The sequence below is a fragment of the Streptomyces sp. PA03-6a genome (genome assembly GCF_033792765.1).
Taxonomy (GTDB): domain Bacteria; phylum Actinomycetota; class Actinomycetes; order Streptomycetales; family Streptomycetaceae; genus Actinacidiphila.
The window spans coordinates 1-43,116 of the sequence record NZ_JARAVK010000059.1 but is presented as its reverse complement, the minus strand read 5'-3'; the positions used below and the strand labels follow the sequence as shown (position 1 = coordinate 43,116).

The following is a 43,116-nucleotide window of genomic DNA, read 5'->3' as shown; positions in this document are numbered from 1 at the left end:
TTAAAAGTTTTCTGGTGGCCTGGGAGTTTGTTTAAGAGACCGGACCTCAGCCCCGCGCGGTCACCCCGCGGACGCACCAGTTCCCGGCGGCCGCGGTCTGACCTGCCGGGGCCGCGTGCGGGGCGGCGGGACGCGGGTGTCAGCCCGCCACCGTCACCCCCGCCAGGAGGTCCGCCACGATCGCCGTGCCGTTCAGCGTGAGCACGGACTCGGGGTGGAACTGGACGCCCGCGAAGCCCGGGCCGCGCAGGGCGTGGACGTCGCCGGTGGCGGGGTCGCGGCTCAGTTCGATGCGGTGCATGGCGAGCTCCTCCGCCGTCGCGTCGTCGCAGCGGGCGGTGAAGGAGTTGTAGAACCCCACGGTCTCCGCCTTCCCGAACAGGTCGACGGATGTCTGCGCGCCCTGGAAGGGGACGTCCTTGCGGACGATGTCGAGGCCGAGTTCGGCGGCGATCAGTTCGTGGCCGAGGCAGACCCCGAGCAGGCCGTGCCGGTGGCCGCGGACGAGTCCGGAGGCGAGGCCGCGCAGGAGGGCCATCTTGGGGTCGCCGGTGTCGCAGGGGTCGCCGGGGCCCGGACCGAGGACGACCGGGCCCTGGTGCGCGAGGGCGGTCTCGCGCAGTCCCGGGGCGTCGAAGCGGCGCACGGTGACCTGCAGCCCGGACGACCTCAGCACGTGCGCGAGCATCGCGGTGAAGGTGTCCTCGCCGTCCACCACGAGGGCGTGCCCGGTCAGCGTGCCGGGCCGCTCCGCGGTGCGCATGCGCAGCCAGAACGGGGCCAGGTTCCGGCGGCGTCCGTCCAGCGCGGCCCGCACCCGGATGTCGTCGCCGAGCGGTGGCCGGTCCGCCGCCGGGCCCTGCGCCCGTCCGGGCCGGACCCCCAGCGCGGCCAGCACGGCCGCCGCCTTCGCGTGCGTCTCGGCGACCTCCGCGTACGGGTCGGAGCGCCGCACCAGGGTCGCGCCCACCGGGACCTTCAGGCAGCCCGCGGCGTCGACGTCCGCGGTGCGGATCAGGATGGGCGAGTCCAGGGTCTGTGCCCCGCCTGCGTCCCGCCCGATCAGGGCGAGGGCGCCGGCGTAGTAGCCGCGGCCGCCCGGCTCGTGGCGCTCGATCACCCGGCAGGCGTTCTGCACCGGCGAGCCGGTCACCGTCGCGGCGAACATGGTCTCGCGCAGCACGTCCCGCACGTCCATGCTGCTGCGGCCGCGCAACTCGTACTCGGTGTGTGCCAGGTGCGCCATCTCCTTCAGGCGCGGGCCGACGACGACGCCGCCGAGGTCGCCGACGGTGCACATCATCTTCAGTTCCTCGTCGACCACCATCGTCAGCTCCTCCACCTCCTTGGCGTCCCGCAGGAAGGCGAGCAGCCCCTCCGCGTCCGGCCCCTGCGCGGGGTAGCGGTAGGTGCCGCTGATGGGGTTCATGACGACCGTCCCGCCGGCCATCCGCACGTGCACCTCGGGGCTGGCGCCGACCAGGGTCCGCTCCGGGGTCCGCACGACGAACGTCCAGTAGGCGCCGCGCTCGCCGTCGAGCAGCCGGCGGAACAGCGCGAGCGCGTCGGCCGCCGCGAACCCCGGGATCTCGCCGCGGAAGGTGCGCCGGATGACGAAGTTCGCGCCCTCGCCGCGCCCGATCTCGTCCTCGATGACGCGCTCCACGATCCCGGCGTACGTGTCGTCGTCGACGTCGAAGGCCCCGCCTTCCACGCGCACCGCGTGCGCGGGCAGGGCCGCCATGAGCTCGGGCAGCGGCAGCTCGTACGTCTCACGGGGGCGCAGCACGACCAGCGGCGTCCCGTCGTCGCGCACGTCGAAGCCGCGCTCCCTGATCTGCCGGTACGGCACCAGCGCCAGTGCGTCCACCGTGGGTCGCTCCCCTTCGGGCGCCCCGGTCGGCAGCGCGATGCCGGCCAGCCGCTCCGCCGTCGTGACCGGGCCGAGCAGCACTTCGACGGTGTCCGTGTCCCGGCCGGGCGCTCTGCGCCTGAGCAGCGCGAAGGGCGGGCACGCGGGGTCCAGCAGCCGTTCGACGAGCGCGGCGGCGGGGGGTGCGGCGGCGGGATCGTGGTTCTCCACGGCGGTTCCTTCCGGTCTTCGGCGAGGGAAGGGACGGCCGCGCAAACACCGAAGGCCGCCCCTCGGGCGGCCTGAGCGTCTGCTTCTGCGTACGCGCTGCTAGTGGGCCGCCGGATCCGCGGTCCACCACCACTGCAGGTGCGTCTGCTGCGCGTACATGTTCCGCACCCTAACGCATCCGCCCACGACGCGGCGGCCCCGCTCACGCTTTCGGGGCATCGTGGGGACGTGGGGCCCCGGTACTCTCGGGGATGCGTCCAGAATCCCGTCCATGGGAGGAACCATGACCGCCGAACCGCTGCCGGCCTGGGCGATTCCGCCGCGTGGCGGCTTCACCTCGGACGACCTGGACCGCATTCCCGACCTCCCGCCGCACACGGAGTTGATCGACGGGAGCCTGGTGTTCGTGAGCCTGCAGAAGAGCTTTCATTCGGCGGCCATGTATCTGCTGGAGCAGGGCTTGCGAGCGGCGGCCCCGGAGAACCTGCGGGTGCGGCGGGAGATGAGCGTCGTGCTGAACCGGCGCAACCGGCCCGAGCCGGATCTGGTGCTGGTGCGTGCCGAGGCCGCGAGCGACGGCGCGGACGAGACGGGGTACCAGGCGGCCGACGCCGTGCTCGTCGTCGAGGTGGTCTCACCCGACTCCGAGGAGCGGGACCGCAAGCGCAAGCCGCAACTGTACGCCGAGGCGGGCATCCCGCACTTCTGGCGGGTCGAGAAGGGCGAGGGCCGGCTCCCCGTCGTCTACGTCTTCGAACGGGAGTCGGCCACCGGCACCTACGTCGCCACCGGCATCCACCACGAACGCCTCAAGGTGTCCGTGCCGTTCGCCGTGGACATCGACCTCGCGGAGATCGAGCGGCTGTAGCCGCCGCCCCTCACCTCACCAGCCGCCACAGGGACGCCCACTGCCTCGCCGTGAGGTCCTTGGGGAGGGCGTGCGGGGGGACGCGTTCGGCACGCAGCCAGTCGCGCAGCGCCGTGCGGTCGAAGTGGCCGGTGCGGGCGAGGACTTCGCGCAGGCCACGGCCCGGGCCGGTGAACACCCGCTGGACGAAGGCCTGGTAGGCGCGGCGGTCGCCGGTGACGAGCGGCTGCGGGCGCCGGGTCATGGTCAGCAGTCCGCCGTCGACGGAGGGTGCCGGGCGGAAGGCGCGGGCGGGGACGCGGGAGTGGAGGGTGAAGTCGTACCAGGGCCACCAGGAGGCGGTGAGCATGCTGGCGCCGCCGACGCCCGCGCGGCGGCGGGCGACCTCCCATTGGACGAGCAGCACCGCGCACTCCCACCGGTCGGCGGCCAGGACGCGCCGCATGATGGTGGTCGTCAGGTGGAAGGGCAGGTTGCCGACGATCACGTGCGGTTCGCGCGGGAAGCGGTAGCGCAGGACGTCGGTGGTGACGACGTGCGCGCCGCGCGGGAGCCGCCGCTGCAGGCGCTGTGCGCGCCCCGGGTCGATCTCCACGGCCGTCAGGGGGCGGCCGGTGCGGCTGAGGGGGAGGGTCAAGGCGCCGTCGCCGGGGCCGATCTCGACGATGGGTCCGCTGGTGGCGGCGACGAGGGCCTCGATGGAGGCGATGACGGTGCGGTCGGTGAGGAAGTTCTGGCCGAGCTCGTGCCGGCCGCCCACCATGGACCGGTGGTGAGGCATGGGTGTGCACTCCGCGACATAAGAGGTTCCGACGATGGACCCGATGCCGCGGCGAAGAGCGCCGCGGCTATGCCCGGCGCAGCCTGATGTAGTAGGTGCAACCCATGGGCCGCACGGTATCCCGGCCCCGTCCGGTTCCGCACGCGGTTTTCCGCGCTCTCCGTGTGGACGCTCGCGTATGGGACGGAGCGTCCGGGCCATGTTCCGTCTCACCAGGCGCGGCTTCACTGGTCGCATGACTTCCCGAGACGCCGTCCTCGTCGCGGCCACCGTCGCCGTCGGCCTCATGGCCGGGCTCTTCTTCGCGTTCTCCGTCGCCGTCATGCCGGGTCTGGCCAAGGCGGCCGACCGTACGCTCGTCGACGCGATGCAGCGCATCAACATCGCCATCCAGAACGGCTGGTTCCTGCTGGTCTTCGGCGGTTCGCTGCTGCTGTGCGCCGCCGCGGTGGCGCTCTGCCTGCGCGACGCAGGCCGCGGTCCGCTCCCGTGGGTGATCGCCGCGACCGTGCTCTACCTGGCGGTGCTCGTCGTCACCTTCGGCGTCAACATCCCGTTGAACGACCGGCTGGACGCGGCGGGCGACCCCGGGAGCCTCGCCGATCCCGCCGCCGTGCGCGAGCGGTTCGAGGCGGCCTGGGTCCGCTGGAACCTGGTGCGCACGCTCCTGTGCACGGCGGCGCTGGGCTGCCTGGGCCAGGCGCTCGTCCTCAGCGGCCGCGCCGCCGTGGAAGCGGCGCGTCGCACAGGGCGCATGTGAAGTCGTCGTCCTTGACGAGGTTGCGCTCGCCGCACCGCGGGCAATGCCGGAAGACGACCGCCTGCGTGAACCAGCCGGGGCGGGTGAGCCCCGCCCGGTCGAGGGCTTCCGCCAGCGCGGGCCAGGACGCCTCGGCGTCGGGGCAGTAGCCGGTCGACTGGTTGCCGACCTCGGTCACCTCCCACCCGCCGTCCTCCCGCGCGGCGAACGTGATCTCCCCGGCGGCCAGCACGGGCCCGCCCCCGGCGCACGCCACGTGCTCGCTGCGGCGCGGCGCCAGACGGAGCGTGCCGGTCGAGTCGACGACGTAGGTGAAGGGCTCCTCGCGGTCGGCGGCGGCGCCATCCAGCCACTGCCGGACGTCGTCCGCTGACCGCACCGCCCGGCCCGCCGCGTCGGGCCGCACCACGGCGGCCCGGATGTCGTCCGGTCCCACGTACCTGAACGCCTCCGACGGTGTCGGCATGACGGCGGCCCCTCCCGTCCGGGCTTCGGTGTGCGGGCCGAGCGTACGACCCCGGACGCGGGCCGTCTCACTGGGTGGACTCCGCGGTGGCGGCGTGGGCCGGACGCGCCGTCGCCGTACGCCGGGCGGCGCCGGCGCGCGGGGCCGGGGAGGGCCCGCCCTCCGGGCTCCGCAGGCCTGTGCCGGGCGGGTCGGACGGGGCTCCGCGGAGGTCACTCGGTCGTCTCATCCTCTGGTCCGATGCGCAAAGGAACGGACACGACCACGTAATGTGGGCTGCGTGACCGTGAACGCTGAAACCCACGCCGGGCGCCAGACCTGGCGCTCACTGCCCGCGGCGCAGCAGCCTGAGTACCCCGACCCCGAGGCTCTGCGCGAAGTGATCGCGGACCTCGAGTCGTATCCGCCGCTCGTCTTCGCAGGCGAGTGCGACCAGCTGCGCGACCGCCTGGGGGCCGTGGCCCGGGGTGAGGCGTTCCTGCTGCAGGGCGGCGATTGCGCGGAGGCCTTCGACCAGATCGGGGCCGACCAGATCCGCAACAAGCTGAAGACGCTGCTGCAGATGGGCGCCGTCCTCACCTACGCCGCGTCCGTGCCGGTCGTGAAGGTGGGCCGGATCGCCGGTCAGTACAGCAAGCCGCGTTCGAAGCCGACGGAGACCCGGGGCGGGGTGACCCTCCCGACCTACCGCGGTGACTCGGTCAACGGCTTCGAGTTCACCGAGGCGGCCCGCGTGCCGGACCCGGAGCGGCTCAAGCGCCTGTACAACGCGTCCGCCGCGACGCTGAACCTCGTCCGGGCCTTCACCACCGGCGGCTACGCCGACCTGCGTCAGGTGCACGCCTGGAACCAGGACTTCGTGAAGTCCTCGCCGTCCGGGCAGCGCTACGAGGCCCTGGCCCGGGAGATCGACGGCGCGCTGAACTTCATGCACGCCTGCGGCGCGGACCCCGAGGAGTTCAAGACCGTCGAGTTCTACGCCTCGCACGAGGCGCTCCTGCTCGACTACGAGTCGGCGCTGACCCGCGTGGACTCCCGCACCGGCCGGCTGTACGACGTGTCCGGCCACATGGTCTGGATCGGTGAGCGCACCCGTCAGCTCGACCACGCGCACATCGAGTTCGCCTCGAAGATCCGCAACCCGCTCGGCGTGAAGCTCGGCCCGACGACCACGCCCGAGGAGGCGCTGGCGCTGATCGACCGGCTGGACCCGGACCGCGAGCCCGGCCGGCTGACCTTCATCACGCGTATGGGCGCCGGCAAGGTGCGCGAGCTGCTGCCGAACCTGGTGGAGAAGGTCACGGCCTCGGGCGCGCAGGTCGCCTGGGTGTGCGACCCGATGCACGGCAACACCTTCGAGGCGGCCTCGGGTCACAAGACGCGCCGTTTCGACGACGTGCTCGACGAGGTCAAGGGCTTCTTCGAGGTGCACCACGGCCTCGGCACCCACCCGGGCGGCATCCACGTGGAGCTCACCGGCGACGACGTGACCGAGTGCGTGGGCGGCGGCGACGAGATCTTCGTCGACGACCTGCACCAGCGCTACGAGACGGCCTGCGACCCGCGGCTCAACCGCAGCCAGTCGCTCGACCTGGCGTTCCTGGTGGCGGAGATGTACCGCGGCCAGTAGCGGCGGCCGTCCCTGCGGACCCTGAGAGGGGCGCGGATCACATCGATCCGCGCCCCTCGTCGGTTTTCAGCCACTCGCCCGGCGGGTAAGGTTAGGTTAACCTCAGGCCGGGATCGAGAGAGAGGGGAACCGCGTGTACGTCTGCTCATGCTTCGGCATCACCGAAGAGCAGGTCAAGCAGCATGCGGACGCCGGCCGCTGCACCCCTCGCCAGATCGCCTCCGCCTGCAAGGCGGGCACGGACTGCGGTTCCTGCGTGCGCCGGATACAGGCGCTTCTCGGCCGCGGCGACGGCTGTGCCACCCGTACGAAGCTCGACACGGCGAAGTCCGGAGCGCCCGCGGAACCCCTCGGTGCCCCCGCGCCGGCCTCCCTGCCGGTCCCGCCCGCACTGCCGGTGCCGGTCGTGGTCCCGCTGCCCGCGGCGGCCAGCGCCGCCTGAACGGCTGCGGCCCGGCCGACGGCCGTCAGCTGTCGGGCTGCTCGATGAGCTGGGCGATGTACAGCGGCTCCCCGAGCTTCTCGATGAGTTCGAGCTGGGTGTCCAGGTAGTCGATGTGGTGCTCCTCGTCGGCGAGGATGTCCTCGAAGATGTTGGCCGACGTGATGTCGCCCTTCGCCCGCATGACCTCGATGCCGCGCTTGAGGCGGTCGATCGCCTCGACCTCGACCTGGCGGTCGGCCTGGAACATCTCGGTGACGGTCTGCCCCACCCGGACGTGGAAGAGCCGCTGGTAGTTCGGCAGTCCGTCGAGGAAGAGGATGCGGTCGGTCAGCACCTCGGCATGCTTCATCTCGTCGAAGGACTCGTGTCGCGTGTACTTGGCGAGCTTTGTCCAGCCCAGGTTCTCCTGCATCTTGGCGTGCAGGAAGTACTGGTTGATCGCCGTCAGCTCGCCCGTCAGCTGCTCGTTCAGGAACTCGATGACCTCGGGGTCGCCCTGCATGGCAAGCCCGTCCTTTCCGGAGGAATCCACACGATGGGCGCATCTTCGCACCGCCGGTGGAAGCGATCCAGTAAGTTCACACTTACTCCGGTGGCCCGGGTTGTCATACTTTGACCTGGTGCTGGTCGGTAGCACTGCATCCGGTCTGTCACCATGGACGCATGGGTCAGTCCGAACGCCGCGAAGGGGAGCTTCCTCCCGGACAGCGGCTCCAGCGGGGCTGGCCGGTCACCCACTACGGTCCGGTGCCCAGGTTCAAACCCGAGCGCTGGGAGTTCCAGGTCTTCGGCGCCACCGCGGACGGCGGCAAGCGTGCGTGGGGCCACGAGGAGTTCGCCGCGCTGCCGTACACGACGGTCACGGGCGACTTCCACTGCGTGACCAAGTTCAGCATGCTCGGCGTCGAGTGGGGCGGTGTCTCCACCGCCGAGATCCTGCGGCTGGCGCCGCCCGCGCCGGACGTCACGCACGTCATGGTGTGGGCCGAGTACGGCTTCAGCTCCAACCTGAGGCTGGCGGACTTCGCCGACCCCAAGTCGATATTCGCGACCCACCGCGGCGGCGAGCCGCTGACCGCGGAGCACGGCTTCCCGGCCCGGCTCGTCGTGCCCCACCTCTACGCCTGGAAGGGCCCCAAGTGGGTCAGGGGCGTGGAGTACATGACGTCCGACCGCCGGGGCTTCTGGGAGGAGCGCGGCTACCACAACCTCGGCGACCCCTGGAGCGAGCAGCGCTACTCGTACCAGGAGGAGCCCGGCGACGGGCCGGAGCTGTAGCCGCCGGGCCTCGGCAGTGGGTCAGTGGTACCGGTGGACGACCGCGTGTCCCTTGCCGCGGCCGATCATCCACTTGTTGACGGGTGCGGTCACCAGGAAGGCGACCACGAAGGCCAGCGCGAGGCTGATCCAGAACAGCGCGTCCGACAGCGTGGCGTCCATCGCGCCCGGGAACAGCAGGATCGTCCCGTTGTCCGCGAGTTCCATGAAGACGATCGAGACGGTGTCGGCGGCGAGCGCCACCCGTACGGCGCTGCGCAGGTCAAGGCCGGCCCGCAGGACGCCGCGCATGGTGAGCGAGTAGCCGAAGACGAAGGCCAGGACGATCGCCAGGGTCATCGTCGGGACGTTGTGCCAGCCGAGGGCCGTGCCGATCAGCATGCCGAGGACCTCGCCGATCGCACAGCCGGTGAGGCAGTGCAGCGTGGCCTGGACGGCGGTGCCCCAGGAGGCCGGGCCGGTGTGGTGGGCCGCCGTGTGGTGCTCGTGGTGGGACTGATGCCGGTGGGAGTGCTCGACGTGCTGCATCCTGTGCCCCCCAGGGATGAGTGCGGGTGTCTCGTCGTGCTCGACGCTCAACGCATTACCCCCTGGGGTATTCCCGCCGATCCGGTCAGACCGGGCGCAGCGACTTGAGCACGGCCACGTCCGTGGCCATCCCGGTGCCCTTGGGGCCGCCGTTCGGCGTCTCCACGACCAGCGGCACGCCCTGCGTGGCGGGGTGCCGGAACAGCTCCCCGAAGGCGGCGGCACCGATGTGACCGGCGCCGATGTTCTCGTGGCGGTCCTTGTGGGCGCCGGTGACGTCCTTGGAGTCGTTGGCGTGGACGAGCTTCAGTCGCCCCTCGCCGACCGTCGCCACCAGCTCGTCCAGGACGGCCTTGACCCCGCCGGCCGCCGCGAGGTCGTGCCCGGCCGCGAACACATGACAGGTGTCCAGGCAGACCCCCAGCCGCGGGTGGTGGTCCAGGGCGTCGAAGTACGGGCCCAGGTCCTCCACCAGCGAGCAGAGCGAGAAGCCCTGCCCCGCGGTCGGTTCCAGCAGCAGCCACGGGTCGTCGTCGTGCGTCAGTTCCTCCAGCAGCGGCAGCATCCGCTCACGTACCTGCGCCAGCGCGGTGGCCCGGGAACGGCCGCCGGTCGCCGACCCGGTGTGCACGACCGTGCCCAGGGCGCCGATCGCCCGCCCGCGGCGCAGCGAGTGGCGCAGCGAGTCCACCGAGTGGTCGACCGTCGCCTCGGTGTGCGAGCCGAAGTTGATCAGGTACGGCGCGTGGACGTACGCGGGGAGTCCCTGCGCGGCGCAGCGCTCGCGGAACTCCTCGTCCTGGCGCGGACTGCCGGGCGGGGTCGCCCACCCGCGGGGGTTGGCGACGAAGACCTGCACGGTCTCGGCGCCCATCCGCGCGGCCTCCGCCAGCCCGGTGGTGGCCAGCCCACCGGCCACGGCGACGTGGCCGCCGACAGGGTTGCGGAGCGCGGCGGCGGCGCCGCCATCGGACGTGACTATCGCACCCACAGTGTGATCGTGCTGCCCTTCGGTGCCTCGGTGCCGCCGGCGGGCGACTGGTTGTTGACCTGGCCGGTGAAGAAGAACTGGATGACGCGCACGTCGAAGCCCGCGGCCTCCAGCTTCGCCTTCGCCTCGTCGACGTCCAGGCCCTGCACGTCCGGTACCACGACCATCTCCTGGCCCTTGGAGACCTGCAGCGTGACCGTGTCACCGGCCGCCAGCCGTGTGTTGGCGCCGGGCGTCTGCCCGGCGACCGCGCCCTCGTCCGCCTGGTCGGAGTAGACCTGCCGCGGGTCCACCTTGACCCGCAGCCCGGCGTCCTCCAGCTGCCGGCGGGCGTCCTCCAGCGGCTGCCCGACCACGTCGGGGGCGTCGACGGGCGCGCCCTTGCTCACCACCAGCGACACGGCCGAGTCCGGCCGGCGGCTCGCGCCCGAGCCGGGGTCGGTGGAGATCACCCGGCCCCGCGGCACCTCGTCGCTGAACTCGCGGGAGACCGTCCCCGGGCTCAGTCCGGCGGCCTTCAGCCGCCGCTTCGCCTCCGCCAGCTCCTCGCCCACCACGCCCGGGACCTTCACCCGCTCCGGGCCCTTGGACACGGTGATCGTCACCGTGCCGTTGTCGCGGATGCGCTCGCCCGTGCCCGGGTCGGTGGAGGCCACCTTGCCCTTGGTCATGGTGGGGTCGAACGCCTCGACGACCTCGACCCGCAGCCCGGCGTCGCGCAGCTGGCGCTCCGCCTGCGCCTGCGGCAGCCCGACGACGGCGGGGGTCCGGGTGAACTGGCCGTCGTTGATGTACCAGATGCCCGCGCCGACGCCGAGGATCAGCAGCAGGGTCGTCACGACGGCGATGGCCCCGCGACGCCGCCGGGGCCGGGTCGACGTCCGGGACGCCGTCCGGGGCTGCTGCCGGGTCGGCTCGGGCGAGAACTCCAGGCGCGCGGTGCGGTGCACCACCGTCGTCGGTTCCTCGGCGCCGGCCGGTGCCGCGGGGGCGTGCGCGGGGGTCCGCGCGCCCGGTGGCACCAGGTCCAGCTGCTCGGGCGTCATGCCCTGGCGCACCGCGTGCAGCCGCCGCAGCAGCTCCGCGGCGTCGGCCGGACGCCGGGCGGCGGCACGCGCGGTCGCCTCGGCCACCAGCGCGTCCAGCTGCGGGGGCAGCCCGGGGGAGGCGGCGGACGGGGCGGGCACGTCCTCGTTCACCAGCTGGTAGACCACCTGCACGGGCGTCCCGCCGGTGTGCGGCTTGCGGCCGGTGAGCATCTCGTAGAGCAGCACCCCGCACGCGTACACATCGGTGCGCTCGTCGGTCGTGGGGCTCTCGACCTGCTCCGGCGCCATGTACGAGACCGTGCCGAGGACACCGCCGGCGGAGGTGTTGGTGTGCGTGCCCGCGATCCTGACCAGGCCGAAGTCCGCCACCTTGACGCGGCCGTCGTCGCCTATGAGGACGTTCTCCGGCTTCATGTCGCGGTGCACCAGCCCCGCGCGGTGCGCCGCGCCGAGCGCGGCCAGCACGGGCTCCAGGATGTCCAGCGCGGCGCGGGGCGGCAGGGCGCCGCGGTCGCGCAGCACGTCGCGGAGGGTGCAGCCCGCGATGTACTCCATGGCCAGGTAGACGTAGGTGCCGTCGGCGCCCTGGTCGTAGACCTGGACCACATTGGGGTGGTCGAGGCGCGCCACGGTCTTCGCCTCGCGGATGAAGCGCTCCACGAAGCCGGGCTCGGCGGAGAGGGCGGGGTGCATGACCTTCAGGGCCAGCACCCGGTCCAGGCGGGTGTCCAGCGCCCGGTACACCGTCGCCATGCCGCCGACCGCGATCCGGGACTCCACCCGGTAGCGGCCGTCGAGCGTCTGCCCGACGAGCGGGTCCTGAAGCGTCGTATCCACGAAGGTGCAGTTTACGGTGCCGACATGACCCTTCTGGGCTAACCCGCCCAAGTTGTACCTCACCCGTGCGGTACCGCGACCGCCCCGTGACCCGCGCTGCCACGTGCCACCGGGCGGGAGCGGCCCCGGTCCGGCGCGGGCCCCCGCAGGTCGCGGCAGGGTGCCCGGGCCACGGGTCAGCAGGCGCCGAAGGCGGGGCGTTCGGGGTCGAACGTGGCGAGTCCCACAGCCGGCGAGGACGCGTTCGCGTGGTGGCGGCGGGGGATGCGCCCCGCCCGGTACGCCAGGCGCCCGGCGTCGACGGCGTGCCGCATGGCCTCGGCCATGAGCACCGGTTCCCTCGCCCGGGTGACGGCGGAGGCCAGCATGACGGCCGCGCAGCCCAGCTCCATCGCCAGGGCCGCGTCCGAGGCCGTCCCGGCCCCCGCGTCCAGGATCACCGGCACCGTCGCCCGCTCGACGATCAGCTCGAAGTTGTGCGGGTTGCGGATGCCGAGCCCCGATCCGATGGGCGAGCCCAGCGGCATGATCGCCGCGCAGCCCGCGTCCTCCAGCTTCCGGGCGAGCACCGGGTCGTCGTTGGTGTACGGCAGCACCGTGAAGCCGTCGTCCACGAGGGTCTCCGCCGCGTCCAGCAGCTCCACCGGGTCCGGCAGCAGGGTGCGCTCGTCGGCGATGACCTCCAGCTTCACCCAGTCCGTGCCCAGCGCCTCGCGCGCCAGGCGGGCGGTGAGGACGGCCTCGCCCGCGGTGTAGCACCCGGCGGTGTTCGGCAGCACGCGGATGCCGTGCCGGGCGAGCACGGACAGCACGGAGCCCTTGACCGTGGGGTCCAGCCGCCGCATGGCGACCGTGGTCAGCTCGGTGCCGGAGGCCAGCAGCGCCTGCTCCATGACCTCCAGGCTGGGCGCCCCGCCCGTGCCCATGATCAGCCGGGATCCGAAGGCGGTGCCGCCGATGGTCAGCGGGTCGTCGGCCATGGGGTCAGCCTCCCTGGACTGCGGTGAGGACCTCGACGCGGTCGCCGTCGCGGAGCGGGGTCGCCGGCCACTGGGCGCGCGGGACGACCGTCTCGTTGAGCGCGGCCGCCACTCCGGACGGGGCGACCGTCAAGGTCGCGACGAGGCGGTCGAGGGTGACGCCCTCGGCGACCTCCCGCGCCTCGCCGTTGACGGAGACGGACAGAAGGAGGGGCCCGGTCATGCGTGCTGCTCCTGGAGGGCGAAACGGTCGGGGGAGAAGGGCCGGGCCTTGGCGGGGACCTCCGACCCGGTGAGCACCTCGGCCATCACGTCCCCGGTCAGCGGGGTCAGCAGCACGCCGTTGCGGTGGTGGCCGGTGGCCAGCACCAGTCCGTCCAGCGCGCCGCGGCCGAGCACCGGGGCGTTGTCGGGCGTGCCGGGGCGCAGGCCCGCCTGCGTCTCGGTCAGCGGGAGTTCGGTGATGCCGGGGAGCAATTCGTGGGCGTCGCGGAGCAGTTCGTACACCCCGCCGGCGGTGACGGTGGTGTCCCAGCCCATCTCCTCGCTGGTGGCGCCGACGACCAGCTCGCCGTTCTCGCGCGGGACCAGGTAGACGTGACCGCCGCGGACCACGGCCCGTACCGTCCGCGACAGGAACGGCGCGTACGCCGCCGGCACCCGCAGCCGCAGCACCTGCCCCTTCACCGGCCGTACGGGCGGCAGCGCCCGTGCGGGCAGCCCCTCGACCCGGCCGCTGAGGCTCCCGGCGGCCAGCACCACCTGCCCGGCGGCGATCCTGGTGCCGTCCTCCAGGACCACCCCGTGGGCGCGGTCGCCCGTCACGTCCACCCGCGCCACCCGCGACCGCCGGAACTCCACCCCGGACAGCTCGCAGGCGTGCACCAGCGCCGCGGCCAGCCGCCGGGGGTCGATCTGGTGGTCGCCGTCGACCCGCAGCCCGCCGTGCACGCCGGGGGCGAGCATCGGCTCCAGGCGGCGGCACTCACGGCCGCTGAGCCACTGCGACGCCAGGCCCAAGGACTCCTGGAAGGAGTGGAGTTCGCGCAGCTGCGCCCGGTCGTCGGCGTCGAGGGCGACGGCGAGGGTGCCGCACGTGCGGTAGCCGAGGTCGAGCCCCGTCGTCTCCTCCAGCTCGGCCACGAAGGACGGATAGCGGCGCGCCGCCGCGAGGTTGAGCTCCAGCAGCGGCTGCTCGCCGTACTGCACCTCCGTGACCGGCGCCAGCATCCCCGCGGCCACCCGGGCCGCCCCGCCGCCCGGTTCGGGGTCCGCGACCGCCGTGCGCAGGCCGCGCCCGCGGGCCCGCCACGCGGTGACCAGTCCGATGATCCCGCCGCCGACCACGACGACGTCATGACGGTGCATGATGTTCCCGCTCCTCCCTTCGCCGGCATGACCCGGATCAGGTTCGTACGGTCGGCGGCCGCTCCAGCCGCCCTCTCAGCCCGGTGCGCCGGGCTCCCGCGAGTGCTCCTGATCCACCTTAGTACGCGCCATCCGAGGCGAGTAGGGCACCGGTACCGGCGGGCGGCGCCCCCGCGGCGTTACGGTGATCGCGTGACCAGCAGCGAGCAGCGCGTCGTCGTCGTCGGGGCCGGGATGGCCGGAGTGCAGACCGCCGTGTCCCTGCGCGAGCAGGGCTGGGGCGGGACGATCACGCTGATCGGCGCGGAGCCGCACGCCCCCTACGACCGGCCGCCGCTGTCCAAGGGCGTGCTCTTCGGCGCCGAGGAGGGCCCGGCGCTGGACGTCGACTTCGCGGGGATCGACGTCGAACTGCTGCTCGGGCGGCACGCGAGCGCCCTGCGCCCCGGGGAGCGGCAGGTCCACACCGACGCCGGCCCGGTCGGCTACGACAAGCTCGTCCTGGCCAGCGGCGCCGAGCCGGTCATGCTGCCGGGCAGCGAGGGCACGCCGGGCGTGCACGTGCTGCGCACCCTGGACGACGCCACCGCGCTGCGCCCGGTGCTGGAGAACCGGCACCGGGTCGTGGTGGTCGGCGCGGGCTGGATCGGCGCCGAGTTCGCCACCGCGGCACGTCACGCCGGGTGCGAGGTGACCGTCGTCGAAGCCGCCGACCACCCGCTCGCCGGGGTGCTGCCCGAGCACATCGCCGAACGGATGCGCGGCTGGTACGCGGAGGAGGGCGTGGAGCTGCGCACCGGCGCGGTCGTCTCCTCCGTCGAGCCGGGCGCGGTGCGCCTGGCCGACGGCAGCGTGCTCGCCGCCGAGGCGGTCGTCATCGGGATCGGCGCCCGGCCCGCCACCGGGTGGCTGGCCGGCTCCGGCGTCGAGCTGGGGCCGGACCGCTCGGTCCTGGCCGACGACCGGCTGCGCACCTCGGTGCCGGACGTGTACGCGGTGGGGGACTGCGCCTCCTTCCCGTCGGCGCGGTACGGGGAGCGGCTGCTGATCCACCACTGGGACAACGCGGTGCAGGGGCCGCGCACGGCCGCCGCGAACATCCTGGGCGGCGACGAGCCCTACGACCCCGTCCCCTACTTCTGGTCGGAGCAGTTCGGGCGTTTCGTGCAGTACGCCGGGTACCACGTGGACTCCGACCGCATGCTGCTGCGCGGGGACCCGGACGGGCCCGCCTGGTCGGTGCTGTGGCTGCGCGACGGCCAGCTGGTCGCGCTGTTCGCCGTGGGCCGGCCGCGCGACCTGGCGCAGGCCCGCAAGCTCATCGCCCGCGGCGTCCACCTCGACGACACCCTGGCCGCCGACCCTGCGGTGCAGCTCCGGGCGGCGGTCGTCTGACGCCCGTGGTGGTCTCGGAGGCGTAGCGGACCCGTCAGGACGGAGCAACGGGTGCCCTGAGCGGTTCCATGGTGTCGGTCCGGGATGGCACGCTTGTCCTGTGACCGAGATCGACGCAAAGATTGACTCCCTCGTCCCCTCCTGGCTGTACGTCCCCGATGTCGCCGAGCGCCTCGGCGTGGAGGTGACCCGGGTCCGCCAGCTCATCAAGGAGGGCCAGCTCATCGCCGTGCGCCGCGGTGAGAACCGGGTGCTGATGATCCCCGCCGACTTCATCGGCGAGGAGAAGATCGTGAAGGGCCTCGCGGGTACCCTCACCCTGCTCAAGGACGACGGTTTCAGCGACGAAGAGACCCTGGAGTGGCTGTTCACCCCGGACGAGAGCCTGCCCGGCACCCCCGTCCAGGCGCTGCGCGACAACCGCGGCACCGAGGTGAAGCGCCGCGCCCAGGCACTCGCCGTCTGACCGAACGACCCGCCACCGCCGCAGCCACCCGAGGGGACCCGCCCGTATGAGCACGCGTACGAGCACGAGCACCAGCACGGGCGTCCGCGCCCAGCTCGCCGACGCCCGGCTCTACCTGTGCACCGACGCGCGCAAGTGCCACGGCGGCCTGGAGGAGTTCGCGGCGTTCGCGGACGCCGTGCTGGCCTCCGGGGTCGACGTCATCCAGCTGCGCGACAAGAGCCTGGAGGCCCGCGAGGAGCTGGAGTACCTCGCGGTCCTCTCGGAGGAGTGCGGACGGCACGGCAGGCTGCTCGCGGTGAACGACCGTGCCGACGTGGCGCACGCCGCCGGGGCGGACGTCCTGCATCTGGGCCAGGGCGACCTGCCCGTGCAGGCCGCCCGCGCGCTCCTCGGCGACGAGGTGGTCATCGGGCGGTCCTGCCACTCCGAGACCGAGGCGGCCGCGGCCGCCGTGGAGCCCGGTGCGGACTACTTCTGCACCGGGCCGGTGTGGCCCACCCCGACCAAGCCCGGCCGGCCCGCGCCGGGCCTCGGCCTGGTCCGGTACGCGGCGGGCCTGGGCACGGACCGGCCGTGGTTCGCGATCGGCGGGATCGACCTGTCCAACGTGGAGCAGGTGCTCGACGCCGGGGCCCGCCGGATCGTGGTCGTACGGGCCGTCACCGAGGCGGCCGACCCGGGGGCCGCGGCGGCCGAGCTGGCCAAGCGGGTGCGCTCCTACGAGGGCTGAGCGAGGGCCCGTGCCGGGAGTACGGGATGTCCAAGGGATGGACATTTGGGCGTCGTCTGTTGGGACGGCCCAGTCCTCGCCGATAGCCTGAGGCCCATGGCCCTCGGAACCGCCTCCACCAGGACCGATCACGCGGTCACCATCCGTGAGCTGCTGGCCTCCGGCGAGCGCTCGTACTCCTTCGAGTTCATGGCGCCGAGGACCGAGAAGGGCGAGCGGACCCTGTGGAACGCGATCCGCCGCATCGAGGCCGTGGGCCCCACCTTCGTCTCCGTCACCTACGGCGCGGGCGGCAAGTCACGCGAAGGCACGGTCCGGGCGACCGAGCGGATCGCCTCCGACACCACCCTGACCCCGGTGGCCCACCTGACCGCGGTCGACCACTCCGTCGCCGAGCTGCGCAACATCATCGGCCAGTACGCCGACGCGGGCATCCGCAACATGCTCGCGCTGCGCGGCGACCCGCCCGGCGACCCCATGGGGGAGTGGCTGCGGCACCCGGAGGGCGTCGACCACGCCTACGAACTGGTCCGGCTCATCAAGGAGTCGGGCGACTTCTGCGTGGGTGTCGCCGCCTTCACCGAGATGCACCCCCGCTCGACCGACTGGGAAAGTGATACGCGTCACTTCGTCGAGAAGTGCCGGGCGGGCGCGGACTACGCCATCACCCAGATGTTCTTCAACGCCGAGGACTACCTGCGCCTGCGTGACCGCGTCGGGAAGGCGGGCTGCGAGACCCCGATCATCCCCGAGATCATGCCGGTCACGAACGTGAAGCAGATCGAGCGCTTCGCCCAGCTCGGCAACGCGCCTTTCCCGCAGGAGCTCGCGGACCGTATCCTCGCGGTCAAGGACGATCCGGCCGCGGTGCGGGCGATCGGGGTCGAGTACGCGACCGAGATGTGCCGGCGGCTGATGGCCGAGGACATCCCGGGACTGCACTTCATTACCCTTAATCACTCCACGGCGTCGTTGGAAATCTACGAGAATCTGGGACTGCACCAGAGGTCGTGAGGGCGGACCCGCCGCCCCAGTGGGCCGACGACGGTGAACGGTGAGGAAGTGCGCTCATGGCCTACACAGTGCTCTACATCGCCTTCGGGGTGGTCGCGCTGTGGCTGCTCGGTGAAGTGCTCCTGCAGTACAAGGCGCGGCTGAGGTGGCGGCTGCTGGCCTTCGCGGGGTTCCTTGGTGTCGTCCTGGGCGTCTACCTGCCCTCGGTCCTCGTCATCGTGGCCGGTGCCGTCGCCTTCGGCGCGGGCCAGACCTTCGTCACGCTCTCCTACCGCCGCGGCTTCGTCGAGGGTTGGGCACTGCGCTCCCCCAAGGAGGGCGCCGACGACGAGGACGACGAGGAGGCGCCGCCGCTGCCACGCCGTGCCGCCGGCCGCCGCGGCCGGGGCGCGCAGCGCGACGAACTGCCGGACGACGGTCTGGCGACGCCGTACGAGGAGCCCGGGGGCGACTCCCAGGCCGGTGCGGGCGTCGGGCAGTCCTACGACAGCTACGCCGCTGCCGGCCCGGCCGCGGCGGCACCCGCCGGGATGGACTCCACGCAGGTCTACCAGCCCATGCCCATGCACGAGGACAGCGGCGAGTACCCGATGTACAACGGGCAGCCGAACTACGCCCAGGACCCGTACGCGGGCGCCGGTTACCAGGACTACGCCGCCACCACCGGCTACGGCGACTGGAACAGCGGCCAGCAGCAACAGCAGCCCGCGGCCGCCTCGTACGACGCCTACGGACAGCAGCAGCAGACCGGCGGCTGGGAGCAGCAGCAGACGGCGGCCTACGGCACCTACGCGGGCGGCTACCAGGACCCGTACCAGGGGCAGGGCCAGGGGCAGGGCCAGGGCCAGGGCACCCAGCAGCAGTACGGCTACGACACCCCGGCGGGCGGCGTGTGGGTGCCGCAGCAGGGCGGGGAGCAGCAGCCCTACGTCCCGCAGCAGCAGAACACCTACGACCAGCAGGGCCAGCAGCAGGGGCAGCAGCAGGGCCAGTACGACCCGTACGACCCCTACCGCTACAACTAGCGCCCACGGGCGGCGGCCCCGTCAGCCGGAGCCGACCCGCTCCAGCCCGAAGTCCAGCAGCCCGGCGTCGCCGAGGACCTCCACGTCCACCGGCGGCGACGGGCTGTCGGCGGTGTCCGGGCGGCGCGGGACGCGTGCCTCAGCGGCTGCCGCCGGGACCGCCCGCTATGAGGTCGGCGGCGATGGCACCGGACATGCCGGTGTGGGCGAGGCCGCCACCGGGGTGGGACCAGCCGCCCACCAGGTACAGACCGGGGACGAGCAGCCGGTTGCCGGGGTGCAGATGTGCCCCGTCCGCGCCGGCCAGGGCGGGGCGGGGGAGCCGGCCGCCCGGGGTGCCCGTCTCCTCCTCGGTGTCCGCGGGCGTGTGCACGGCCCGCCACAGCAGGCGGTCCGTCAGATCGGGCAGGACCGCGGCCGCGGCCTCCTGCGCCGCGTCCGCGACGCGCTCGGCCGTACCCGGCGCCCGCCAGTCCACCCCCGAGAGGCCGTGGGGCGGGACCGTGACGCTCAACGTGACCGACTCCGAGGCGTCGTCGGGCCGCAAGGTGTCGTCGTCGGGGCGCAGCACGGTGACCGTCGGGCGGTCGTACAGCTCGCCCCGCGCCAGCGCGGCCGCCTCGGTCTCCAGGTCCGCGGTGTGGACGACCGTGCGGTGCACGGCGTCCGAGGGTCGGGCCCCGCGGAGCGCCAGGCAGACCGTGAGGCGCCCGGGGCCCTCGCAGCGGGGGCCGGGACCGATGCCGTCCCACACCTGGTCGGCGCCCCGGACGCCCCCGGCGCCGTGCGCCAGCAGCGGGGGCAGCAGCCACGGGGCGACACCGGCGACGACCGTGTCGGCCTCCACCCTTGTGCCGTCGGCGAGTTCGAGCCCGGCCGCGCGGCCGTCCTTCTCCACGATCCCCGCGACCGCGGTCCCGAAGTGGAACTCCACCCTCCGCGCCACGCACCGGGCGTGCACGGCGTCGGCCAGCGCCCGCATGCCGCCGCGTACGTACCAACTGCCGAAGGTCTGCTCCAGGTACGGCAGCACGGTGGCGCTGCCGGGCGCGGTGCGCGGGTCGAAGCCGTACGCCAGGGCGTAGGAGCCGAGCAGCGCGGCGAGCCGCGGATCGTCCAGTTCGCGCCGGGCGACGTCGGCCAGGGTGGGCGCGCCGCGCCGGAACAGCCCCCGCCGCACGGGAGGCGCCGGATACGGATCGCGGCCGAGCGCGGCCGGGTCGCCGGCGAGCGCGTCCTCCAGCAGGGGGCGGCGCGTGGCGTCCCACACCTCCCGGGCCCGCACCAGCAGCTCGCTCCAGCGCTCGCCCGCGCCGGTGCCGAGCGCCGCGTCCAGGGCCGCGACGACCCCGCCGCGGGACGCGTTGGGCAGCGACACGGACGTGCCGTCGGAGAAGAGGTGGCGGCTCGCCGGGTCGACCTGGCGCAGCGCGACGCTGTCCTCCAGGCTCTCCCTGCCGGTCTTGACGAACAGGTCGCGGTAGACGGCGGGCAGGTGCAGCAGGCCCGGGCCGGTGTCGAACCCGAAGCCCGCGCGCTCCAGCCGCCGCACACCGCCCCCGTGGGTGCCGGCCCGCTCGTACACCGCCACCCGGTGCCCGCCGGTGGCGAGCCGGGCGGCGGCAGCCATGGCGCCCATCCCCGCGCCGATCACCGCAATCCGTGCCATGAACGGGACTCTAACCCCAGCCACCGACAACGCCGCGACCGGCCTTGCGGCGTTCCCTGCGGGCCTTCCAGCGCTGCCAGGCACGGCGGATCCGCGACAGTATGAAGATCACCGTGATGACGCCCAGCACGAGCAGCACGGCCGCGATGCTCGCCGCGGCCACCGGGTGGAAGAGCGCGAAGACGATGATCGCGGCGACGCCGACGTCCTCCGCGAGGCTGATCACGATGTTGCTCACGGGCTCCGGCGAGGTGTTGACGCCCATGCGGAGCCCGGCCTTCACCAGATGGCTCACCAGCGCCGTCGTGCCACCGACCGCGCCCGCGGCGAGCTGCGGCAGCGAGCCGTCCTGCCCGGCCAGCAGGGCCGCCACCACGCCGCCGGCGACCGGCCGGATCGCGGTGTGCACGGCGTCCCACGTGGTGTCGACGTAGGGGATCTTGTCCGCGACCGCCTCGCAGAGGAACAGGATCCCCGCGGCGATCAGCACGTCGGTGCGCTCCAGGGCGGGCGGCACCTGGTCGCTGACGCCCGTGGCGCCCATCAGGCCCAGCAGGAAGACCACGGCGTAGGCGTTGATCCCGCTCGCCCAGCCGCTGGTGAACACGAGCGGAAGTACCGACATGGGCCGTGATGCTACCGAAGCCCTGGAAGACCACCGCGGCCTTTGAGCGATACGACCCGGTCATGAGTACCTGTACTCAGACCCCCACTTGAGTACCCGCACGGATGAGCGCGGGGCGGCCCGGACGCCAAGGTGGAGGCAACGGAAGGGCACGGCACCGGCACCGCCGACACGGGGCGGCGGAACGGCGCCACGCCCGGCCGGAGCGGGGGTGCACGGGGGAGCGCCGCCCCGGAACGGCCCGACGGGGGATCGGGCCGCGCCGGGGCGGCGCGCCGTCGTACGGCGCTCAGGCGCGGGCGTGCCCCGCGACCCGTCCCTGCAGGAGCCGCGACAGGGCCGCGTGCACGTCGTCGATCGACCGCTCGGGCTGGAAGGACAGCCAGTCCAGCGCCGCGACGAGCACCATCCCGAAGAGGGCGGCCGCCGTGAGGGGCACGTCGATCTCGTCGCTGAGCTCGCCCGCTGTCACCGCGTCGTGCAGCGTCTGCTCCACGACCGCGACCGCCTCCTTGCGCAGCACCATGAGAGTGTCCTGCCAGGCGCGGTTGGTCCGCCACAGTTCGGCCACGTACAGCTGCGTGAAGGACGGGTACTCGGCGATGAAGGCGAGACCGGCCCGGATCATCGCGTCGATCGCGTCCACGTGGCTGCCGCCGCGGGCGGTGACGCCCGCCCCCGCCTCCCGCAGGGAGGCCGTCAGCAGGCCGACGCCGTGCCGCAGCAGCTCCTCGAAGAGCTCGTTCTTGCTGGCGAAGTTGTAGTAGACGGTGCCCTTGGCCACCCCGGCGCGCTCGGCGATCTCGTCGACCGTGGTGGCGGAGAAGCCCTGCTCGGCGATGAGCGTGACCGCGGCCTGGAAGAGCTTCTGCCGGGTGGCCTGCCGTCGTGCACTGTTCATGACGACGATTGTCTACGGTCCGGGCGCCCGGTTTCGTGCGGCCTCACAGGGACAGCTCCGGATGCAACCGGTCCAGCGTCCACACCTGCTTGCGGCGGGCCGCCACCGCGGTCAGCGCCAGCGCGCCCGCGGTGAAGGCGAGCAGCACCAGGACCGCCCGCCACACCGGCCAGAGCCCGCCGCCCGTGATGAGGTGGCGCAGCCCCTCGACGACGTAGGTCATCGGCAGGAAGGGGTGGATCGCGTTGAAGAAGCCGGGGCTGGTCTGCACCGGGTAGGTGCCGCCCGCCGAGGTGAGCTGCAGCATGAGCAGCGCCAGCACCAGCACGCGTCCCGCCGGCCCGAAGCGGGCGTTGAGCCACTGCACGATGGCGGCGAAGCAGGCGGTCACCAGCACCAGGAAGCCGACCGTCCCGGCCGCCCGCACCATCTGCAGGCCGATCGCCCAGTGCAGCACCGCCATCAGGGCCAGTGTCTGCAGCACCCCTATGGCGAGCACCGGCAGCCACCCGGCCACCGCGATCCGCCAGGCGGGGGCGCCCGCGGCCATGGCGCGCCTGCTGAGCGGCGGCAGCAGCATGTAGGCGACCATCGCGCCGACCCACAGGGACAGCGGGATGAAGTAGGGGGCGAAGCCCGTCCCGTAGTTGGGCGCCTTGTGCAGCGACTGCGCGGCCAGCCGGACCGGGTCGGCCATCACCTCGGTGCGGTCGGCGCGCTCGCCGCCGTCGTAGTCGGGGATCCGGGACGCGCCGTCGTGCAGGCCGTCGGCGAGCTGCCCGCTGCCGTCGGTGAGCCGGGTCAGACCGGTCGTCAGCTGGTTGCTGCCGTCCGACAGCCGGTACATCCCGCCCGCCAGGGTGTCGGCTCCCGAGGCCAGGTCCCGGAGCCCGGCATCGAGGGCGCCCGCGCCGTCCGACGCCGTCCGCAGTCCCTTCGCCACCTCGTGGGCGCCCTCGTTGAGCCGGTTGACGCCGTCGACGGCGCTCTGCAGCTTCGTGGCGAGCGCCGGGTCCGACAGCGCCACGGCCGCCGAGTGCAGCGTGCCGAGGTCGTCGCGGAGGTCGTCGAGGGCGGCGGAGTGCCCCTGCACGTAGGTGTCGAGACGGGCGGCGACGCCTGCCACCTCGTCGGCGGCGTCGACGGCCTTCCTCAGCGTCCGGCACTGTGGGGTGACGGCGCCCAGGGGGCACTGCTCCGCGTAGGCGTCGTGGATCCCGGCGGCGGCCGCCTCGGCGTCGCGGACCGCCCGCGCCGACTGCCGCGGCAGGTCGCCGATGCCGTCGCGGGCGGCCTGCGAGCCGCGGGCGACGACCCGGGCCACCGCGTTGATCTCCTTGACGTGCTCCTTGACGAAGGTCAGTTCGTCCGAGGCGCCGTTGACCTTGTCGGCCAGTGCCTGGGTCCCCGAGGCGACCTGGCCGGCGCCGCTGTCGAGTTCTCCCAGCCCGCCGGCCAGCGAACTGCTGCCCTTCCTCGCCGTGTGCAGGCCGCCGGCCAGCCGGCGCGCGCCGTCCTCGGCGGTGGAGATGCCGTCGCCGAGCCTCTTGGAGCCGGTCCGGGCCGAGCCCGCGCCCTTGGTGACGTCGTCCGCGCCGTCGGCGGCCCTGACCGTCTCGTCGTGGAGGTCGGAGAAGGCCACGAAGATCCGGTCGTAGAAGTCCCTCGACGCCTTGGTGGAGGCGGCGGACCGCACTTCGGAGAAGACCGTGCGGGAGATCTGCCCCACGACGTAGTTGTTCGCGTCGTTGGTGCGCACCTGGAGCGCGCCGGTACGCGGGTGGTCGCCGGAACTCGACGCGACGCGCGCGCTGAAGTCCCGCGGGATGGTCAGCGACAGGTAGTACGTGCCGTCCTCGACGCCCTCGGCCGCCTCGGCGGCGCTGGTCTCGCGCCAGTCGAAGGTGGCGCTCTCCCGCAGGCCGTCCACGATGGAGTCGCCCGCGGCGAGCCGTTGCCCGTTCACGGTGGTGCCCTGGTCGGCGTTCACCAGGGCGACGGGGATCTTGTCCAGCCGCCCGTAGGGGTCCCAGAAGGACCACAGGTACAGGGCGCCGTAGAGCAGCGGCAGGAGCAGCAGCGACACCATGGCCGCGCGTGGCAGCCGCCCCCTGCCGAACTTCCTCAGCTCAAGCGCTGCCAGCCTCGGCGTGCGCATCGGCCGCCCCCTCCTCGTCGTCGGTCTTCGTGTCGGTTTCCGCGGCGGCCGGCCGGGTGCGCGCCACCACGGCGTCCCCCGGAGCCTGGGAGCACACCGCCAGCACGGTCGTGCCGCCCGCGGCGACGGCCCGCAGCATCGCCCAGGCCTCCTCGCGTTCCGCCGGGGCCAGCTTGTGGTCGGCGTCATCCACCGCCAGCACCCTGGGGCGGGCCAGCAGCGCGAGGGCGGTGCCCAGACGCAGGGCCTCGAGCCGCTCCAGGTCACGGGCGGCGGTGCGCTCGGCCTTGAGCAGCGTCGACAGGTCCAGCCCGGCTGCCGTCAGCGCCTCGTCGACGCGCGCCCTGTCCGTCGCGCCGGGCCGCACCAGTTCGCGCAGCGAGCCGCCGAACCGCCGCTGCAGCAGCACGCGTTCCCGGAGGTGCTCGCCGACGGTGAGGGCCGGGTCGAGTTCCGCGACCCCGGTGACGGGGCCGAGCGCTGCGACGCGGCGGACCGCGGCGAGCTGTTTGGGCAGCGTGAGCCCGGCCACCTCGGCCCGGCCCTCCGCCGCGCGCATGCGCCCGGTCAGCGACAGCAGCAGACAGGTGCGGCCCGAACCGGAGGCACCCTCGACGGCGACCAGAGCGCCCGCCGGCGCGGTGAAGGTGACGTCCCGGAACACCCAGCCCCGGGGCCCCTTGAGCCCGAACCCCTCCGCGGTGATCACTCGCCGCCCCCATTCTTTGAACTGACCAGTCAGTGCAAAAACACTAACGCATCGCGCCAGTGGACCGCGAATCCAGGGACGTTGTCCGGCCACCGCGACCGTTTGTGCAGGTCAGCGCGATTGTCAGAGGTGTGCTTCACGATGAGTGGCGAAGGTCAGGAACTGTCGGACACGTCATGCGAAGACAGGAGGAATGTGATGACCGTGCCAGCCCGCAGGGCCGCCGTCGCCGGCGGCAGTGCCGCCGACGTCCACCCCGTGCTGCGCAAGGCCACCGCCCCCGCGGCCGCCCTTGACCTGCTCGTCCAGGCCCGGCGGGGGCTCGATGAGGCCGCCGTCCTGGAGACCCCCAACGACCGTTTCGCCACCGCCCACTTGGCCGCCCTGCGCACCGCGGCCGCCGTCCTCGCCGTGCGCGGCCGCCCCGAACCCACCAGGCGGCGCCGGCAGCGGATACGCAGTGCCTGGGAGGTACTGCCCGAGGTCGCGCCCGAACTGGCCGAGTGGAGCGCCCTGTTCGAGGCGGGAGCCCGTCAGCGGGCCCGCGCCGAGGCCGGCATCCAAGGCGCGGTCAGCCCCCGGGAGGCCGACGACCTCGTCCGTGCGACGGGGATGTTCCTGCGGCTCGTGGAGCGCCTGCTGGTGCTGCAGCCCGTGCTGGACCGGCCGCAGACCGGCCGTCCCGCTTGATCGGCCGCCGGGCGGCAGCCCACTAGAGTGGGTCCCAGGCCGGGTCGACCGGTCCCCTGCCCCGTCCGTCCGCGAGGAGCCGTCCGCATGTCCCGTCCAGGAGGGGCCGAACCGCTGCGGCCCCGCGCAGCCCTGCGTACCGCCGTGGTCTGGGAGGTCCTGCGCGATGCGCTGGACCGGCAGGCCAAGGCCGCCGGACGGGACGTCCTCGACGTGCTCGACACCGGTGGCGGCACCGGCAACTTCGCGGTACCCGTGGCCAGTCTGGGTCACCGGGTCACCGTGGTCGACCCCAGTCCCGACGCGCTCTTCGCCCTCGAACGCCGCGCGGCGGAGGCAGGCGTCACCGAACGCGTCCGCGGGGTGCAGGGCGACGCCCACGGATTGCTCGACGTCGTGCCGGCCGGCAGCCACGACGTCGTGCTCTGCCATGGCGTGCTGGAGTACGTGGACGACCCCGCCGAGGGCGTGCGCAACGCCGCGGGCACCCTGCGCGCCTCCGGCGCCCTCAGCCTGCTCGCCGCCAGTCGTCACGGAGCCGTGCTCGCCCGGGCGCTCGCCGGTCACTTCGGCGAGGCCCGGCACACCCTGGACGACCCCGACGGCCGCTGGGGCGAGGGCGATCCGGTGCCCCGCCGCTTCACCGCGGGCGAGCTGACCGCGCTGGTCGCCGACGCCGGGCTGCGGGTCGGATCGGTGCACGGCGTCAGGGTCTTCGCCGACCTCGTCCCCGGCGTCCTGGTGGACACCGAACCGGGCGCGATGGACGCCCTGCTGAGGCTGGAACTGGCCGCCGCCGAGCAGCCCGCGTTCCACGCCGTGGCGACCCAGTTGCACGTGCTGGCCGAGCGCGGCTGAGCCGGAACGGGGGGCGGCGCCCCCTGCCTCTTCCGGTCACCCACCGGGAGGAGTCCGTCACACGCCCCCCGATTCCCGGTTCAGGGCCTTATGCTGGCATGACGTGGCGTTCGACGGGGAAAACACCCCCCGTCGGATTGGCGTAGTGGGGCGGGTTTCACGGGGGCGATTCCCTGCCTATCCTGGAAGGGTCGTACCGGTCGCTCCCCCGCGACCGACGAGGAGGAGGACTCCGTGCCGCTCTCGGAGCACGAGCAGCGCATGCTCGAGCAGATGGAGCGAGCGCTGTACGCCGAAGATCCCAAGTTCGCGTCGGCGCTTGAGGGAAGCGGGCTGCGCACCTACACCAGGCGGCGCGTCTACCTGGCTGTGGCGGGCTTCCTGGTGGGCATCGGGCTGTTGATGGGCGGCATGATCGCCCAGCAGCCCTGGATCAGTGTCGTGGGCTTCCTCGTGATGCTCGGCTGTGCCGTTCTCGCCGTCACCGGCTGGCGCCGTGCCACCAAACCGGGTGCGGCCCCCGCTCCCGCGGGGAACTCCCCGCAGGGTGCCGTTGGACGGGGCCGTCGCCACCAGCCGCGGCGCAAGATGATGGACCGCATCGAGGAGCGCTGGCAGCGGCGCCGCGACGAACAGGGCCACTGATACACAGACCAAGACGAAGGGGGCGGGGTTCCGGTCGGAACCCCGCCCCCTTCGCCATGCCGTCCTCACGTGGGCCGGGCGGGGTGCGGCGTGCGGCCCTCCGACAGGTCGGCACCGCGTACCGCCGCGCGCCGCTCGGGGGACCGGACCCCCGGGGCCGGCCGACCGGCCGGCCCCGGGGGCCTCAGGAGCTCCGACGCTGCCGCAGCGGTCGCATCACGGCATCGCCCGCACCGCGCAGCCTGGCCGAGAAGCGGGCCGAGGCCGCCGACCAGCGCTCCGCGGACCGCCAGACGACCCGGACCGTGGAACGCGGCAGCAGCACGGCACGGATCCGCGTCATGAAGTCCGCGTTCCTGCGCAGCCCCTCGCGCACCAGCTGGACGTCCTTCGCGGAGCCCGTGGTGGTCGGCGGTCGCGGAGAGAACAGGGCCTGCTCCACCGAGGTCGCCAGACGCTGCGCCGCCTCCGCCGAGGACCCTTCCAGGCCGCCGTCGCGGACGAGGCGCGCCGCGACCCGGCGCGGGGTCTCGGACTCGTCGGGCCGCAGACCGTAGTCCCAGGCGGTGTCGATCAGCTCCAGCCAGGCCGCCAGGGTCCGGGCACCGTCCCGGGCGCCCATGGCGTCCAGCTCGCCGGCGGTCAGGCCCTGTGATGACCCGCCCTGCCCCTGCCCGTCGGCTCCCGCCGTGCCCGGGGCGCGCCCGGTGAGCTCCAGCCACGCCGCCAGGGCCGCCGGGTCCTGGCCGCCGCCGCGCAGCCGCTGGGAACGCTGCCTGCGCCGCCAGAGCAGCGGCAGCAGCAGGACCAGGACCACCAGCGGCACCACGGCCCAGGCGAGGACGCGCAGCGTCCACGTGACGATCCGCGGCCACAGCCGCTCGTCCTGCGTGCCGACGCCTGAGGCCTGCCCCAGGGGGTCGCAGTTGCCGAGCTGGGCGTCCTTGCCCAGGCAGGACGGGGAGACGGTCGGGCCGGTGCTGGCACCGGCCCCCGCGGACTGCTCGGGGGTGTCGGGCGCCGTGGGCCCGGAGTCGGAGGTGGCCGCCTCCTGGGTGTAGCCCGGCAGGGTGCCGCGGGTCGGCGTGGGCTCGAACCGCGTCCAGCCGACGCCCTCGAAGTACACCTCGGGCCAGGCGTGCGCGTCCTTCAGCCCCACCGCGTACGCACCGTCCGACTCCGAGGTGCCGGGCGTGAAGCCGACCGCCACCCGCGCGGGGATGCCCAGGGTCCGCGCCATCGCCGCCATCGTGAAGGCGAAGTGGATGCAGAACCCTTCCTTGTTGCGCAGGAAGCGGGTGATGGCCTGCACACCGGTGCCGGAGCGCACCGAGGTGTCGTACGAGAAGGCGCCCGAGGTGAACCACCGCTGCAGCGCGAGGGCCCGCTCGTAGTCGTTGGTGGCGTCCTTGGTGACCTCCAGGGCCGTCTGCGCCACCACGGGGGGCAGCGAGTCCGGCACCTTCGTGTACTCGGCCCGCAGCCGGGCGTCCGCAGGCGGCGCGCTCGCCAGCTGCTCCGCGGTCGGCTCCAGCGCCAGGCTGCTGACCTGGTAACGGGTGTCCGAGGTGGTCTGGCCCCGGTCGCCGATGATGGTGCGGCCCGTGGGCTCGAAGCGCCAGCGCCCGTCGACCTGCACCTGGGTGGCCGGGTACGGCAGCGGCAGCCACATCTGGACGTAGCTCTTGTCCGCCGCGACCGAGGTGGCGACCTCGGTGGCCTTCACGTCGGGACCGAGCCCCTGGGGGCTGGGCAGCACCTTGGGCACGCCGGTGAGGGAGCGCTGCGCGGGCTCCCACTTGTCACCGGTGAAGCGGTCGAGAGCCACGATCCGCAGGTACATGTCCGCGTTGGAGACGGCGTTCGTCCGGTACCGGAGCACGACGCGGTCGTCGGGCTGGTTGAGGTTGTCCTGGAGCGCGACCACGGGGTTGACCGCGGAGATCGTGCCGCCGCCGCGTCCGTTGCCCGTGCCCGAGCCCCCCGTCGGCAGCAGTCCGACGCCCATCGAGGGCAGCGCGGCCGGCGCCACCAGGGCGATGCCGAGCGCCATCGCCCCTATGCGGCGCCCGGTCCGCACCGGGGCCACCGCCCCGGTCGGTCCTCCGTACCCGGCGCGCGCCCCGGACCCGACGCCGCCGAAGACCCGGCCCCAGCGCGAGATCCGGTCCCGGCCCTCGGCCAGCAGGAGCAGCAGGTAACCGACGGCCGCCAGCAGGAAGTACGGCCAGCGGGTGCCGTCGCCCCCGGCCAGCCCCGCCGCGATCGAGTACAGGGCCAGTAGCGGCAGCCCGGCCGGGGCCGCGCTGCCGTAGGTCACCGCCAGTGCGTCCACGGTCAGCCCGATCAGCAGCACGCCGCCGAGCAGCAGCAGCCGGATGCCCGGGGTGACCGGCGCCGGGATGGCGAACTGGGTCACGTCCTGCATCGCGGCCGTCAGCAGGTTGCCGAACTGGGTGTACGCCGCGGGCCCCGGCAGGAACCCGAGCAGGGCCTGTTCGCCGGCGAACATCAAGGTGAGCACCAGCAGCGTGACCACCGCCTGCGCCAGCACGGTCAGCGGGCGGGCCAGCGGCACCCGCCGGGCCAGCGCGCCCACCCCGGTCTGCAGCGCCACCAGGAAGGCGGCCTGCAGGATCCACGAGTTCGGCGTCGCCAGCGGCAGCAGCGAGCAGGCGGTCATCAGCGTCGCCGCCGCCGCGCAGACCGCGAGCCGTCCTCGTCCGCTCATCATCGCGTCCCCGCCTCCTCACGCGACCGGTACCGGTCGGCGCGCTGCCACAGGTCGGGCAGCCCGTCGCCGGCGGTGGCCGGGAGCACCGTCCAGCCCGCCTCGTGCAGCATCCGCACGGCCCGGGCCGAGCCGTCCTCCGGCGCGTCCGCGTCCGTGCCCGTCCGCGGCGCCTCGGGCCGTCCCGTCCCGTCCTCGTCCAGCGCCCCCCAGGCGGCGCTGTCCAGGACGAAGGCGACGGCGGCCCCCGCCCGCTGCCTCATCCGCCCCGCCATCGCCGCCTGCTCCTCGTCGAGGTCCCCGAAGAACGCCACCAGCAGGCCCTCGCTGCCCGTGCGCAGCACGTCCAGCGCACGGGAGAGCCCGGCGCCGTCCGAGTGGTCGACCACCGCCAGGGTGTCCAGCAGGGTGCCGGCCGCGTCGGAGGAGTCGGTGCCGCCGAAGCCGTCGTTCCCGGGCACCGTGCTGCCGGTGTCGGTGAGCAGCCGTACGGAGTAGCCGCGCTCCAGCATGTGCATCGCCACCGAGGCCGCCCCGGACACCACCCACTCGAAGGCCGAGTCCGGGCCGGCGCCGAAGTACGCCACGGCCCGGGTGTCCAGCAGCACCGTGCACCGGGCGCGGTGCGGCTGCTCCTCGCGGCGCACCATGAGCTCGCCGTACTTGGCGGTCGAGCGCCAGTGCACCCGGCGCAGGTCGTCGCCGTGGCGGTAGCCGCGCGGGATCACGTCGTCCTCGCCCGCCAGGGTCAGCGCGCGGGTGCGGCTCTCCCCGTAGCCGGAGGAGTCGCCCTTGAGCTTGACCGGCGGCAGCGGCTCCACGCGGGGCACCACGGTCAGGGTGTCGTACGCGCTGAAGGAACGGGTCAGCTCGCACATGCCGAAGGGGTCGGTCAGCCGCAGCTGCAGCGGCCCCAGCGGGTAGCGTCCGCGCAGGTCGGAGCGGACCCGGTAGGACACCTCGCGGTGGCCGCCGGGCTCCACCCGGTCCAGGATGAAGCGGGGCCGGGGCCCCAGCACGTACGGCACCCGGTCCTGGAGCATCAGCAGGCCGGTGGGCAGCCGCGACACGTTGTCCACCCGCAGGTGCACCCGCGCCTCGGACATCGCCGGCACGCGCGACGGCGACAGCCGGCGGCTGCCGGCGACGCGGTAGCGCGTGCGGTGGAGCACGGCCACGCAGACCAGCGGCAGCACGGCCAGCAGCAGGCCGACCCGCAGCAGGTCCGGCTGCCCCAGGACGTAGGCGCAGACGGCCGCCGCGATCCCCGCGGCGAGGAACGAGCGGCCCCGTGTGGTGAGGCCGCCCAGGGCGGCCCGGAAGCCGCTTTCACGCTCGGTCACGCGGCACCTCCAGCGTCCCCGTCCGTCGTCCGGGTCACCGGCTGCCGTACGGGTCGGGGACCGGCGTGCGCTGCACGATCTCCGCGACGACCTGCTCCGGGGTGCGCCGGTTCAACTGGGCCTGTGCGGTCGGCAGCAGACGGTGCGCCAGCACGGCGCCGGCCAGCGTCTGGACGTCGTCGGGGAGCACGTAGTCCCGGCCGTCCAGGGCCGCCGCGGCGCGGGCGGCGCGCACCAGGTGCAGTGTGGCGCGGGGGGAGGCGCCGAGTCTCAGGTCCGGGTGGTCCCGGGTGGCCGAGACCAGGCTCACCGCGTAGTGCCGTACGGCCGGGGACACGTGCACCGTCCGTACCGCGTCGACGAGTTTGACGATCTCGTGCGCGTGGGCGACCGGCTGCAGGTCGTCCAGCGGGCTGACGCCCGCGTGCACGTCGAGCATCTCCAGCTCGGCCTCCATGCTGGGGTAACCGATGGAGACCCGGGCCATGAAGCGGTCCCGCTGCGCCTCGGGCAGGGGATACGTCCCCTCCATCTCCACCGGGTTCTGGGTGGCGATGACCATGAAGGGGCTCGGCAGCGGGTAGGTGCTGCCGTCGATGGTGACCTGCCGCTCCTCCATCGACTCCAGCAGCGCCGACTGCGTCTTGGGCGACGCGCGGTTGATCTCGTCGCCGACGACGATCTGCGCGAAGATCGCGCCCGGCTTGAACTCGAAGTCGCGGCGCTGCTGGTCGAAGACGCTGACCCCGGTGATGTCCGACGGCAGGAGGTCCGGCGTGAACTGGATGCGCCGGACCGAGCAGTCGATCGACCGGGCCAGCGCCTTGGAAAGCATCGTCTTGCCGACGCCGGGGACATCCTCGATGAGCAGATGTCCCTCGGCGAGCAGCACCGTCAGCGCAGTCCGTACGACCTCGGGCTTGCCCTCGATCACGTTCTCCACCGACCGGCGTACGCGGTCCGCCGTGGCAGTCAGATCGCTGAGGCTCGCTCGCGCGTCATAGGTCGTCACCCGGTTCTCCTCGGCCCGTTCCTGGGGACACGGTCATCCCTGGACCGGCCCTCCCCGTTACACGAAGCATTCTCCCCTTCAACTATGCTCCGCGTCACTCCGCTTCCGTTACTCGTTTGTGATTTCGCGCAGCAGGCCGGTGTGCACGTCGAACACAAACCCCCGCACATCGCCCGTGTGGGTCAGGAAGGGGGACGTCCGGACCCGCTGCATCGACTGCCGCACGTCCTGGTCGACGTCACGGAAGGACTCCACCGCCCAGGTCGGACGCTGGCCCACCTCCTCCTCCAGCTCCGTGCGGAACTCCTCGGTCAGCGACTCCAGGCCGCAGCCGGTGTGGTGGATCAGCACGACCGAGCGGGTGCCCAGGGCGCGCTGGCTGATGGTCAGCGAGCGGATGGTGTCGTCGGTGACCACGCCGCCGGCGTTGCGGATGGTGTGGCAGTCGCCGAGCTCCAGGCCCAGCGCCTTGTGCAGGTCGAGGCGGGCGTCCATGCAGGCGACCACGGCCACCTGCAGAACGGGGCGGGCGTCCATGCCGGGGTCGCGGAACTGCTCCGCGTAGCGCCGGTTCGCCTCGACCAGCCGGTCGGTGACGGATGCCGTGCCGGTGCCGGCGGGAACCGCGGACTCATGCGCGTTTATCGACATGACACGACCGTAGAGGGCGCGGTCCTTTCCGACCTGCTGTGGGGTCCGGCAAATCTCGGTCAAACCGGTGCACTGTGAGGTAACCCACAGGCGTCGCGCGCGCTCGCCCGTGCGGGTGATTCGGGCGCGGACGCCCACGAGGGCGCCCGTGCCAGGGCAGGCTTCTCGTTGACCGTGGGGGCCGGTGGAGTAAAGTGGCGCGAAGTGGGTCGACCAACCTGGTGCGGGAGGTGCGGATGTTCCTCGGGACGTACGCGCCACGGCTGGACGACAAGAGCCGGCTCGTCCTCCCCGCGAAGTTCCGCGACCAGTTCGCGGACGGCCTGGTCATCACCAAGGGCCAGGAGCGCTGCCTGTACGTATGGCCGGTCGAAGGCTTCCGGGCCCTCACCGAGGAGCTGCGCAGCGCCCCCCTCACCTCCAGGGCGGCACGCGACTACATGCGCGTGCTCTTCGCCGGCGCCCATGACGAGGTCCCCGACAAGCAGGGCCGCGTCACCCTCCCGCAGCCCCTGCGCGACTACGCCGGACTGCGCCGCGACTGCGCGGTGATCGGCGCCAACACCCGGGTCGAGGTGTGGGACGCGGCGGCCTGGGAGGACTATCTGGCGGGTCAGGAAGACGCCTTTTCGGCGTTGTCCCAGGAGGTGCCTCCCGGCTTACTGTGACCTCGCCCGTAGCCTGATGGCTCACGTACGAGTACGTGACGCTCGGCCTCCTCCCGCTCCCCGGTCCGCTGGCACTCCTTCCCCGGTGCCAGAAGGCCGCCCACGAGCGGGCGGGGACCCAGTGGTACGTCCCCGCGAGCAGATGAGAAGGGCTTCATGAGCACCACCCCGTCCGAGCCACGCCACGTCCCGGTCATGCTGGACCGCTGCCTGGACATGCTGGCGCCCGCCGTCGAAGCGCCGGGCGCCGTGGTCGTGGACGCCACCCTCGGCCTCGGCGGGCACAGCGAGGCACTGCTGCGGCGATTCCCCGAGGTCCGGCTGGTCGCCGTCGACCGCGACCCCGCCGCGCTCAAGCTCGCCGGTGAGCGGCTCGCCCCCTACGGCGACCGGGCCACCCTCGTGCACGCCGTCTACGACGAGATCCCCGAGGTGCTGCAGCGGCTCGGCGTCCCCAGGGTGCAGGGCGTCCTGTTCGACCTGGGCGTCTCCTCCATGCAGCTGGACGAGGCCGACCGCGGCTTCGCCTACGCCCAGGACGCGCCGCTGGACATGCGCATGAACCAGACCGCGGGCATCAGCGCCGCCGAGGTCCTCAACACCTACCCGCCGGGCGAGCTGGTGCGGGTGCTGCGTGACTACGGCGAGGAGAAGTTCGCCCGCAAGATCGTGGAGGCGGTCGTCCGCGAGCGGGCACGCGAGCCCTTCACCACCAGCGCCCGGCTGGTCGAGCTGATCCGCGAGGCGCTGCCGCAGGCCGCCAAGCGGACCGGGGGCAACCCGGCCAAGCGCACCTTCCAGGCGCTGCGCATCGAGGTCAACGGGGAGCTGACGGTGCTGGAGCGCGCCATCCCCGCGGCCGTCGCCACGCTCGCCGTCGGCGGCCGGATCGTCGTGCTGTCCTACCACTCCCTGGAGGACCGCCTCGTCAAGGGCGTCCTCGCCGCCGGCGCGGCCATCACGGCGCCGCCCGGGCTGCCCGTGGTGCCGGAGCAGTACCAGCCGCGGCTGAAGCTGCTCACCCGCGGCGCCGAGCTGCCCACGGAGGACGAGATCGCCGCCAACCGCCGGGCCGCCCCGGCGCGGCTGCGGGGCGCCCAGCGGATCCGCGAGGCCCTGGCGTGAGGCGGCGCAGCTCGGCGGCGCGCTCGCCCTTCGTCCTGCTGATCGTGCTGCTGCTGGGCGGCGGCCTGATCACCCTGCTGCTGCTCAACTCGGCGGTGAACCGGGACTCCTTCAAGCTCAGCGAGCTGCAGAAGAAGACCACCCAGTACACCGACGAGGAGCAGGCGCTGCAGCAGGAGGTCGACCAGTACTCGGCGCCGGACGCGCTGGACGAGCAGGCCCGCGACCTGGGCATGGTCCCCGGCGGCAACCCGGCCTTCCTCGCCCCCGACGGCACCGTCCTGGGCCGCCCCGGGGCCGCGCCGTACGTGCCGGCCCCCAGCCCGAGCACGGCGCCCGCCACCGTCGCGCCCAGCGGCTCCGCGGCCGCCTCCCTGGGCCCGACGCCGTCCGCCTCCGCCAAGCCCAGCGCGAGCCCCAAGGAGACCCCGTGACCGCTGCTCCGGGGCCCCGTGCCCTCCACCCGCCCCGATCCGCCCGTCCGGCCGGCCGGGAAGGTGCCGGGGCGTGGTGACCCGCGACGGGGAGCCGCCGCGCGAGCGGGGCGACCGCGGCGAGCGGGGCGAACGGCGCGACCGGGCCGACCGGGAGAACGGCGCCGGCCGCCCGGGGCCCGACGCCCGGGGCCGTGGCGGCCGCGGTGACGGCGGCGGGGCAGCGCCCCGGCGCCGGCAGGTGCCCCGGGGACGCGACGGCGACGCCGGAACGCCCGCACGCGGCGGCGAGCCCGGCGAACCCCGCCGCAGGACCGCACCCGGGCAGCAGGCGGGGCCACGCCAGCCCGCCGCACGCGGCGCGCGGCCACGTGACGACGGCGGCCGGACCGCCCGCGAGACGGGCCGTGACCCGCGGGCCCGCAGGCCCACCCCCCGCCGCGAGGGATCCGGCGCGTCCGGCGCGTCCGGTACGTCCGGTACGTCCGGCAGCGCCGGCACCTCCGGCGTGCCGCACGGACGCACCCCCGGGGCCCGCAGGCCGGCCGCCGGCGGACGCGACGCCAGGGGCGCCCGGGACCGGGCCGGCCGCGGGGCCGTACCGCCGCGGCGCAGGCCCCCGCGCCCGGTCACGCCGGCCGGTGCGCCGCTGCTGCGGCTGGGCCGGCCACGGCCGCGCCTGCGGCTGGTCAGCTTCGCGCTGACGCTGGTGATGCTCACCTTCGTGATCCGGCTCTTCCAGGTGCAGGCCGTGGACGCCGCGACCTACGCCGCCAAGGCCGAGGTCAACCGCAACGTCAAGGTGACCCTCGCCGCCGAGCGCGGGACGATCACCGACCGCAACGGGGTCGACCTGGCCACCACCGTCGACGCGTACGACATCACGGCCGACCCGATGCTCTTCACCCCCGAGTACGCGAAGGCCAAGGACGCCCCGGCGCGCGCCGCCGAACTGCTCGCGCCGATCGTCGACGGCGACCAGAAGAAGATCGCCAGGCAGCTTGCCAACTACCCGGGGTCCCGCAACGAGATCATCGCCCGGCAGCAGTCGCCGCAGGTCTGGAACCAGATCAAGGACCTGCAGAGCGCGCTCGCCGACCGGGCCGAGAAGGGCGACGGCGTCAACTACCTCGCCGGGGTCTTCCGGCTTCGGCACGCCAAGCGCGTCTACCCCGCGAGTGACCTCGCGGCGGGCGTGATCGGCTGGGTGAACGCCTCCGGCGCGGGCGGCGGCGGCCTGGAGAGCCGCCTGGACAAGGCGCTGGCGGGCAAGGACGGCACCGTCACCTACGCCCAGTCAGGCGGCCGCCGGGTGCCCACGGCCAGCGTGCAGGAGCGCGCCGCCGAGCCCGGCACCGACGTGGAGTTGACCCTGGACCGGGACATCCAGTGGGCCGCCCAGCGGGCGATCACCCAGCAGGTGAGGGCGTCCGACGCCGACCGCGGCTACGTGATCGTCCAGGACACCCGCACCGGGCAGGTACTGGCCATGGCCAACGCCCCCGGCTTTGACCCCAACGACCTGACCCGGGCCGACCCCACCGCCCTCGGCAACGCCGCGCTGCAGGACGCGTACGAGCCCGGCAGCGTCAGCAAGCTGATGTCCATGGCCGCGGTCCTCGACGAGGGCGTGGCCACCCCGGACACCCACGTCACGGTGCCCGGCACCCTGCCGCGCGCCGACCGCGTCTTCCACGACGACGTGGACCACGGCACCTGGCACCTGACTCTGAACGGCGTGCTGGCCAAGTCCAGCAACATCGGCACGATCCTGGCCGCCGAGCAACTCGGCAAGAACCAGAAGCAGGCCAACCGCGTCCTCTACTCGTACCTGAGGAAATTCGGCATCGGGCGGCCCACGGGGGTCGGTTTCCCCGGCGAGACGCCCGGCATCCTGGCGAGGCCGGACCAGTGGAACGCGTCCCAGCAGTACACCATCCCCTTCGGGCAGGGCCTGTCGCTGAACGCGCTGCAGGCCACCTCGGTCTACTCGACGATCGCCAACGGCGGTGTACGGGTCGAGCCCAGCCTGGTGCGCGGCACGACCGGCCCGGACGGCCGCTTCGTCCCGTCCCCGCAGGCGCCGCGGACCCGGGTGGTCAGCGCGAAGACCGCCAAGACGCTCACCACCATGCTGGAGTCCGTGGTCGGCGACGAGCAGGGCACCGGCACCAAGGCCCGCATCGCGGGGTACCGCGTCGCGGGCAAGACCGGCACGGCCAACCGGGTGGACCCGGAAACGGGCACCTACAGCGGCTACACGGCCTCGTTCATGGGATTCGCCCCCGCCGACGACCCGCGGCTGACCGTGTCCTGCGTGATCCAGAACCCGACCCGCGGCAGTTATTTCGGTGGTCAGATCTGCGGCCCGGTGTTCAAGCGGGTCATGGAGTTCGCCCTGAAGTCCCTGCAGGCGGCGCCCAGCGGAACCAAGGCCCCGAACCTGCCGGTCGAGTGGGACCCCTCGAAGCCGTGACCGGCGAGCAGGGGAGGAAGGAACGGCGGCCGTGAACGGACACGACCCCACAGCGGAAGGTACGGGCGGTAGCCCCGCGCACGCGGACCGTACCGGAGGAAGCAGCAGGCCGGAAGCCCGGCGAGGGGCTTTTGGCCCGGAGCCCGGCGCGGCGGGTACTCTCACGGCCGTGTCACACGCTGATCAGTCCCCCCGCCCCGAACCGACGCAGCCGGGCGCGCCCCGCCCCACCCGGGTCCGGCCCGTACCGACCGCGGAACTGGCCGCGCGGCTGGACGCGGAACCGCCCGCGCCGGGCGCCGCCCCGGTCACCGGGATCACGCACGACTCGCGGGCCGTCCGCCCCGGCGACCTGTACGCCGCGCTGCCCGGTGCCCGCTTCCACGGTGCCGACTTCGCCCCGCAGGCGGCCGAACTGGGGGCCGCGGCGATCCTCACCGACCCGGCGGGCGCCGAGCGCGCGGCGGCGACCGGCCTGCCGGTGCTGACGGTCGAGGACCCCCGGTCGCGGATGGGCGAACTGGCCGCCGAGATCTACGGCCGGCCGGGTGAGGACCTGCTGCAGATCGGGATCACCGGCACCTCCGGCAAGACCACCACCGCCTACCTCATCGAGGGCGGCCTGCGGGCGGTGCACGGCGGCGGGACGGGACTGATCGGCACGGTCGAGTCCCGGATCGGCGACGAGCGGATCAAGAGCGAGCGCACCACCCCCGAGGCCACGGACCTGCAGGCACTCTTCGCGGTGATGCGCGAGCGCGGGATCGAGTCCCTGGTCATGGAGGTCTCCAGCCACGCCCTGGTGCTGGGACGGGTGGACGGGGCGGTCTTCGACGTCGCCGTCTTCAACAACCTCAGCCCCGAGCACATGGAGTTCCACTCGGGCATGGAGGACTACTTCCAGGCCAAGGCGCAGTTGTTCACCCCGCGCCGCAGCAAGGCCGGCGTGGTCAACATCGACGACGAGTACGGCCGCCGCCTGGTCCGCGAGTCGCAGGTGCCGGTCACCACCTTCTCCGCCGACGGCCACCCCGACGCCGACTGGCGCGCCGAGCACGTCGTGACCGGGCCGCTGCGCTCCACCTTCACCGTCGTCGGCCCGGGCGGCGTGCGCATCGAGGCCGCCTCGCCCCTTCCCGGCCCCTTCAACGTCGCCAACGCCCTCGCCGCGATCGTTGCCCTGGCGGTGGCCGGGATCGACCCGCAGACGGCCGCCCAGGGCGTCGCCGCCGTCCCGGGCGTGCCGGGCCGGCTGGAGCGCGTCGACGCGGGCCAGCCGTACCTCGCGGTCGTCGACTACGCCCACAAGACCGACGCCGTCGAATCGGTGCTGCGGGCCCTGCGCAAGGTCACCAAGGGCAACCTGCACATCGTCCTCGGCTGCGGCGGGGACCGCGACGAGACCAAACGCGGCCCGATGGGCGCCGCCGCGGCACGGCTGGCCGACACGGCCGTGCTGACCTCCGACAACCCCCGCTCCGAGGATCCGCTCGCGATCCTCACCGCGATGCTGGCCGGAGCGGCCGGGGTGCCCGCGCACGAGCGGGGCCATGTCGTCGTCGAACCCGACCGGGCGGCGGCCATCGCGACCGCCGTCGCCCTGGCCCGGCCGGACGACACCGTACTGGTGGCCGGCAAGGGCCATGAGCAGGGCCAGGACATCGCCGGAGTGGTACGCCCCTTCGACGACCGAGAAGTGCTGCGCGCGGCCATCGAACGGGCCGCCGGCACGCCAGCGCAGGAGAAGGACCAGGACCAGCTGTGATCCCACTCACCCTCGCCGAGGTCGCACACGCGGTCGGCGGGAGCACGTACGACATACCGGACCCGACGGTGCCCGTCACCGGGTCCGTGGAGATCGACTCCCGCAAGGTGACGCCGGGCGGCCTCTTCGTCGCCTTCCAGGGCGAGCACGTGGACGGTCACGACTACGCGGAGCGGGCCGTGGCGGCCGGAGCGGTTGCCGTACTGGCCGCCCGGCCGGTCGGCGTGCCCGCGATCGTCGTGCACGACGTCCAGGTCGCCCTGGGCGCACTGGCCAGGCACGTCATCGAACGGCTCGGCGCGACCCTCGTGGCGCTGACCGGATCGGCGGGCAAGACCAGCACCAAGGACCTCACCGCGCAGCTGCTGCAGCGGCTCGCGCCCACCGTGTGGCCGCCCGGCTCGCTCAACAACGAGATCGGCCTGCCGCTGACCGCGCTGCGCGCCGACGCCTCCACCCGGCACCTGGTGCTGGAGATGGGCGCCCGCGGCATCGGCCACATCCACTACCTCACCGAGCTGACCCCGCCGCGGATCGGCGTGGTCCTCAACGTCGGCACCGCCCACATCGGCGAGTTCGGCGGCCGGGATCAGATCGCCCAGGCCAAGGGCGAGCTGGTCGAGGCGCTGCCGGAGGCCGCCGACGGCGGCGTCGCCGTGCTCAATGCGGACGATCCCCTCGTACGCGCCATGTCCTCCCGCACCAAGGCGCGCGTCGTGCTGTTCGGCGAGTCCGCCGACGCAGACGTCCGCGCCGAGAACGTCCGCCTCAACGACCGAGGTCAGGCCGTCTTCACGCTCACAACGCCTACCGGGTGCAGCGAAGTGACCTTGCGCCTGTACGGTGAGCACCACGTGTCGAACGCGCTTGCCGCGGCCGCCGTAGCCCGTGAACTCGGCATGCCCGTCGAAGAGATCGCCACCGCGCTCTCCGAGGCGGGGACGCTGTCCCGCTGGCGCATGGAGGTCGTCGAACGGCCGGACGGCGTGACGGTCGTGAACGACGCCTACAACGCGAACCCCGAATCCATGCGAGCCGCCCTGCGCGCGCTCGCGGCCATGGGCCGTGCCGCCGAGGCACGCGGGGGACGCACGTGGGCGGTGCTGGGCGAGATGGCGGAGCTCGGCGGGGAGGCCCTCGCGGAGCACGACGCTGTCGGACGGCTGGCCGTCCGGCTCAACGTCAGCAAGCTCGTGGCAGTCGGCGGCCAGGCGGCCGCCTGGGTGCAAATGGGCGCCTACAACGAGGGTTCGTGGGGTGAGGAGTCGGTGCACGTGTCCGACGCTGAGGCGGCGATCGACCTGTTGCGCAGTGAACTGCGTCCGGGGGACGTCGTGCTGGTGAAGGCATCGAGGGCGGTCGGCCTGGAGCGGGTCGCACTCGCGCTGCTCGACGGCGTCGAGGGCGGGGGCGCCGAGTAATGAACCAGATCCTGGTCTCCGGTGTTCTCGGTCTGTTCCTGTCCCTCGTCGGTACCCCGATGCTGATCAAGCTGCTGGCCCGCAAGGGCTACGGCCAGTTCATCCGCGACGACGGGCCCAAGGAACACCACAGCAAGCGCGGTACGCCCACCATGGGCGGCATCGCCTTCATCCTGGCCACGCTCGTCGCGTACGCGCTCACCAAGGTCATCACCTCGGAGCGCCCGACGATCTCCGGCGTGCTGGTGCTCTTCCTCTTCACGGGACTGGGCGTCGTCGGCTTCCTCGACGACTACATCAAGATCGTCAAGCAGCGCAGCCTGGGCCTGCGGGCCAAGGCGAAGATGGCGGGCCAGCTGATCGTCGGCATCACCTTCGCGGTGCTGTCGCTGCAGTTCTCCGACGCCCGCGGCGTCACCCCGGCCTCCACCCGGCTGTCCTTCACACAGGACTTCGGCTGGTCCCTCGGCCCGGTGATCTTCGTGATCTGGGCGCTGTTCATGATCCTCGCGATGTCGAACGGCGTGAACCTCACCGACGGCCTCGACGGCCTGGCCACCGGTGCCTCGGTGATGGTCTTCGCCTCCTACACCGTCATCGGCGTGTGGCAGTACGGCCAGTCCTGCTCCAACGTCATCACCGCGGGGCCCGGCTGCTACGACGTACCGCACCCGCTCGACCTCGCGGTCGTCGCCGCGGCGCTGATGGGCGCCTGTTTCGGCTTCCTGTGGTGGAACACCTCGCCGGCCAAGATCTTCATGGGTGACACCGGCTCGCTCGCGCTCGGCGGCGCCCTGGCCGGTCTGGCCATCTGCTCCCGCACCGAGCTGCTGCTGGCGATCCTGGGCGGCCTCTTCGTCCTGATCACCCTCTCCGTGGTCATCCAGGTCGGCTCCTTCCGCCTGACCGGCAAGCGCGTCTTCCGCATGGCACCGCTGCAGCACCACTTCGAACTCAAGGGCTGGAGCGAGGTCCTGGTCGTCGTCCGCTTCTGGATCATCCAGGGCATGTGCATGGCCGTCGGCCTCGGTCTCTTCTACGCGGGCTGGGTGGCCGCGCAGTGACCTCGGCCCCCGGGCAGGAACCCGGCTCCCGTCAGGACGGACTTCCGCGGGCCGCCGTCGAGGCGGCCGGGCGGCTCGGACTGCCGGGCCGCCGGGTCACCGTCGCGGGCCTCGGCGTCTCGGGCGTGCCCGCCGCCAAGGTGCTGCACGCCCTCGGCGCCCGCGTGACGGTCGTCAACGACGGCGACGACGAGCGGGTCCGGGCCCAGGCCGCCGAGCTGGAGGCGCTGGGCGTCACCGTGCGGCTCGGGGACGGCCGGACCCTGCCCGAGGGCACCGAACTGATCGTCACCTCGCCCGGGTGGAAGCCCACCAGCCCGCTCTTCACGGCCGCCGGCGCCGCGGGCGTGCCCGTGTGGGGCGACGTGGAGCTGGCCTGGCGGCTGCGCGGCCCCGGGGCGGCGCCCTGGCTCGCCGTCACCGGGACCAACGGCAAGACCACGACCGTGCAGATGCTCGCCTCCATCCTGCGCGCTGCGGGCCTGCGCACCGCGGCGGTCGGCAACATCGGCACGCCGGTCCTGGACGTCGTCCTGTCCGGGCAGGAGTACGACGTCCTCGCCGTGGAGCTGTCCAGCTACCAGCTGCACTGGGCCCCCTCGGTGCGCCCGCACTCGGCCGCCGTCCTGAACCTCGCCCCGGACCACCTCGACTGGCACGGCTCGATGGAGGCCTACGCCGCCGACAAGGGCCGCATCTACGAGGGCAACAAGGTCGCCTGCGTCTACAACCTCGCGGACCCCGCCACCGAGGCGCTGGTGCGCGAGGCCGACGTCGAGGAGGGCTGCCGCGCGATCGGCTTCGGCCTCGGCAGCCCCCGGCCCTCGGAGTTCGGGGTCGTCGAGGGCATCCTGGTCGACCGGGCCTTCGCGCCCGAGCGGCACAAGAACGCCCAGGAGCTGGCCGAGGTCTCCGACGTGCACCCGCCGGCCCCGCACAACATCGCCAACGCCCTGGCCGCCGCCGCCCTCGCCCGCGCGTTCGGCGCCCCGCCGGCCGCCGTCCGCGACGGCCTGCGCGCCTTCCGGCCGGACGCCCACCGCATCGCCCACGTGGACCGGATCGACGACGTGGACTACGTCGACGACTCCAAGGCCACCAACACCCACGCCGCCGAGGCCTCCCTCGCGGCCTACGAGCACATCGTCTGGATCGGCGGCGGCCTCGCCAAGGGCGCCACCTTCGACGAGCTCGTCAAGGGCGCGGCCAAGCGGCTGCGCGGCGCCGTGCTGATGGGGGCCGACCGCGCCCTGATCCGTGAAGCGCTCGCGCGACACGCCCCCGAGGTCCCGGTCGTCGACCTCGACCGCACCGACACTGGGGCGATGGCGGCGGCCGTCCACGCCGCGCGGGACCTCGCCCACCCGGGGGACACGGTGCTGCTGGCACCGGCCTGCGCCTCGATGGACATGTTCGCGGACTACAAGGCTCGCGGAAACGCCTTCGCGCAGGCCGTACGGGATCTGCGGGCGCC

40 protein-coding genes and 1 riboswitch are annotated in these 43,116 nt (G+C 73.4%); of the genes, 21 read left to right on the top strand and 19 right to left on the bottom strand.

Translation table 11 applies throughout. The annotated features are described in order from the left end of the window. Positions 1-139: 139 nt before the first annotated feature. Positions 140-2,083 (bottom strand): anthranilate synthase family protein, encoded by a 1,944-nt coding sequence (locus PV350_RS16680; RefSeq protein WP_500334553.1) that lies wholly within the window; start codon positions 2,081-2,083, stop codon positions 140-142. Positions 2,084-2,366: 283 nt separating this feature from the next. Between PV350_RS16680 and PV350_RS16675 the strand changes: the two genes are divergently transcribed. Further along, complete coding sequence (locus PV350_RS16675; RefSeq protein ID WP_499516808.1) at positions 2,367-2,951, top strand: Uma2 family endonuclease; 585 nt, start codon at positions 2,367-2,369, stop codon at positions 2,949-2,951. Between the two features lie 10 nt (positions 2,952-2,961). Here the strand turns inward: PV350_RS16675 and erm are convergent, their stop codons facing one another. Then, positions 2,962-3,714: a 23S ribosomal RNA methyltransferase Erm gene (gene erm / locus PV350_RS16670; protein ID WP_499516807.1), complete on the bottom strand. Its 753-nt coding sequence runs from the start codon at positions 3,712-3,714 to the stop codon at positions 2,962-2,964. Positions 3,715-3,967: 253 nt separating this feature from the next. Between erm and PV350_RS16665 the strand changes: the two genes are divergently transcribed. Beyond that, positions 3,968-4,492: an anthrone oxygenase family protein gene (locus PV350_RS16665; protein WP_499511394.1), complete on the top strand. Its 525-nt coding sequence runs from the start codon at positions 3,968-3,970 to the stop codon at positions 4,490-4,492. On the opposite strand, the gene PV350_RS16660 is transcribed toward PV350_RS16665, so the two are convergent. Beyond that, complete coding sequence (locus tag PV350_RS16660) at positions 4,443-4,958, bottom strand: hypothetical protein (RefSeq protein WP_499511393.1); 516 nt, start codon at positions 4,956-4,958, stop codon at positions 4,443-4,445. The genes PV350_RS16665 and PV350_RS16660 overlap by 50 nt on opposite strands. 280 nt (positions 4,959-5,238) lie before the next feature. Between PV350_RS16660 and PV350_RS16655 the strand changes: the two genes are divergently transcribed. Together PV350_RS16655 and PV350_RS16650 are read left to right on the top strand one after the other, a co-directional pair. After that, on the top strand, positions 5,239-6,588 hold the full coding sequence (locus PV350_RS16655) for a class II 3-deoxy-7-phosphoheptulonate synthase (protein WP_499511392.1): 1,350 nt from the start codon (positions 5,239-5,241) through the stop codon (positions 6,586-6,588). A gap of 133 nt (positions 6,589-6,721) precedes the next feature. Continuing rightward, the gene (locus tag PV350_RS16650) at positions 6,722-7,030 is read left to right on the top strand and encodes a (2Fe-2S)-binding protein (protein WP_500334551.1); all 309 of its coding nucleotides are present in this window, start codon (positions 6,722-6,724) and stop codon (positions 7,028-7,030) included. Between the two features lie 25 nt (positions 7,031-7,055). Here the strand turns inward: PV350_RS16650 and bfr are convergent, their stop codons facing one another. Further along, entirely contained in the window at positions 7,056-7,535 is a 480-nt protein-coding gene (bfr, locus tag PV350_RS16645; RefSeq protein WP_499511390.1) for a bacterioferritin, read from the bottom strand. 161 nt (positions 7,536-7,696) lie between these two features. Between bfr and PV350_RS16640 the strand changes: the two genes are divergently transcribed. Continuing rightward, complete coding sequence (locus tag PV350_RS16640; RefSeq protein WP_499511389.1) at positions 7,697-8,311, top strand: sulfite oxidase-like oxidoreductase; 615 nt, start codon at positions 7,697-7,699, stop codon at positions 8,309-8,311. A 21-nt stretch (positions 8,312-8,332) separates the two neighbouring features. On the opposite strand, the gene PV350_RS16635 is transcribed toward PV350_RS16640, so the two are convergent. The 6 genes from PV350_RS16635 to thiO all read right to left on the bottom strand — a co-directional run bounded on the left by PV350_RS16635 (position 8,333) and on the right by thiO (position 14,064). Continuing rightward, complete coding sequence (locus PV350_RS16635) at positions 8,333-8,839, bottom strand: DUF4396 domain-containing protein (RefSeq protein WP_499511388.1); 507 nt, start codon at positions 8,837-8,839, stop codon at positions 8,333-8,335. Positions 8,840-8,924: 85 nt separating this feature from the next. Next, positions 8,925-9,830, bottom strand: coding sequence for a deoxyribonuclease IV (locus PV350_RS16630; RefSeq protein ID WP_500334548.1), 906 nt, complete (start codon positions 9,828-9,830; stop codon positions 8,925-8,927). Continuing rightward, positions 9,818-11,716 carry a Stk1 family PASTA domain-containing Ser/Thr kinase gene (gene pknB / locus PV350_RS16625; protein ID WP_500334546.1) on the bottom strand — a complete coding sequence of 633 codons (1,899 nt, stop codon included), beginning with the start codon at positions 11,714-11,716 and terminating at the stop codon, positions 9,818-9,820. Before pknB ends, PV350_RS16630 begins: the two co-directional genes overlap by 13 nt. A 176-nt stretch (positions 11,717-11,892) precedes the next feature. After that, the gene (locus PV350_RS16620; RefSeq protein WP_499511385.1) at positions 11,893-12,696 is read right to left on the bottom strand and encodes a thiazole synthase; all 804 of its coding nucleotides are present in this window, start codon (positions 12,694-12,696) and stop codon (positions 11,893-11,895) included. Positions 12,697-12,700: 4 nt separating this feature from the next. Beyond that, a complete protein-coding gene (thiS, locus tag PV350_RS16615) occupies positions 12,701-12,919 on the bottom strand; it encodes a sulfur carrier protein ThiS (protein ID WP_499511384.1) in 219 nt (72 codons plus the stop codon). Then, a complete protein-coding gene (thiO, locus tag PV350_RS16610) occupies positions 12,916-14,064 on the bottom strand; it encodes a glycine oxidase ThiO (RefSeq protein WP_500334544.1) in 1,149 nt (382 codons plus the stop codon). The genes thiS and thiO overlap by 4 nt, the downstream gene beginning before the upstream one ends. After that, positions 14,061-14,174: riboswitch (TPP riboswitch) on the bottom strand. It overlaps the preceding gene by 4 nt. Before the next feature lie 82 nt (positions 14,175-14,256). On the opposite strand from thiO, the gene PV350_RS16605 reads away from it, so the two are divergent. The 5 genes from PV350_RS16605 (at position 14,257) to PV350_RS16585 (ending at position 18,697) form a co-directional block, all read left to right on the top strand. Further along, the gene (locus PV350_RS16605; protein WP_500334542.1) at positions 14,257-15,459 is read left to right on the top strand and encodes an NAD(P)/FAD-dependent oxidoreductase; all 1,203 of its coding nucleotides are present in this window, start codon (positions 14,257-14,259) and stop codon (positions 15,457-15,459) included. A gap of 100 nt (positions 15,460-15,559) precedes the next feature. Beyond that, positions 15,560-15,925, top strand: a complete 366-nt coding sequence (locus PV350_RS16600; RefSeq protein WP_499511381.1) for an Rv2175c family DNA-binding protein — start codon at positions 15,560-15,562, stop codon at positions 15,923-15,925. Positions 15,926-15,971: 46 nt separating this feature from the next. Further along, positions 15,972-16,658, top strand: a complete 687-nt coding sequence (gene thiE, locus PV350_RS16595) for a thiamine phosphate synthase (protein ID WP_500334540.1) — start codon at positions 15,972-15,974, stop codon at positions 16,656-16,658. A 96-nt stretch (positions 16,659-16,754) separates the two neighbouring features. Beyond that, a complete protein-coding gene (gene metF / locus PV350_RS16590) occupies positions 16,755-17,672 on the top strand; it encodes a methylenetetrahydrofolate reductase [NAD(P)H] (RefSeq protein WP_499511379.1) in 918 nt (305 codons plus the stop codon). 56 nt (positions 17,673-17,728) lie between these two features. Beyond that, positions 17,729-18,697 (top strand): hypothetical protein, encoded by a 969-nt coding sequence (locus PV350_RS16585; RefSeq protein WP_500334538.1) that lies wholly within the window; start codon positions 17,729-17,731, stop codon positions 18,695-18,697. A 139-nt stretch (positions 18,698-18,836) separates the two neighbouring features. On the opposite strand, the gene PV350_RS16580 is transcribed toward PV350_RS16585, so the two are convergent. From PV350_RS16580 to PV350_RS16560, 5 genes are all read right to left on the bottom strand, one after another. Continuing rightward, positions 18,837-20,366, bottom strand: a complete 1,530-nt coding sequence (locus PV350_RS16580; RefSeq protein WP_500334536.1) for a phytoene desaturase family protein — start codon at positions 20,364-20,366, stop codon at positions 18,837-18,839. Positions 20,367-20,376: 10 nt separating this feature from the next. Beyond that, on the bottom strand, positions 20,377-20,991 hold the full coding sequence (locus PV350_RS16575; protein ID WP_499511376.1) for a DUF4126 domain-containing protein: 615 nt from the start codon (positions 20,989-20,991) through the stop codon (positions 20,377-20,379). Between the two features lie 289 nt (positions 20,992-21,280). After that, positions 21,281-21,892, bottom strand: a complete 612-nt coding sequence (locus PV350_RS16570; RefSeq protein WP_499511375.1) for a TetR/AcrR family transcriptional regulator — start codon at positions 21,890-21,892, stop codon at positions 21,281-21,283. A 43-nt stretch (positions 21,893-21,935) separates the two neighbouring features. Further along, complete coding sequence (locus tag PV350_RS16565; protein WP_499511374.1) at positions 21,936-24,050, bottom strand: YhgE/Pip family protein; 2,115 nt, start codon at positions 24,048-24,050, stop codon at positions 21,936-21,938. Then, entirely contained in the window at positions 24,022-24,759 is a 738-nt protein-coding gene (locus PV350_RS16560; protein WP_500334534.1) for an ATP-binding cassette domain-containing protein, read from the bottom strand. Before PV350_RS16560 ends, PV350_RS16565 begins: the two co-directional genes overlap by 29 nt. Positions 24,760-24,957: 198 nt before the next feature. On the opposite strand from PV350_RS16560, the gene PV350_RS16555 reads away from it, so the two are divergent. From PV350_RS16555 to PV350_RS16545, 3 genes are all read left to right on the top strand, one after another. Further along, entirely contained in the window at positions 24,958-25,449 is a 492-nt protein-coding gene (locus tag PV350_RS16555) for an SAV_6107 family HEPN domain-containing protein (RefSeq protein WP_499511372.1), read from the top strand. A gap of 87 nt (positions 25,450-25,536) precedes the next feature. Further along, entirely contained in the window at positions 25,537-26,307 is a 771-nt protein-coding gene (locus PV350_RS16550) for a class I SAM-dependent methyltransferase (RefSeq protein ID WP_499511371.1), read from the top strand. Positions 26,308-26,541: 234 nt separating this feature from the next. Continuing rightward, positions 26,542-26,952 carry an SCO2097 family morphological protein gene (locus PV350_RS16545; protein WP_500334532.1) on the top strand — a complete coding sequence of 137 codons (411 nt, stop codon included), beginning with the start codon at positions 26,542-26,544 and terminating at the stop codon, positions 26,950-26,952. Positions 26,953-27,136: 184 nt separating this feature from the next. Here the strand turns inward: PV350_RS16545 and PV350_RS16540 are convergent, their stop codons facing one another. The 4 genes from PV350_RS16540 to PV350_RS16525 all read right to left on the bottom strand — a co-directional run bounded on the left by PV350_RS16540 (position 27,137) and on the right by PV350_RS16525 (position 32,689). Next, positions 27,137-29,683, bottom strand: coding sequence for a transglutaminase TgpA family protein (locus PV350_RS16540; protein WP_499516806.1), 2,547 nt, complete (start codon positions 29,681-29,683; stop codon positions 27,137-27,139). Beyond that, positions 29,683-31,026 carry a DUF58 domain-containing protein gene (locus PV350_RS16535; RefSeq protein WP_499511369.1) on the bottom strand — a complete coding sequence of 448 codons (1,344 nt, stop codon included), beginning with the start codon at positions 31,024-31,026 and terminating at the stop codon, positions 29,683-29,685. Before PV350_RS16535 ends, PV350_RS16540 begins: the two co-directional genes overlap by 1 nt. A 34-nt stretch (positions 31,027-31,060) precedes the next feature. Then, complete coding sequence (locus PV350_RS16530) at positions 31,061-32,038, bottom strand: AAA family ATPase (protein ID WP_499511368.1); 978 nt, start codon at positions 32,036-32,038, stop codon at positions 31,061-31,063. Between the two features lie 108 nt (positions 32,039-32,146). Next, positions 32,147-32,689 (bottom strand): beta-class carbonic anhydrase, encoded by a 543-nt coding sequence (locus PV350_RS16525; protein ID WP_499511367.1) that lies wholly within the window; start codon positions 32,687-32,689, stop codon positions 32,147-32,149. 194 nt (positions 32,690-32,883) lie between these two features. Between PV350_RS16525 and mraZ the strand changes: the two genes are divergently transcribed. The 8 genes from mraZ to murD form a co-directional block, all read left to right on the top strand. Then, a complete protein-coding gene (mraZ, locus tag PV350_RS16520; RefSeq protein ID WP_500334529.1) occupies positions 32,884-33,357 on the top strand; it encodes a division/cell wall cluster transcriptional repressor MraZ in 474 nt (157 codons plus the stop codon). 156 nt (positions 33,358-33,513) lie between these two features. Then, entirely contained in the window at positions 33,514-34,482 is a 969-nt protein-coding gene (rsmH, locus tag PV350_RS16515; RefSeq protein WP_499511365.1) for a 16S rRNA (cytosine(1402)-N(4))-methyltransferase RsmH, read from the top strand. Beyond that, positions 34,479-34,916 carry a cell division protein FtsL gene (gene ftsL, locus PV350_RS16510; protein ID WP_499511364.1) on the top strand — a complete coding sequence of 146 codons (438 nt, stop codon included), beginning with the start codon at positions 34,479-34,481 and terminating at the stop codon, positions 34,914-34,916. Before rsmH ends, ftsL begins: the two co-directional genes overlap by 4 nt. Positions 34,917-35,424: 508 nt before the next feature. Continuing rightward, positions 35,425-37,392, top strand: a complete 1,968-nt coding sequence (locus PV350_RS16505) for a peptidoglycan D,D-transpeptidase FtsI family protein (protein WP_499516805.1) — start codon at positions 35,425-35,427, stop codon at positions 37,390-37,392. A gap of 169 nt (positions 37,393-37,561) precedes the next feature. Next, the gene (locus PV350_RS16500; RefSeq protein WP_500334527.1) at positions 37,562-39,157 is read left to right on the top strand and encodes a UDP-N-acetylmuramoyl-L-alanyl-D-glutamate--2,6-diaminopimelate ligase; all 1,596 of its coding nucleotides are present in this window, start codon (positions 37,562-37,564) and stop codon (positions 39,155-39,157) included. Then, complete coding sequence (locus tag PV350_RS16495) at positions 39,154-40,578, top strand: UDP-N-acetylmuramoyl-tripeptide--D-alanyl-D-alanine ligase (protein WP_500334525.1); 1,425 nt, start codon at positions 39,154-39,156, stop codon at positions 40,576-40,578. The genes PV350_RS16500 and PV350_RS16495 overlap by 4 nt, the downstream gene beginning before the upstream one ends. Continuing rightward, on the top strand, positions 40,578-41,642 hold the full coding sequence (gene mraY, locus PV350_RS16490) for a phospho-N-acetylmuramoyl-pentapeptide-transferase (RefSeq protein ID WP_499511361.1): 1,065 nt from the start codon (positions 40,578-40,580) through the stop codon (positions 41,640-41,642). Before PV350_RS16495 ends, mraY begins: the two co-directional genes overlap by 1 nt. An 80-nt stretch (positions 41,643-41,722) precedes the next feature. After that, positions 41,723-43,116, top strand: a 1,394-nt coding sequence (gene murD / locus PV350_RS16485) for a UDP-N-acetylmuramoyl-L-alanine--D-glutamate ligase (protein ID WP_500334555.1), incomplete at its 3' end; no start/stop codon positions are given.

Bases quoted from the DNA above. Each gene is read 5' to 3' on its own strand.
- PV350_RS16675 (WP_499516808.1), top strand. From the start codon at position 2,367: ATGACCGCCGAACCGCTGCCGGCCTGGGCGATTCCGCCGCGTGGCGGC.
- erm (WP_499516807.1), bottom strand. From the start codon at position 3,714: ATGGTGGGCGGCCGGCACGAGCTCGGCCAGAACTTCCTCACCGACCGC.
- PV350_RS16665 (WP_499511394.1), top strand. From the start codon at position 3,968: ATGACTTCCCGAGACGCCGTCCTCGTCGCGGCCACCGTCGCCGTCGGC.
- PV350_RS16660 (WP_499511393.1), bottom strand. From the start codon at position 4,958: ATGCCGACACCGTCGGAGGCGTTCAGGTACGTGGGACCGGACGACATC.
- bfr (WP_499511390.1), bottom strand. From the start codon at position 7,535: ATGCAGGGCGACCCCGAGGTCATCGAGTTCCTGAACGAGCAGCTGACG.
- PV350_RS16640 (WP_499511389.1), top strand. From the start codon at position 7,697: ATGGGTCAGTCCGAACGCCGCGAAGGGGAGCTTCCTCCCGGACAGCGG.
- PV350_RS16635 (WP_499511388.1), bottom strand. From the start codon at position 8,839: ATGCAGCACGTCGAGCACTCCCACCGGCATCAGTCCCACCACGAGCAC.
- PV350_RS16620 (WP_499511385.1), bottom strand. From the start codon at position 12,696: ATGGCCGACGACCCGCTGACCATCGGCGGCACCGCCTTCGGATCCCGG.
- thiS (WP_499511384.1), bottom strand. From the start codon at position 12,919: ATGACCGGGCCCCTCCTTCTGTCCGTCTCCGTCAACGGCGAGGCGCGG.
- thiO (WP_500334544.1), bottom strand. From the start codon at position 14,064: ATGCACCGTCATGACGTCGTCGTGGTCGGCGGCGGGATCATCGGACTG.
- thiE (WP_500334540.1), top strand. From the start codon at position 15,972: ATGAGCACGCGTACGAGCACGAGCACCAGCACGGGCGTCCGCGCCCAG.
- metF (WP_499511379.1), top strand. From the start codon at position 16,755: ATGGCCCTCGGAACCGCCTCCACCAGGACCGATCACGCGGTCACCATC.
- PV350_RS16585 (WP_500334538.1), top strand. From the start codon at position 17,729: ATGGCCTACACAGTGCTCTACATCGCCTTCGGGGTGGTCGCGCTGTGG.
- PV350_RS16580 (WP_500334536.1), bottom strand. From the start codon at position 20,366: ATGGCACGGATTGCGGTGATCGGCGCGGGGATGGGCGCCATGGCTGCC.
- PV350_RS16575 (WP_499511376.1), bottom strand. From the start codon at position 20,991: ATGTCGGTACTTCCGCTCGTGTTCACCAGCGGCTGGGCGAGCGGGATC.
- PV350_RS16570 (WP_499511375.1), bottom strand. From the start codon at position 21,892: ATGAACAGTGCACGACGGCAGGCCACCCGGCAGAAGCTCTTCCAGGCC.
- PV350_RS16565 (WP_499511374.1), bottom strand. From the start codon at position 24,050: ATGCGCACGCCGAGGCTGGCAGCGCTTGAGCTGAGGAAGTTCGGCAGG.
- PV350_RS16555 (WP_499511372.1), top strand. From the start codon at position 24,958: ATGACCGTGCCAGCCCGCAGGGCCGCCGTCGCCGGCGGCAGTGCCGCC.
- PV350_RS16550 (WP_499511371.1), top strand. From the start codon at position 25,537: ATGTCCCGTCCAGGAGGGGCCGAACCGCTGCGGCCCCGCGCAGCCCTG.
- PV350_RS16540 (WP_499516806.1), bottom strand. From the start codon at position 29,683: ATGAGCGGACGAGGACGGCTCGCGGTCTGCGCGGCGGCGGCGACGCTG.
- PV350_RS16525 (WP_499511367.1), bottom strand. From the start codon at position 32,689: ATGTCGATAAACGCGCATGAGTCCGCGGTTCCCGCCGGCACCGGCACG.
- rsmH (WP_499511365.1), top strand. From the start codon at position 33,514: ATGAGCACCACCCCGTCCGAGCCACGCCACGTCCCGGTCATGCTGGAC.
- mraY (WP_499511361.1), top strand. From the start codon at position 40,578: ATGAACCAGATCCTGGTCTCCGGTGTTCTCGGTCTGTTCCTGTCCCTC.